The following is a 54,884-nucleotide window of genomic DNA, read 5'->3' as shown; positions in this document are numbered from 1 at the left end:
TCGAGGCCACCGTCAAGGGGCGGGAGAAGCGGCCCTATTCGATCTTCAAGAAGACGGAGCGCAAGCAGGTCGCCTTCGAACAGCTCTCCGATATCTTCGCGTTCCGCGTCCTCGTGAATTCGATCGAGGACTGCTACCGCTCGCTCGGCATCGTCCACACCAAATGGCCGCTCGTGCCGGGCCGCTTCAAGGACTACATCTCGACGCCCAAGCAGAACGACTACCGCTCGCTCCACACGACGGTGATCGGCCCTGGCCACCAGCGGGTCGAGCTGCAGATCCGGACCGAGGAGATGCATCGCATCGCCGAATTCGGCATCGCAGCGCATGCCCTCTACAAGGACAACAAGGCCAGTGACGTCTCCCGCCTGGAGAACGAAAGCCGCGCCTTCGCCTGGCTGCGCCGGACGATGGCGATGCTGGCCGAGGGAGACAATCCGGAGGAGTTCCTCGAGCATACCAAGCTCGAACTGTTCCAGGATCAGGTCTTCTGCTTCACGCCCAAGGGCAAGCTCATCACCCTGCCGCGCGGCGCCAACGCGATCGATTTCGCCTATGCGGTCCATACCGACATCGGCAACACCGCGGTCGGCTGCCGCGTGAACGGGCGCACCGCTCCCCTCGTGTCCGAACTCTTCAACGGTGACGAGGTGGCGATCGTCACCGCCAAGCAGCAGACCCCGCCGGCCGCCTGGGAGACGCTGGTGGTCACCGGCCGCGCCCGTGCAGCCATTCGCAGGGCGACCCGTTCGGCGGTGCGGGCACAATATGCCGGCCTCGGCCAGCGCATCGTCGAACGGGCCTTCGAACGGCTCGACAAGACCTATTCGGCCGATGCGCTGCAGGGCGCGCTGAAGCGCCTCGCCCGCAAGAGCGTCGACGACGTGCTCACGGCGGTCGGCCGCGGCGAGATCCGCTCGCAGGACGTGGTGCGGGCGGTCTTTCCCGATTTCAAGCTCGAGCAGTCCAGCCATGCGGCGGCCGGTCTCGACGAGACTTGGTTCGGGCTGCAGGGCGGCCAGAATCTGCGCTTCAAGGTGCCGGGCGGGGGCAATCCCGCCAACGCCGCCATTCCCGTGCGCGGCATCAAGGGCGACCTGCCGGTGCGCTTTGCCGATGGCGGAGCGGTGCCGGGCGATCGCATAGTCGCCATCCTGACGCCGGGGGAGGCGATCACCATCTATCCCATCCAGTCGGCCGCGCTCGCCGATTTCGAGGACCATCCCGAATTATGGCTCGACGTGCGCTGGGATCTGGAGGCGGCGCAGGCGGAGCGCTATCCTGCCAAGCTGCAGGTCGTTTCCATCAACGAGCCCGGCACGCTGGCGCAGATCGCCCAGGTCATCGCCGAGACCGACGGCAACATCGACAACCTCACCATGCACCGGCGCTCCTTCGACATGACCGAGATGATCGTCGACCTCGAAGTCTACGATCTCAAGCATCTCCTCGCCATCATCGACGGTCTGCGGGCGCGCAAGGTCGTCAGCGAAGTCCACCGCATCGTGTGAAGGAGGATCGGCGGCGTGGCGCCAGCCGCCGGCGCGCGAATTATTGCGTCCCGGTCCAATCGCCTATTGATCTGTCCGCATGAGGAGCATAGCCCGGTGCGGCTTTGGGACATGAGGATCGAGCGATGACGCAGGAAGAGGTATTGGCCGAGTTCAAGGATGCGGGGGCCTTGCTGGAGGGACATTTCATCCTGTCCTCCGGGCTGCATTCGCCGGTCTTCCTGCAGAAGATGTTCATTTTCATGGACCCCGTGCGGACCGAGCGCCTTTGCCGGGCGCTCGCGGAAAAGATCAGCCAGCGCTTCGGCCGGATCGACATGGTGGTCTCGCCGGCGGTCGGCGGCATCGTTCCGGGCTACGAGACGGCGCGCGCCCTCGGGGCCAAGGCGATCTTCGTCGAACGGGAGAACGGCAGGTTCCAGCTGCGCCGCGGCTTCGCCATTCCCGAAGGCGCCCGCGTCGTGATGGTCGAGGACATCGTCACCACCGGCCTGTCCTCGCGGGAATGCCTCGCCGCCATCGAGGGCGGCCCGGGCGAGATCGTCGGCGCGGCCTGCCTGATCGACCGGTCCGGCGGCAAGGCGGATCTCGGCAAGCCGCTGGTGGCGTTGGCCACGCTCGACATTCCCGCCTACCAGGCCGATAGCCTGCCCGCCGATCTCGCCGCGCTGCCGGTGGTCAAGCCCGGCAGCCGCGCCCTGTCCAGTTGATGCAGAGGATCGACGCCGACATGCCCCAATTTTCCACCCCGCCCCTCCGCCTCGGCCTGAACGTCGACCACGTCGCGACGGTGCGCAATGCGCGCGGCGGCACATGGCCCGATCCCGTCCGTGCCGCGCATCTCGCCATCGAGGCGGGTGCCGACGGCATCACCGCCCATCTGCGCGAGGACAGGCGGCATATCAGGGATGCCGACATCCACCGCCTGCGGGCCGAACTCGCCGCGCCGCTCAATCTGGAAATGGCGGTGACCGCGGAAATGCTGGAGATCGCACTTGGCGTCAGGCCCCATGCGGCCTGCCTCGTGCCGGAAAAGCGCGAGGAGCGCACCACCGAGGGCGGCCTCGACGTCCGCGGGGCGCGGACGGCCCTGTCGTCGGCCATACCGCGTCTCAAGGACGCGGGCATCCGTGTCTCGCTCTTCGTCGAGCCGGATCCGGCCATTCTCGACCTGTGTGCCGGCCTGGGAGCGGATGTCGTCGAGCTTCACACCGGCACCTGGTGCGACGCCCATATCGCCGGCGAGGAGGCGCGGGCCGCCGCCGAATTCCAGCGCCTGAAGCTCGGCGCGCGCCACGCGGCGGGCCTCGGGATGGAAGTCCATGCCGGACACGGGCTCGACTTCGGGACGTCGGAGACGCTGGCCGCCGTGCCGGAATTCAGCGAGTTCAACACCGGCCACTATCTCATCGGCGAGGCGATCTTCGTCGGTCTCGCCGAGAGCATCAGGATGGTCAGGGCCGCGATGGCGGCAGGGCGGAACCGGGCGGGATGATCATCGGCATCGGCAACGATCTTTGCGACATCCGCCGCATTCAGGCTGCGCTGGATCGCTATGGCGAACGCTTCGAAAGACGCTGCTTCACCGAGGTCGAAAGAGCCAAGGCCAATGGGCGAGCCGACCGGGCCGGGACCTATGCCAAGCGCTTCGCTGCCAAGGAGGCCTGTTCCAAGGCGCTGGGCACGGGCATCCGCGGCATTCGATGGCAGGAGATGGGGGTGGTCAACCTCCCTTCGGGCCAGCCCACCCTGCGCCTGACGGGCCTGGCCAGGGCGAGGCTGGAGGCATTGGTTCCTCCGGGACACGAGGCGTTCATCCACCTCACTTTGACGGACGAGCATCCTCTCGCGCAGGCAATCGTGCTGATCGAAGCGCGATTGACGGGGTGACGCCGTATTGCTGCCATAGTGAGAGGGCCTGTCCTCGGCTATGGTCTCGGCCTGACCGTTCCGACGGCATGGCGTCCTGGGCCGGATGAAAGTGCTGTATTCGCGGCGAGCTCGCAGGGCTTGCAGGGAGCCTGCCTTTCCTTCGTCTCAAAATTGCTCGCCTCCGGGCGGAAACCGCAGGTACCGAGGGCGTCAGGCCTCGTTGCACCCCGACTCGGCAAGGGTTATAGCAGCCGCGACCGAGTTGCCCCGACGGCAATCCCCGAATGATGGAAGATCGATGAGCGTGGCCAGCGAACCCAACAAGACGCCAGACTCCAGTGGCGCAGCGAAGAAGACGTCGAAAGATGGCGGCATCGGCGAACTGGTCAAGATCATCGTCCACGCTTTCGTGATCGCAGCCGTCGTCAGGACGTTGCTGTTCCAGCCCTTCAACATTCCCTCGGGTTCGCTCATACCCACTCTGCTCGTGGGCGATTACGTCATGGTGTCGAAATACAGCTATGGCTGGTCTCGATTCTCCGTGCCCTTCTCGCCGTCCTTCCTGCCGTCCGGGCGCTTGTGGGGCACGCCGCCCAAGCGCGGCGACATTGCCGTCTTCAAGCTGCCCAAGGATAATTCGACCGACTTCATCAAGCGGGTGATCGGCCTGCCGGGCGATCATATCCAGATGAAGGGTGGAAGACTGTTCATCAACGGCGTGATGGCGCCGCGCGAGCCGGCGGGCACCTTCCCGATGAAGGACTCCTTCGGGCGGGACATCCAGGTTCCCCTCTACACCGAAACCCTGCCCAACGGGGTGAAGCACGTCGTCATGGAGATCAATGGCGACAATGGCTATTACGACAACACCGACGAATATGTCGTGCCGCCCGACCACTATTTCATGATGGGCGACAATCGCGACAATTCCGATGATTCGCGGGATCTGAACGAGGTCGGCTACGTGCCGTTCGACAATTTCGTCGGCAAGGGACAGATCATCTTCTTCTCCGTCAGCGATGATGAATCGCCGCTCAAGTTCTGGCTCTGGCCGTGGACGGTACGACTGAACCGGCTGATGAGCTTCATCCACTGATCATTAACCGCGATGCGTCATTCCACGCGGCTTGCCGTACAAGCGCCGTGTTGCGGCCTATGATTTCTTGGAGATCAGCAATGTCTTGATATCGGCACGGCGATCGGGAGGTTTCCGCCCGCCGTCTGCTTTCATCGGATGAAAAGCCGTTTCATGGCTCTGAAGAAAAAGCCTCCGCTCGACGTCCTGGAGCAAGCGCTCGGCCATGTATTCGCCGACCGTTCGCTCCTGGACCGGGCCCTGACCCATATAAGCTTCCTGGACGCGCCGGGCCGCCTGGCGAGCTACCAGCGGCTGGAGTTCCTCGGGGACCGCGTGCTCGGCCTTGCCGTCGCCGACATGCTGTTCAGGGCCTTTCCGGACGACGAGGAGGGCGCCATGTCGCGCCGCCTGTCGGATCTGGTGCGCAAGGAGACCTGCGCCGCCGTCGCGGATGAATGGGGGGTCGGCCCGCATGTCAAGCTCGGCCTGGGCGAAGCGCAATCGGGCGGCCGCAAGAGGCTCACCACGCTGGGCGACGTCTGCGAAGCGCTGATCGGCGGGGTCTTTCTCGATGCGGGGTATGAGAAGGCCCGTGCCGTGGTCGAGCGGGGCTGGCGGGCCCGCCTTCATGCGCCGGTGCGGCCACCGAGCGACGCCAAGACGGCGCTGCAGGAATGGGCACAGGCCCGGGCTCTGAAGGCGCCGACCTACCGGCTCGTGGCGCGTACCGGGCCGGACCATAATCCGCGCTTCGTCATTGCCGTCGATATCGACACGCAGCTCTCCGCCGAAGGCGAGGGAAAGTCGAAGCGCCTGGCCGAGCAGGCCGCCGCTTCTGCCTTCATGGCGCGCGAGGGCATTGCGGTCGAAGGCCGGGAAGGCTGACAGGCCAAGCCGAGCCCCGGATCGCATCGTCATCGTCCGGCGGCGGGGCGCCCATGCGAGGGCGTTGAAACGGAATTGTCCCATGAACGCCCTTTCGTGATACGAGCATGGGAATCGCTGGTATAATGCGGAAAATCGCGGGTGCCGGATCCGGTGCGGCCGCGAGCGGTTCGTATCGATCGGGTGAACCCCGCCAGATGCGACCGCGCGACGAACGTGCAGGAATTCCGGCCTTGCCCCTGTGCGGTCTGGGCCTGGGTTCGTCTGCTGATTGGATAGAACAATGAATGCAACTCCCGAGACCCGGTGCGGTTTCGTCGCGCTGATCGGTGCCCCCAACGCCGGCAAGTCGACACTGATGAATGCGATGGTCGGCGCCAAATTGTCGATCGTGACGCACAAGGTGCAGACCACGCGCGCCATCGTGCGCGGCATCGCCATGAGCGGCGCCTCGCAGATCATCTTCGTCGACACGCCCGGTATCTTTCAGCCCAAGCGCCGGCTCGACCGGGCCATGGTGACGACGGCCTGGGGCGGCGCCGCCGACGCCGACGTCGTGTGCCTGCTGATCGACGTGCAGCGCGGCCTCGACGAGGGCAACCAGGCCATCCTGGAAAAATTGTCGGCCACGAACCAGACCAAGATCCTCGTCCTCAACAAGATCGATACCGTCAAGCGCGAGACGCTGCTCGATCTCACCGCTGCGATCAATGCGCGGCAGGCCTTCGCGGCGACCTTCATGGTGTCCGCCCTGACCGGCAGCGGCGTCGCCGACCTGCTCGGCTATCTCGCCGGCGCGATGCCCGCCGGCCCCTGGCTCTATCCGGAGGACCAGATTTCGGATGCCCCCCTCAGGGCTTTTGCCGCCGAGATCACCCGCGAGAAGCTGTTCCTGCGCCTCCACGATGAACTGCCCTACGAATCGACGGTCGAGACCACGGCGTGGACGACGATGCAGGATGGCTCTGCGCGCATCGAGCAGACCATCTTCGTCGTGCGCGAGGGGCAGAAGAAGATCGTGATCGGCAAGGGCGGCGAGACGATCAAGGCGATCTCGATGGCGGCCCGCAAGGAAATCGCCGCGATGGCGGAGACGCCGGTACACCTGTTCCTGTTCGTGAAGGTACGCGAGAACTGGTCGGACGATCCGGAGCGCTATCGCGAGATCGGACTGGAATTTCCGATCGAGAAGCGCTGAGGACCTGCAGGACGATTGGCCGGCGATGGAATGGACCGATAGCGGCTATGTCGTCGGCGTCAGGCGCCACGGCGAATCCAGCGTGATCCTGGAGGCGATGACGCGGGGTCATGGCCGCCATCTCGGCCTGGTGCGGGCGGCGCGGTCGCGGGCGCTGCAGCCGGTGCTGCAGCCCGGCAACGCGGTGCAACTGGTCTGGCGGGCACGCATCGACGGGCATCTCGGGCATTTCGCCGTCGAAGGGCTGGCCCTGCATGCCGCGCATTTCCTGTCCTCGCGCCTCGCGCTCTTCGCGATGAGCCATGTCGCGGCGCTGGTGCGGCTTTTGCCTGAGCGCGAGCCTCATCCCGGTCTCCACGGGGCGCTGGGAGAGATCATCGCGGTGATTTCGGATGCGGGGGTGGCCCCGGCGCTGATCGCGCGGTTCGAGCTCGAGATCCTCACCGAACTCGGCTTCGGCCTCGATCTCGGCCGCTGTGCCGCCACCGGCAGCGCGGACGACCTCGCTTATGTCTCGCCGAAGACCGGCCGGGCGGTCAGCCGCGAGGCGGGAGCGCCCTGGCACGACAGGCTGCTGCCTTTGCCGGGCTTCCTGCGCGGCGAGGTGGGAAGTCCCAGCGCCGCCGACATTGCCGACGCGCTCCGGCTCACCCGCTATTTCCTCGAGCGTGACGTGTTCGCGCCGCGCGGTCTCGTCATGCCGGAGGGGCGGCATGCCGTGGTGGAGGCGCTGACCGGGCGCCTGTGACGCTCGACCGCGGACGACGTCCGCTCAGGAGACCAGCGGTCTGGTGACGGCGCTCCTCTTCATCAGGCGCGAGAAGAGGAGGGAGACGATCAGCGTGAAGGCGATGCACGCCAAGGCGGCGCCGACGCCGCGCTGTCCGACCTGCGCCGCGAAAAGCCTCAGGAAGAAAAGATGCGCCAGATAGGCCCCGAAGACGTCGCGCCCCCAGGGCACGACGGGATCGGCGCCCGCGCGCATGTGAAGGAAGAGGCCGAACACGCCGACCGCCAGGGGAACGGTCCCGAGCGACATGTCATGGCCTTTCGGAAACCTGTCGAAGACATACCAGCCTTCGGCGATATGGATCGCCGCTCCGGCCAGAACCAAGGCGGCGAGCATGGGGATTGCCGGTATCCGTCCCTTTTTCATGGCATGGCCCAGCACGAGGAAGAGCGGCGCGAAGAAGAGGCCGTTGCGGTAGATCCACACGATCGCGTCGAAGTTCCGCGATCGCGCATAGAGCGCGAGCGCCGTTCCGACGAGATAGAGGGTGGCGGAAAGCGCGAGGCCGCCCTTGAGGCCGACACGGCGGACGGCGAACCAGCCGAGTGCGGTGCCGATGAACAGCGCCGGCAGAAACCACAGATGAAACCCGGCGCCGCCGCTCAGCGGAATGAAGATGTAGGAGCGGATGCTGGCCGGGTTCGGAAACGTGCCGGGATAGAAGACCTGCGATATCTCGCAGAAGGTGTAGAACGCAACCCAGATGACGAAGGGGACGAGGAGCCGCCTGAACAGCCTGAGGAGAGGCTCGACGGGCGCGGCAAGCGAATCGTCCTTCCACAAATAGCCGGAAATCAGGAAGAAGACGGGAACCGCGAAACGGCAGAGTTCATCGACGACGAATCCGATGGCGCGATCGTCGCCGAAAATCCCGTATGCATTGGCGTGGAGCGAAATGACGGCGACCAGAGCGACGAGCCTGGCCATCTCGATCCCACTATGCACCTTCAACGGCGTATGTCCTTCGCTGTAATCAAGGCCCGGGGTGGCGTTTGCGATCGGTTCTTCGCCTGCATGGCAGAGGCCTTGCGCGACGGTATCATGGTCGTTTCCAGACGCCTATGTCTACATCTGGAACCTCGCTCGAAAGCGCGGATCGCAGTCTAAGGGCAGATTGTTACTTGGACGTGTCGGTCTTGCGCGGATGCGGCCGCGGGCCGGGCCACCGGCGAGGCGTTCCGTCCCGCTATGCTTAACAAATCGTTATTCCGCCCAGATCCTGCGCTATCAGGCCGGAGATGTCATCTGGAGGATGGGACCCGTGCCCTTGCCCGTCATACGTTTGCTGACGATTTCGGTGCTCGTCTCGGTGGCCTTGCCGGCGGCGCCGGCGATGGCCGGCTGGCGCGACGGCTATTATTATGACGATGGCGGCTGGGGAGGGGACTATTATGCGCCGCTCCCCCGCCGTCCGATGTATGACCCGCAGGACTATGCGCCCGACGACGGCGACTATCAGGCGCCCTGGGCGCAGCGCAGGGCCTATGCGCCGCGCTATCGCTACGAACCCGCCTATGGCGAGGTGCCGGATGCCGGCGCCGCCCCGGCACGGCCTCCGATTCCCCCGCGCAATGTCGAGACGGCGCTGCCGGACGCGCCCTATGCCGGACCTGACCGGTCGGGCTCCGGCGCGCCGCCGAAAAAGCCGCCCGCCAAGCCCAGGCTGGCATCGATCGCGCCGGCGGCCCGGCCGGCCGCGGTGCGCATACCCCTGGCCCTTCCCGTCCCCCGCCCGAACCTGGAGAGCATGGACTTCGATTCGGCCACGCCCTCGATCGGATCATCTCCGTCCAAGCCGAGTGCCAGCCAGGTCCAGCGCTGACGCATCCGCGCTGTGGCCGGCGCGCTCAAGCCTTGACTTGCTGCCGCGCGACGTAGAGCGCCAGCGCTGCGGCGTTGGAGACGTTGAGGCTCTTGATGGCGCCAGGCATGTCGAGCCGAGCGAGGGCGTCGCACAGCGACCGCGTCCGCTGGCGCAGGCCCTTGCCCTCGGCGCCGAGGACGAGCGCGAGCGGACCGGACAGGGGCGTGCCTTCCAAGGTCGCCGGCCCCTCGGAATCGAGGCCGACGCGCATCACGCCGCTGTCGCCCATCTCGTCGAGCGTATCGCCGAGATTGCGCACCGACACGATCGGCACATGCTCGAGGCCGCCGGAGGCGGATTTGGCCAGCACGCCGGTCGCGGAGGGCGAATGGCGCTCGGTGGTTATGATCGCCGCGACGCTGAAGGCGGCGGCGGAGCGGACGATGGCGCCGACATTGTGCGGATCGGTGATCTGATCGAGCACCAGTACGATATCGCTGGCGCGCAATTCGCCGAAGGCGGGAGCCGGCAGCGGCGCGGTCTCCAGATAGAGGCCCTGATGGATGGAATCGGCGGTCAGCAGCCGGTCGATCTCGCCGGGGCGGACGATCTGCAGGGGGATGCCGGCCTGGATGTTCTCCTCCGCCAGCCGCCGCGCGGCATTCTCGGTCGCGAGAAGCCGCTTCAGCGTGCGCGCGGGGTTCTGCAGCGCCTCGCGCACGGGGTGCCAGCCATAGATGACGACGGTGTCCGGCGTTCCCGAATCCGGCCGCTCCCGGTGGTGCCCCTGGCGTCCCCTGCGTTCCCTGTCGTTCATCGATACCTCCAGGACAATTGCCATCGCATGGCTGGCGCCGCAAAAAAAGCCCCGATCGTTTGGTTATCCGCCGGGCGCGAAAGTCGGTCGAGGGATTTCGCCTTTTTCGGTTGACAGGTCCCCGCCGCGTCACCATAAGGACGCCCTCGAACGAAGCAGCCGCGCCACTCGGCGGCTTCGGGTCGCAGCGGTGTCACCAGCGCTGCGAAGGACGGTTTGGAGGGGTGCCCGAGTGGTTAAAGGGGACGGACTGTAAATCCGTTGGCTCAGCCTACGTTGGTTCGAATCCAACCCCCTCCACCAAGTCCGATCGGTTGGGACGCGGGTGTAGCTCAATGGTAGAGCAGCAGCCTTCCAAGCTGAATACGAGGGTTCGATTCCCTTCACCCGCTCCATCTTACGATTCGAACGGCGGTCTATCGGGGCGCGGGCGGCGCGGCGCGGAGCAATCTTTTGTTGCGTGCCGCTGCGAAAACGCCTATCGACCCGCGCGATATTTCGCACCGGCGAAATACCCAATCCTCCAATGCTGGAACCGGGGCTATGGCCAAAGAGAAATTTGAACGGAACAAGCCGCACTGCAACATCGGCACGATTGGTCACGTCGACCATGGCAAGACGTCGTTGACGGCAGCGATCACGAAGGTTCTGGCGGAGACGGGCGGGGCGACGTTCACGGCGTATGACCAGATCGACAAGGCGCCTGAAGAGAAGGCGCGCGGCATCACGATCTCGACGGCGCATGTTGAGTACGAGACGAAGAACCGTCACTACGCGCATGTGGACTGCCCGGGTCACGCCGATTATGTGAAGAACATGATCACGGGCGCGGCGCAGATGGACGGCGCGATCCTGGTCGTTTCGGCGGCGGACGGTCCGATGCCGCAGACGCGCGAGCACATCCTGCTGGCGCGCCAGGTCGGCGTTCCCGCGCTGGTGGTGTTTCTGAACAAGGTGGACATGGTCGACGATCCCGAGCTTCTGGAGCTCGTGGAGCTGGAAGTGCGCGAGCTTCTGTCGAAGTACGAGTTCCCTGGGGACGACATCCCGATCACCAAGGGCTCAGCGCTGATGGCGCTGGAGAACAAGTCGCCGGAGATCGGGCATGACGCGATCCTCGAGCTGATGAAGACGGTGGACGACTACATCCCGCAGCCGGAGCGGCCGATCGACCAGCCGTTCCTGATGCCGGTGGAAGACGTGTTCTCGATCTCGGGCCGCGGCACGGTGGTGACGGGACGCGTGGAGCGCGGCATCGTCAAGGTCGGCGAGGAAGTCGAGATCATCGGCATCCGTCCGACGCAGAAGACGACGGTGACGGGCGTGGAGATGTTCCGCAAGCTGCTGGACCAGGGTCAGGCTGGCGACAACATCGGCGCGCTGCTGCGCGGCACCAAGCGCGAGGACGTGGAGCGCGGCCAGGTTCTGTGCAAGCCGGGTTCGGTGAAGCCGCACACGAAGTTCAAGGCCGAGGCCTATATCCTGACGAAGGAAGAGGGCGGTCGCCATACGCCGTTCTTCGGCAATTACCGTCCTCAGTTCTACTTCCGCACGACGGACGTGACGGGGATCGTGACGCTGCCGGAAGGCACGGAAATGGTGATGCCGGGCGACAACATCGCCATGACGGTGAGCCTGATCGTGCCGATCGCCATGGAGGAGAAGCTGCGCTTCGCCATCCGTGAAGGCGGTCGCACCGTCGGGGCCGGCGTCGTCGCCGCCATCATCGAATAGGCCGAAATCGTTTCGACACGCTCGGGAACCGGCGCAGCCTCGGCTGCGCCGTTTCGCTTTACGGAGGCGCGAGGGCTGCGCGCGCGCCGCGGAGCCCTCTCTAAGGCCGTGCGGCGGTGTCGCCGAGGCGCTGGCCTGTGGCACGGTCGTGTGGCATCATCTCCGGGAGATGCCGCAAATTTTGCGGCGATGTCCGCATCAACGGGATTGCGCCGAACCATTTGCGCGGCTATGTAAGCGCCGCGCGGGCATCGCGTAGGGGTATAGCTCAGCTGGTAGAGCGACGGTCTCCAAAACCGTAGGTCGCAGGTTCGATCCCTGCTGCCCCTGCCAATTCACGCGGATGGGGTATTTGCCTCCTTTCGCAGCGATTTATCGGTAGCCGGGGGATGGGGCTTCGCCGCACCCTCGGTTTTGTATTGGCTCGGTCTTGCTTTTGCAGGGCAGGATTTCGACATAGGCGCTGGACTGACGTGAAAGTCCGGCCTGAGGTGGCGGTAGGACGATGGCAAAGACGACACCGTTGCAGTTCCTGCAACAGGTCCGCAATGAAACTAACAAGGTGACCTGGCCGACGCGCCGGGAAACCGTGATCACGGCGATCATGGTCGTGATCTTCGTTGCCGTCATGGCGATCTTCTTTTCGGTCACCGATGCCGTCCTGAAGGCCGGTGTCGGCTTCCTTATCAATCTTGGCCGTTGAGGACGATCGTTGATGGCCAAGCGCTGGTATATCGTTCACGCCTATTCGAACTTCGAGAACAAGGTGGCTCAGTCGATCCGCGAGCAGGTCGCGCAGCGCGGGCTGTCTGACCTGTTCGAGGAGATCCTCGTGCCGACCGAGAAGGTCGTCGAGGTGCGCCGCGGCCGCAAGGTCGACACCGAGCGCAAGTTCTTTCCCGGCTACGTTCTGGTGAAGTGCGAACTCACCGACGAGGTGCATCACCTCATCAAGAACACGCCGAAGGTCACAGGCTTCCTGGGGGCGGACAAGGCCAAGCCGGTACCCATTCCCGATCGTGAGGCCGAACGCATCAAGGGTCAGGTCGCCGACGGCGTCGAGCGTCCGAAGCCCTCCGTCAGCTTCGAGGTCGGCGAGCAGGTGCGTGTCGCCGACGGTCCTTTCGCCTCCTTCAACGGCGTGGTCGAGGAAGTCGACGAGAGCCGTGCCCGCCTCAAGGTGGCGGTTTCCATCTTCGGCCGGGCGACCCCGGTCGAACTCGAATATGCGCAGGTCGAGAAGCTCTGATCTGCCGAGGGGGCTGCGGAAGCACCCCCAGCCCTTGCCGATCTTCGCGAAATCGTCGATTTCGCCCTGAAGATCGCAGGTGTCCGGTGGTCCGATGCGATCGCATTCGGCCGCTGGTACGACGTCGCGGGAGGGGAGGCCGGGCTTGTCGCCGTCCGGCGGAACCGAACCGCGAACTCCGGCCACAGCGATGGCCATCAACCGCGGGGCAACCCGCTCAGGAGCAATAAATGGCGAAGAAGATTACCGGCTACGTCAAGCTGCAGGTGCCGGCGGGTTCTGCCAACCCGTCGCCGCCGATCGGCCCCGCGCTCGGCCAGCGCGGTCTGAACATCATGGAATTCTGCAAGGCCTTCAATGCGCGCACGGCGCAGATGACGAAGGGAACGCCGATTCCCGTCATCATCACCGCCTATCAGGACCGCTCGTTCACCTTCGAACTCAAGCTGCCGCCGGTTTCCTTCTTCGTGAAGGAAGCTGCGGGCATCAAGTCCGGTTCGCAGACGCCGGGCAAGGGTGCCAAGGCGGGCCAGATCACGATCGACCAGATCCGTGAGATCGCCACCAAGAAGCTGCCTGACCTCAATTGCGATACGGTCGAAGCGGCCATGGCAATGGTGAAGGGTTCCGCCCAGTCTATGGGCCTCGAGATCGTCGGGTGATATGATGTCTCATCAGGGAAAGCGCATCCGCGCCGCCAAAGAAGGCGTTAACCGCATCAAGCTCTATGGCCTGGACGAAGCGGTCCAGCTCGTCAAGGAGCGGGCCACCGCCAAGTTCGATGAGACGGTCGAGATCGCCATGAATCTCGGTGTCGATCCCCGCCATGCCGATCAGATGGTCCGCGGCGTCTGCAATCTGCCGAACGGCTCGGGGCGCACGCTGCGCGTCGCCGTGTTCGCGCGCGGCGCCAAGGCCGATGAAGCCCGGGCGGCGGGCGCCGATATCGTCGGCGCCGAGGATCTCGTCGAGATCGTCAATGGCGGCAAGATCGATTTCGACCGCTGCATCGCCACGCCCGACATGATGCCTCTGGTCGGCCGCCTCGGCAAGGTGCTCGGCCCGCGCGGCATGATGCCCAACCCGAAGGTCGGCACCGTGACCATGGACGTCACGTCCGCGGTCAAGGCGTCGAAGGGCGGCTCGGTCGAGTTCCGCGTCGAGAAGGCCGGCATCGTGCACGGCGCGGTCGGCAAGGCGTCATTCGGTTCCGACAAGCTGGCGGAGAACATCAAGGCGTTCGCCGACGCGGTGGTCCGCGCCAAGCCGGCCGGCGCCAAGGGGACCTATGTGCAGCGCGTCGCGCTGTCGTCCACCATGGGCCCCGGCGTGAAGATCGATCCGACGACCCTGCTCGGCGCCTGAGCGGCCGACGACGACATCGGGCCCCGCCTCTGTGGCGGGGCTTTTTTGCGCCCGCGGCGCGTGGCCGCTTCGGCCGGTATGCCACAATATGGCGGAGAGCCTCGAATTAGCTCTTGGCATTTGGCGTCCGAGGCCTTATATCGCGACTCTCACTGAACTGATCAAAGGTTCATGAACCTGGGGTGCGCAAGCGGCCCGGGATTTTGCTGTCCGGAGTTATCCGGATTTTAGACTGGCCGAACGGGCGGGGAAGTTTTTCAAGCCCGGGCGGCCATGTCCTGTCCGAGACTGCAGGCGCGGGGAAACCCGCTTAATTTGCAAAGAAACGCCTGAAAGGGCGCTCTTTTTGCCTGCATAGACGGGGAAGACCGGTTTTTGGTATCCGTTTCGCGGCTGCCTCGTGACTTGGTTCGATCCGACGCACCTGAAACCGCAAGGCATGTGTCATATTGACGCACGCCGGTGACGGGGGACAGGCACTCGAGCGTCGCCTTCAGCACGCCGGTTCGCCGGAGGGTATGGAGGCGGCAAAGTGCAACGGTCAGCTTTTCGTTCTGACGAAGAGCTGCAACCGGAGAGAGCAACGTGGAAAGAGCGGAAAAGCAGGAGTTCATCGGCTTTCTCCAGGAGGTCTTCAAGGCTTCCGGAGTGGTCGTCGTAGCTCACTATTCCGGCCTGACCGTCGCCCAGATGCAGAAGCTGCGCAAGCAGATGAAGCAGGCTGGCGCGACCGTGAAGGTCGCAAAGAACCGCCTCGCCAAGATCGCTCTCGATGGCACGGATGTTGCCAGCATCGCGCCCCTTCTGAAGGGGCCGACCCTGATCGCTTATTCGAGCGATCCGGTGGCAGCACCCAAGGTCGCCGTCGACTTCGCCAAGGGCAACGACAAGTTCGTTATCCTGGGCGGCGCGATGGGCAAGACCTCCTTGGACACGGACGGCGTCAAGGCCCTCGCGACCTTGCCGTCACTCGATGAACTGCGCGCCAAGCTCGTCGGCCTTATCCAGGCTCCGGCGACCAAGGTTGCTCAGGTCGTCACCGCGCCGGCTGCCAAGCTGGCCCGTGTGTTCGAGGCTTATGCCAAGCGAGACGAAGCGGCGTAAGGCCGTTCGCAACCCGATAACCGGTACGAACCAGAATTTAGGAAGAATGGACCATGTCCAAGATTGAAAAGATCGTCGAAGACCTCTCGAGCCTGACGGTTCTCGAAGCCGCTGAACTCGCCAAGGCGCTGGAAGAGAAGTGGGGCGTCTCGGCTGCGGCCGCCGTCGCCGTTGCCGCTGCCCCGGCTGGTGCCGCTGCGCCGGTCGCCGAAGTGCAGACCGAGTTCACGGTCGTCCTCGCCGCTGCCGGCGAAAAGAAGATCGAAGTCATCAAGGAAGTCCGCGCGATCACGGGCCTCGGCCTCAAGGAAGCCAAGGACCTCGTCGAGGGTGCTCCGAAGCCTGTCAAGGAAGCCGTTTCCAAGGAAGAGGCCGACAAGCTCAAGGCTCAGCTCGAGAAGGCTGGCGCCAAGGTCGAGCTCAAGTAAGAGAGCTTGCGTCAGGCGTTACGGCTCCGGGGATTCCCCGGGGCCTTTTCCGCGTTTGAGGCGCCCGGGCAGGGGCTGTCCTCGGGGCGGAGACGGCGAATCGGAGAATCCCGGAGGGGTTTTGCGATCCGCCGTTGCAAAGGGCGAAGGGGCGGCGCCAGCCGGCCGTAATTTATGCGGAGTTCCGTGCGAGCGGAACGCCGCCGGGCAGGTGAGGGGGCGTCGGCGCCTTCGCCTGCGGGATCAGATGCTTGTGGCATCGATGGCGCAGCGCCGGGCTGTTCCATCGTGTCGCATGAAGGGACGAGGACCACATGGCTCAGACGATCAATGCACGCAAGCGCGTCCGCCGGTTTTTCGGAAAAATCCGCGAAGTCGCGACGATGCCGAACCTGATCGAGGTTCAGAAGGCGTCATACGATCAGTTTCTTCAGGTCGACGAGCCCGCGGGCGGGCGGACGGACGAGGGACTGCAGACGGTCTTCAAGTCGGTTTTCCCGATCTCCGATTTTTCGAATAAGGCCATGCTCGAATTCGTCAAATACGAGTTCGAAGGACCGAAATACGATGTCGACGAGTGCCGCCAGCGCGGCATGACCTTCGCTGCGCCCTTGAAGGTGACCCTACGCTTGATCGTGTTCGATGTCGATGAGGAAACCGGCGCGCGTTCGGTCAAGGACATCAAGGAGCAGGATGTCTACATGGGCGATATGCCGCTCATGACCTCGAACGGCACCTTCATCGTCAACGGCACCGAGCGCGTCATCGTCTCGCAGATGCACCGCTCGCCCGGCGTGTTCTTCGACCACGACAAGGGCAAGACCCATTCCTCGGGCAAGCTGCTGTTCGCCGCCCGCATCATTCCCTATCGCGGTTCCTGGCTCGACATCGAGTTCGACGCCAAGGACATCGTCTTTGCGCGTATCGACCGCCGCCGCAAGATTCCGGTGACGTCGCTGCTCTTCGCCCTGGGCATGGACGGTGAGGAGATCCTGTCGACCTTCTACAACTCGATCATCTATACCCGCACCGATGACGGCTGGCGTGTTCCCTATGATTGGAACCGCATGAAGGGCGCCAAGCCCAATATCGACCTCATCGATGCCGATACCGGCGAGATCGTCGTGGAAGCGGGCAAGAAGCTGACCGCCCGTTCGGCGCGTGCGCTGGCGGAGAAGGGGCTCAAGGCGCTGCGCGTCACCGATGACGACCTCGTCGGGCAATATGTGTCCGAGGACATCGTCAACACCAAGACCGGCGAGATCTATCTCGAGGCGGGCGAGGAGCTCACCGAGAAGAACCTCAAGGTGCTGGCCGAAGCCGGCTTCCATGAAGTGCCGGTGCTCGACATCGACCATGTCACGGTGGGCGGCTATATCCGCAACACGCTGGCGGTCGACAAGAATGCCGTCCGCGAGGAAGCCCTGTTCGACATCTACCGCGTGATGCGTCCGGGCGAGCCGCCGACGATCGATTCGGCCGAGGCGATGTTCCAGTCGCTGTTCTTCGACCCCGAGCGCTACGACCTTTCCTCGGTCGGCCGCGTGAAGATGAACATGCGTCTCGACCTCGACGCCGAGGATACGGTGCGCGTGCTGCGCAAGGCCGATATCCTCGCCGTGGTCAAGACGCTGGTCGACCTGCGCGACGGCAAGGGCGAGATCGACGATATCGACCATCTCGGCAACCGGCGCGTCCGCTCCGTGGGCGAGCTGATGGAGAATCAGTATCGCGTCGGCCTGCTGCGCATGGAGCGCGCCATCAAGGAGCGCATGTCCTCGGTCGACGTCGACACGGTGATGCCGCAGGACCTGATCAACGCCAAGCCGGCGGCCGCCGCCGTGCGCGAGTTCTTCGGGTCTTCCCAGCTGTCGCAGTTCATGGACCAGACCAATCCGCTGTCGGAGATCACCCACAAGCGCCGCCTGTCGGCGCTTGGCCCGGGCGGCCTGACGCGCGAGCGTGCCGGCTTCGAGGTGCGCGACGTCCATCCGACCCATTACGGCCGCATCTGCCCGATCGAGACGCCGGAAGGGCCGAATATCGGCCTGATCAACTCGCTGGCGACCTTCGCGCGCGTCAACAAATACGGCTTCATCGAGGCGCCGTACCGCCGCATCCGCAACGCCCAGGTCACGCCCGAGGTCGTCTATCTCTCGGCGATGGAAGAGGGCAAATATTACGTCGCCCAGGCCAATGTGCCGGTCGACAAGGAGGGCCACCTCACCGAGGACTTCGTGGTCTGCCGTCATGCCGGCGACGTGCTGATGGTGGCGCCCGATCGCGTCGACTTCATGGACGTTTCGCCCAAGCAGCTCGTCTCGGTCGCGGCGGCGCTCATTCCCTTCATCGAGAATGACGACGCCAACCGGGCGCTGATGGGTGCGAACATGCAGCGCCAGGCCGTGCCGCTGGTGCGCTCCGACGCGCCCTTCGTCGGCACCGGCATGGAGAGCGTGGTGGCCCGCGATTCGGGCGCCGCGATCGCCGCCCGCCGGACCGGCATCATCGACCAGGTCGACGCGACCCGTATCGTCATCCGCGCCACGGCCGATCTCGATCCGACCCAGTCGGGTGTCGACATCTACCGGCTGATGAAGTTCCAGCGCTCCAACCAGTCGACCTGCATCACGCAGAAGCCGCTGGTGCGCGTCGGGGACATCGTCCGCAAGGGCGACATCATCGCCGACGGTCCGTCGACCGAGCTCGGCGAGCTGGCGCTCGGCCGCAACGTCCTCGTCGCCTTCATGCCGTGGAACGGCTACAACTTCGAGGATTCCATCCTCCTCAGCGAGAACATCGCCAAGGAGGACGTGTTCACCTCGATCCACATCGATGAATTCGAGGTGATGGCCCGCGACACCAAGCTCGGTCCGGAGGAGATCACGCGCGACATTCCGAACGTGTCGGAAGAAGCGCTGAAGAACCTCGACGAGGCCGGCATCGTCTATATCGGTGCCGAGGTGCAGGCGGGCGACATCCTCGTCGGCAAGATCACGCCGAAGGGCGAAAGCCCGATGACGCCGGAAGAAAAGCTTCTGCGTGCCATCTTCGGCGAGAAGGCATCCGATGTGCGCGACACCTCGCTGCGCGTGCCGCCGGGCGTGACCGGGACGATCGTCGAGGTCCGTGTGTTCAACCGCCACGGCGTCGACAAGGACGAACGCGCCCAGGCGATCGAGCGCGAGGAGATCGAGCGTCTCGCCAAGGACCGCGACGACGAGCAGGCGATCCTCGACCGCAACGTCTATCAGCGCCTGACGGAGATGCTCGACGGCAAGGCGGCGATCGCCGGGCCGAAGGGCTTCAAGAAGGAGACGGTGCTGTCGCCCGACCTGATGCAGGAATATCCGCGCTCGCAGTGGTGGAACTTCGCCGTGGCCGACGATGCGCTGATGAGCGAGATCGAGGCCATGCGCAAGCAGTACGACGAATCGAAGAAGCGTCTCGAGCAGCGCTTCCTCGACAAGGTCGAGAAGCTGCAGCGGGGCGACGAGCTGCCGCCGGGCGTGATGAAGATGGTCAAGGTCTTCGTCGCCGTGAAGCGCAAGATCCAGCCGGGCGACAAGATGGCCGGCCGGCACGGCAACAAGGGTGTCGTGTCGCGCATCATGCCGATCGAGGACATGCCGTTCCTGGAGGACGGCACGCCGGTGGACATCGTGCTCAATCCGCTCGGCGTTCCCAGCCGCATGAATGTCGGGCAGATCCTCGAGACCCATATGGGCTGGGCCGCCGCGGGCCTGGGCAAGCTCATCGGCGACGCCATCGATGCCTATAAGAAGGGCAAGGGTGTCAAGCAGCTCAAGGGTACGCTCGACCGGATCTACGGCGCCAATGAGGAGATCGAGGCGATGAACGAGCGCGAGCTCGTCGATATGTCCTCGACGCTCCGCCGCGGCGTGCCGATTGCGACGCCCGTCTTCGACGGCGCCAAGGAATCGGACATCGTCGACTTCCTGAAGATGGCCGGGCACGACGCGTCCGGGCAGGTGCAGCTCTATGACGGGCGCAGCGGCGAAGGTTTCGACCGCAAGGTGACCGTCGGCTATATCTACATGCTGAAGCTGCACCATCTCGTCGACGACAAGATCCACGCCCGTTCGATCGGTCCCTACTCGCTCGTCACCCAGCAGCCGCTGGGCGGCAAGGCGCAGTTCGGCGGCCAGCGTTTCGGCGAGATGGAGGTCTGGGCGCTGGAAGCCTATGGCGCGGCCTACACCCTGCAGGAAATGCTCACCGTGAAGTCGGACGACGTCGCCGGCCGTACCAAGGTCTACGAGGCCATCGTGCGCGGCGACGACACCTTCGAGGCGGGCATACCGGAATCGTTCAACGTCCTGGTCAAGGAAATGCGGTCGCTCGGCCTCAATGTCGAGCTCACGGGCCTGCGCAATGCCGACCAGATCCTCCCGCCGGCGGAAGCCGCGGAGTGAGCGCGACGGGTATCGGTTCCCATGCAGTGACCATGCCCCGGAGCGGTTCGCCGCTCCGGGTCGGTCCTTTTGATGATTTCATCCGCGCGGACGGGGGCGCTGCCCCCGCATTCGTGCAAACCTGGAGACGGCCATGAACCAAGAGGTCATGAATCTCTTCAATCCGGTGGCGCAGCCGCAGACCTTCGATCAGATCAAGATCTCGATCGCATCGCCGGAGAAAATCCTTTCGTGGTCATACGGCGAGATCAAGAAGCCGGAGACGATCAACTACCGTACGTTCAAGCCCGAACGCGACGGCCTCTTCTGCGCGCGTATCTTCGGGCCGATCAAGGACTATGAGTGCTTGTGCGGCAAGTACAAGCGCATGAAGTACAAGGGCGTCATCTGCGAGAAGTGCGGCGTCGAGGTCACGCTGTCGCGCGTGCGCCGCGAGCGCATGGGCCATATCGAGCTCGCCGCGCCCGTCGCCCATATCTGGTTCCTGAAGTCGCTGCCGAGCCGCATCGGCCTGCTGATGGACATGACGCTCAAGGATCTCGAGCGCATCCTCTATTTCGAATACTACGTCGTGATCGAGCCCGGTCTCACCCCGCTGAAGGAGCGCCAGCTCCTCTCCGAGGATGAGTATGCGCGCGCCCAGGATGAGTATGGCGAGGATTCCTTCACCGCCATGATCGGCGCGGAAGCCATCCGCGAGATGCTGCGCGCCATGGATCTGGAGAAGATCGCGGCGGACCTGCGCGTCGAGATCGCCGAATCCACGTCGGAACTGAAGCCCAAGAAGCTCGCCAAGCGCCTGAAGATCATCGAGGCCTTCATCCAGTCCGGCAACAAGCCGGAATGGATGATCCTGACGGCCGTCCCGGTCATCCCGCCGGACCTGCGTCCGCTCGTGCCGCTCGACGGCGGCCGCTTCGCGACCTCGGACCTCAACGATCTCTATCGCCGCGTCATCAACCGCAACAACCGCCTGAAGCGGCTGATCGAGCTGCGGGCGCCGGATATCATCATCCGCAACGAAAAGCGCATGCTGCAGGAGGCGGTCGACGCCCTCTTCGACAACGGCCGGCGCGGCCGCGTCATCACCGGCGCCAACAAGCGTCCGCTGAAGTCGCTTTCCGACATGCTCAAGGGCAAGCAGGGCCGGTTCCGTCAGAACCTGCTCGGCAAGCGCGTGGACTATTCGGGCCGTTCCGTCATCGTCGTCGGGCCGGAGCTGAAGCTGCACCAGTGCGGCCTGCCGAAGAAGATGGCGCTCGAGCTGTTCAAGCCCTTCATCTATTCGCGTCTCGACGCGAAGGGCCTGTCGGCGACCGTCAAGCAGGCCAAGAAGCTGGTCGAGAAGGAGAAGCCGGAAGTCTGGGACATCCTGGACGAGGTCATCCGCGAGCATCCGGTGCTGCTCAACCGCGCGCCGACGCTGCATCGCCTGGGCATCCAGGCGTTCGAGCCGGTGCTGATCGAGGGCAAGGCGATCCAGCTCCATCCGCTGGTCTGCACCGCCTTCAACGCCGACTTCGACGGCGACCAGATGGCCGTGCACGTCCCGCTGTCGCTCGAGGCGCAGCTGGAAGCGCGCGTGCTGATGATGTCGACCAACAACATCCTGCATCCGGCCAACGGCCAGCCGATCATCGTGCCCTCGCAGGACGTCGTGCTCGGCCTGTATTACGTGACGCTGATGTCGGACGGCGAGCCCGGACAGGGCATGGTGTTCGGCAATGTCGGCGAGCTCGACCATGCGCTCGAAAGCAAGGTCGTCACGCTGCATACGAAGATCAAGTGGCGCTGGAAGGGCCTCGACCAGGACGGGCAGCCGATCGTCAAGATGTATGAGACGACGCCCGGCCGGGTGAAGCTCGCCGAGCTCCTGCCCAAGAGCCCGAAGATCTCCTTCGACGCCGCCAACAACCTGATGACGAAGAAGGCGATCTCCGCGCTGATCGACGTCGTCTACCGTAACGTCGGCCAGAAAGAAGCGGTCATCTTCTGCGACCGCATCATGACGCTCGGCTTCTCCAACGCCTTCCGCGCCGGCATCTCGTTCGGCAAGGACGACATCGTCGTTCCCGACAACAAGTGGAAGATCGTGGCCGAGACCGACGCCCTGGCGAAGGACTACGAGCAGCAATACAATGACGGCCTGATCACCCAGGGCGAGAAGTACAACAAGGTCGTCGACGCCTGGGCCAAATGCGCCGATCGTCTCGCCAGCGAGATGATGCAGCGTATCTCGGCCGTTCATAAGGACGCCAACGGCCGCGACAAGCCGATCAACTCGATCTACATGATGGCGCATTCCTCGGCCCGCGGTTCGCCGGCCCAGATGCGTCAGCTCGGCGCCATGCGCGGCCTGATGGCCAAGCCGTCGGGCGAGATCATCGAGAGCCCGATCATCTCGAACTTCAAGGAAGGCCTCACCGTGCTCGAGTACTTCAACTCGACCCATGGCGCCCGCAAGGGATTGGCCGACACCGCCTTGAAGACCGCGAATTCGGGCTATCTGACGCGCCGTCTCGTCGACGTCGCCCAGGATTCGATCATCACCGAGATCGATTGCGGTTCGGAGAACGGCATCCGGGTGCGTGCCATCATCGATGCGGGCCAGATCGTGGCCTCGCTCGGGATCCGCGTCCTCGGCCGTACCGCGGCAGAGAACATCACCGATCCCTCGACGGGCACGGTGCTCGTACCGCATGGCGGCATGATCGATGAGAAGGCAGTCGATGCGATCGCGGCCTCCGGCATCCAGGAGGTCAAGATCCGCTCGGTGCTGACCTGCGAGACCAAGAACGGCGTGTGCGCGACCTGCTACGGCCGCGACCTGTCGCGCGGTTCGCGTGTCAATATGGGCGAGGCGGTCGGCGTCATTGCGGCGCAGTCCATCGGCGAGCCGGGCACGCAGCTGACGATGCGTACCTTCCATATCGGCGGCGCCGCGCAGATCAACGAGCAGTCGAACATCGAATCCACGTTCGAAGGCACCGTGAAGATCCGCAACCGCAGCGTCGTGCGCAATTCGGACGGCGAGCTCATCGCCATGGCCCGGAACCTCGCCGTCGTGGTCCTCGACCATGACGGTACGGAGCGCTCGGTCAACCGCGTGCCCTATGGTGCGCGCGTGAAGGTCGACGACGGCGACAAGATCAAGCGCGGCCAGCGCATCGCGGAGTGGGATCCCTATACCCGTCCCGTGATCACCGAGCTCGACGGCGTCATCGCCTATGAGGATCTGGTCGACGGCATCTCGGTGAACGAGACGGCCGACGAATCGACGGGCATCACCAAGCGCGTCGTCTCCGACTGGCGCACGTCGAACCGTTCGGCCGATCTTCGTCCGGCCCTCGTCATCAAGACGGTGGACGGCAAGATGGCGAAGCTCTCGCGCGGCGGCGACGCCCGTTACTTCCTGGCGGCGGATGCGGTCATCTCGGTCGATCCGGGTTCCAAGGTGCAGGCCGGCGACGTCATCGCCCGCGTGCCGCTGGAAAGCGCCAAGACCCGCGACATCACGGGCGGTCTGCCGCGCGTGGCGGAGCTGTTCGAGGCCCGTCGTCCGAAGGATGCGGCGATCATCGCCGAGATCACCGGCACGATCCAGTTCGGCAAGGACTACAAGAACAAGCGCCGTCTCACGATCCAGCCGCACGAGGCGGATCAGGAGGCTGTCGAATATCTGATCCCGAAGGGCAAGCACATCCATCTCCAGGACGGCGACGTCGTGGAAAAGGGTGACTTCATCGTCGACGGGAACCCGGCTCCGCACGACATTCTCGCGGTCAAGGGCGTCGAGGAACTGGCGGCCTACCTGGTCAACGAGATCCAGGAAGTCTACCGCCTGCAGGGCGTGCAGATCAACGACAAGCATATCGAGGTGATCGTCCGCCAGATGCTGCAGAAGATCGAGATCACCGACGCCGGTGAGACCGAATTCCTGCCCAGCGAGCAGGTTGACCGCATCGAATTCGATGAGGCCAACATCAAGGCGGTGGAAGAGGGCAAGAAGCCGGCTTCCGGCCATCCCGTGCTGCTCGGCATCACCAAGGCCTCGCTGCAGACCCGCTCGTTCATCTCGGCGGCGTCCTTCCAGGAGACCACCCGCGTGCTCACCGAGGCTGCCGTCAACGGCAAGTCGGATTCGCTGGAGGGGCTCAAGGAGAACGTCATCGTCGGCCGTCTCATCCCGGCCGGCACCGGCGCCCAGATCGCGCGGATCCGCGAGATCGCCAAGCGCCGCGACGACCTCATCCTGCAGCAGAAGCAGGCCGAGGCGGCCACGCCGGTCGCGGCACCCGCCGAGGAAGTGGTTGCCCTGCCGGCTGCCGAATAGCGCCGGTGCAGGACGCGCATCGATAAGGGGGCGGCCCGCCAGCGGGCCGCCCTTTCTTTTGATACCGGGCTACCGCCCGGCTCCCGCGCGATGGATCGGTGCGCGCCGGCGCATTATCGGCTTTCCCGGCCAGAAACTGCATTTCCGGGCTTTTTGACACGCTTCGTGCTTGACGTGGGGCGAGTCGGCAGCTAAAGACAGCCTACTTTCAGGGCAGGCGGTAAGCTGTGTTGTTCCTGCTGTCGTCAAGACGCGGAACCGATCGCTTAAACGCTGCCTCCGGGCTATCAGACACAGTTCCGGTCATGACCTCTGCGTGAAAGCGCGGCGGTCCTCTGTGGGTGTCGCGCTTGCATCCCCGACAAGGGAAGCTGGCGCGGTTTCGTTTTGCGTGGGTTCCTCATGCAAGGCAAAGCAGGTGCGGCCGTGACGGGCGTGCCAATCGAAGTTGAAGGGCGAACGATGCCGACCATTAGCCAGCTGATCCGCAAGCCGCGCGAACCGAAAGTGTATCGCGAGAAGGCGCGCCACCTGGAAGCATGCCCGCAGAAGCGCGGTGTGTGCACCCGCGTTTATACGACGACCCCGAAGAAGCCGAACTCGGCTTTGCGTAAAGTTGCCAAGGTGCGTCTCACCAATGGCTTCGAGGTCATCGGCTACATCCCCGGCGAGGGCCACAACCTTCAGGAGCATTCCGTGGTGATGATCCGCGGCGGCCGCGTGAAGGACTTGCCCGGCGTCCGCTATCATATCCTCCGCGGCGTTCTCGACACGCAGGGTGTCAAGAACCGCAAGCAGCGCCGGTCGAAGTACGGCGCGAAGCGTCCGAAGTAAGGGAAGAGCTCACTATGTCCCGTCGCCATCGTGCCGAAAAGCGTGAGATCATTCCGGATCCGAAGTTCGGTGATCTCGTCGTTACCAAGTTCATGAACGCCATCATGTATGACGGCAAGAAGTCGGTCGCCGAGAAGATCGTCTATGACGCCTTCGATACCATCGAAGCCAAGGCGAAGCAGAGCCCGATCAACGTTTTCCAGCAGGCGCTGTCCAACGTTGCCCCGGCGATCGAAGTCCGCTCGCGCCGCGTCGGCGGTGCGACCTATCAGGTTCCGGTCGAAGTCCGTCCCGAGCGTCGCCAGGCGCTGGCGATCCGCTGGATCCTGACGGCGGCCCGCGGCCGCAACGAGAAGACCATGGAAGAGCGTCTGTCGGGCGAACTGATGGATGCCTCCAACAATCGCGGCAACGCCGTGAAGAAACGCGAAGACACGCACCGGATGGCGGAAGCCAACCGCGCCTTCTCGCATTACCGCTGGTAAGCCTGAAGACAGGATTGAGGATCAGACGATGGCCCGCACGCACGCGATCGAGGACTACCGCAATTTCGGTATCATGGCGCATATCGACGCCGGCAAGACCACGACCACTGAGCGGATTCTCTACTACACCGGCAAGTCGCACAAGATCGGCGAAGTGCATGACGGCGCTGCCACCATGGATTTCATGGAGCAGGAGCAGGAGCGCGGCATCACGATCACTTCGGCTGCGACCACGGCTCACTGGGCCGGCAAACGCCTGAACATCATCGACACGCCCGGCCACGTCGACTTCACCATCGAAGTCGAGCGTTCGCTGCGTGTGCTCGACGGTGCCGTCTGCGTGCTCGATTCCAACCAGGGTGTCGAACCGCAGACCGAGACGGTCTGGCGCCAGGGTGACAAGTACAAGGTTCCGCGCATCGTCTTCGCCAACAAGATGGATAAGACGGGCGCCGATTTCTACAAGTGCCTGGACGATATCGTGAAGCGCCTCGGGGCCAAGCCGGTTCCGATCCAGCTGCCGATCGGCTCCGAAGCGAACTTCAAGGGTATCGTCGACCTCGTCCGCATGAAGGCCGTCGTCTGGACCGGCGAGGCGCTGGGCGCCGAATTCGACATGAATGCCGAAATTCCGGATGACCTGAAGGAAAGGGCCGCGGAATATCGCCTGGCCCTGATCGAAGCTGCCGTCGAACTCGACGACGATGCGATGACGGCCTATCTGGATGGTACCGAGCCGGACGAGCCGACCCTCAAGCGCCTGATTCGTAAGGCGGTGCTGACCAGCGCCTTCTACCCGGTCCTGGCCGGTTCGGCGTTCAAGAACAAGGGCGTGCAGACGCTGCTCGACGCGGTCGTCGACTATCTGCCGTCGCCGCTCGACCGCCCGGCGATCAAGGGTATCGATCCGCGCAACGACGAGGAAGTCGAGCGTCCGTCCTCGGACAGCGCCCCGCTTGCGATTCTCGGCTTCAAGATCATGGACGACCAGTATGGTGTCCTGACCTTCTGCCGCATTTATTCCGGCAAGCTCCAGAAGGGCGTTTCGCTCCTCAACTCGACCCGCGAAAAGAACGAGCGTGTCGGCCGCATGGTTCTCATGCATGCCAATGACCGCGTGGAAATTGCCGAGGCCTATGCGGGCGATATCGTCGCCCTCGTCGGCCTGAAGGATACCCGCACCGGCGACACGCTGTGCGATCCGGCCCATCCGGTCATCCTGGAGCGCATGGAATTCCCCGAGCCCGTCATCGAGATGGCGGTCGAGCCGAAGACCAAGGCGGACCAGGAAAAGATGGCCCTGGCTCTGGTCAAGCTGGCCGCGGAGGATCCGTCCTTCCGCGTGTCGACCGACCAGGAATCCGGCCAGACCATCATCAAGGGCATGGGCGAGCTCCATCTCGACATCAAGGTCGACATCCTGCGCAGGACGCACAAGGTCGACGTCAATGTCGGCGCTCCGCAGGTGGCCTTCCGCGAGAAGATCACCAAGCGGGCCGAGATCGACTACACCCACAAGAAGCAGACCGGTGGTACCGGCCAGTTCGCTCGCGTCAAGTTCATCGTCGAGCCGAACGAGCCGGGCAAGGGCTTCGAGTTCGAGTCGAAGGTCATCGGCGGTTCGGTGCCCAAGGAATACATCCCGGGCGTCGAAAAGGGCCTCAATTCGGTTCTGGGCGCAGGCATCGTCGCCGGCTTCCCGGTGGTGGACGTCAAGGTCACGCTGATCGACGGCGCCTACCATGAAGTCGACTCTTCGGCCCTGGCGTTCGAAATCGCGTCTCGCGCGGCTCTTCGTGAAGGCCTGCAGAAGGGCGGTTCGGTCCTGCTCGAGCCGGTCATGAAGGTCGAGGTGGTGACTCCGGAAGAATATACCGGCTCGGTCATCGGCGATCTCAACTCTCGTCGCGGCCAGATCCAGGGCCAGGACATGCGCGGCAACGCGAATGTCGTGAATGCCATGGTCCCGCTCATGAACATGTTCGGCTACGTCAACCAGTTGCGCTCCTTCACCCAGGGCCGTGCCAGCTACACGATGCAGTTCGACCACTACGAACAGGCGCCGTCCAACGTCGCTGCTGAAATCCAGGCGAAGTACGCCTGATCCATTTCGTTACTAGGTTCATCCGCCGTTTCGGCGACAGGTGAAGGAGGCCCCGATGGCCAAAGAGAAATTTGAACGGAACAAGCCGCACTGCAACATCGGCACGATTGGTCACGTCGACCATGGCAAGACGTCGTTGACGGCAGCGATCACGAAGGTTCTGGCGGAGACGGGCGGGGCGACGTTCACGGCGTATGACCAGATCGACAAGGCGCCTGAAGAGAAGGCGCGCGGCATCACGATCTCGACGGCGCATGTTGAGTACGAGACGAAGAACCGTCACTACGCGCATGTGGACTGCCCGGGTCACGCCGATTATGTGAAGAACATGATCACGGGCGCGGCGCAGATGGACGGCGCGATCCTGGTCGTTTCGGCGGCGGACGGTCCGATGCCGCAGACGCGCGAGCACATCCTGCTGGCGCGCCAGGTCGGCGTTCCCGCGCTGGTGGTGTTTCTGAACAAGGTGGACATGGTCGACGATCCCGAGCTTCTGGAGCTCGTGGAGCTGGAAGTGCGCGAGCTTCTGTCGAAGTACGAGTTCCCTGGGGACGACATCCCGATCACCAAGGGCTCAGCGCTGATGGCGCTGGAGAACAAGTCGCCGGAGATCGGGCATGACGCGATCCTCGAGCTGATGAAGACGGTGGACGACTACATCCCGCAGCCGGAGCGGCCGATCGACCAGCCGTTCCTGATGCCGGTGGAAGACGTGTTCTCGATCTCGGGCCGCGGCACGGTGGTGACGGGACGCGTGGAGCGCGGCATCGTCAAGGTCGGCGAGGAAGTCGAGATCATCGGCATCCGTCCGACGCAGAAGACGACGGTGACGGGCGTGGAGATGTTCCGCAAGCTGCTGGACCAGGGTCAGGCTGGCGACAACATCGGCGCGCTGCTGCGCGGCACCAAGCGCGAGGACGTGGAGCGCGGCCAGGTTCTGTGCAAGCCGGGTTCGGTGAAGCCGCACACGAAGTTCAAGGCCGAGGCCTATATCCTGACGAAGGAAGAGGGCGGTCGCCATACGCCGTTCTTCGGCAATTACCGTCCTCAGTTCTACTTCCGCACGACGGACGTGACGGGGATCGTGACGCTGCCGGAAGGCACGGAAATGGTGATGCCGGGCGACAACATCGCCATGACGGTGAGCCTGATCGTGCCGATCGCCATGGAGGAGAAGCTGCGCTTCGCCATCCGTGAAGGCGGTCGCACCGTCGGGGCCGGCGTCGTCGCCGCCATCATCGAATAAGATCTTCAATCAAGCGCATTGTCGGCGCGCCGTTTGGCGGCGCGCCAAACATTTCGGAGTCAGGGCATGAACGGCCAGAACATCCGCATCCGCCTCAAAGCGTTCGACCATCGTATCCTCGATGCGTCGACCCGCGAGATTGTTTCCACGGCCAAGCGCACTGGCGCCGCTGTTCGCGGACCAATTCCGCTCCCGACGCGGATCGAGAAATACACGGTGAACCGCTCGCCGCACGTCGACAAAAAATCGCGTGAGCAGTTCGAGATGCGCACCCATAAGCGCCTGCTCGACATCGTAGACCCCACCCCGCAGACCGTGGACGCGCTCATGAAGCTCGACCTCGCCGCAGGCGTGGACGTCGAGATCAAACTCTGATCAGGCTCCTCTAGGCTTAGGAACGAACGCCATGCGTTCTGGTGTCATTGCACAGAAGATCGGCATGAGCCGCGTTTACAACGACGCAGGCGAGCATGTACCGGTCACAGTTCTCCGGCTTGACGGCTGCCAGGTCGTCGCCCACCGGACCAACGACAAGAACGGGTATACCGCGCTGCAGCTCGGCGCCGGCTTTGCTAAGGTCAAGAATACGACCAAGGCGCAGCGTGGCCATTTTGCTGTCGCCAATGTGGAGCCCAAGCGTAAGATCGTCGAATTCCGCGTGCCGGAAACCGGCATGATTCCGGTCGGCGCCACCATCACTGCCGACCATTTCGTCCCCGGCCAGTTCGTCGACGTCACCGGTACGACGATCGGCAAGGGCTTCGCCGGCTCGATGAAGCGCTGGAATTTCAGCGGCCATCGCGCGACCCACGGCAACTCGGTGACCCATCGTGCCCATGGTTCGACGGGTCAACGCCAGGACCCCGGCAAGACGTTCGCCGGCAAGAAGATGGCGGGCCATCTCGGTGACGAGCGCGTCACCACGATGAACCTCAAGGTCGTCCGTACTGATGTCGATCGCGGCCTCATCCTCGTCGAGGGTGCCGTTCCCGGCGCCAAGGGCGGCTGGATCCTGGTGCGCGACGCCGTCAAGAAGCAGTTGCCGGAAGCGGCGCCGAAGCCCGGCGCGTTCCGCTTGCCAGAAGCTGCAGTCGCAGCGGCCGGCGAGTGAGGAGGAGCCGATGAAACTTTCGATTACCACTCTTGACGGATCCGAGACCGGCTCCGTGACGCTGTCGGACGAGATCTTCGGTCTCGAGCCGCGTGCGGACATCCTTCAGCGCGTCGTGCGCTGGCAATTGGCCAAGCGCCAGGCCGGCACGCACAAGACGCTCGGCCGGTCGGAGATCGATCGGACCAAGAAGAAGCTGTACAAGCAGAAGGGCACCGGCGGCGCTCGTCACGGTGCGGCTTCCGCGCCGCAGTTCCGTGGCGGCGGCCGCGCCTTCGGGCCGGTGGTGCGCTCCCATGCCCATGATTTGCCGAAGAAGGTGCGGGCGCTTGGCCTCAAGCATGCGCTCTCGTCCAAGGCGAAGACGCAGCAGCTGATCATTCTCGACAAGGCTGCGGTCGACGAGATCAAGACCAAGGCGCTGAGGGACACGTTCTCGAAGCGGGGCCTGGCCAATGTTCTCGTCATCGACGGAGCCGAGGTCGATCAGAAGTTCGCTCTGGCCGCCCGCAACATCCCGAATGTGGACGTGTTGCCGGTGCAGGGCATCAATGTTTACGACATTCTGCGCCGCGACAGCCTCGTGCTGACCAAGGCGGCCGTCGACGCGCTGGAGGCACGATTCAAATGAGCACCGATGTCAGGCATTACGACGTGATCCTGTCCCCGGTGATCACGGAAAAGACGACGGCCCATACGGAACTCAACCAGGTGGTTTTCCGCGTCCGCAAGGAAGCGACCAAGCCGCAAATCAAGGCCGCCGTCGAGAAGCTGTTCAATGTCAAGGTGATGGGCGTCAACACGCTCATCCGCAAGGGCAAGATCAAGCGATTCAAGGGTACGATTGGCACCCAGAGCGACGTCAAGCGCGCGATCGTGACTTTGGCCGAAGGCCAGACGATCGACGTGACGACGGGCCTCTGAGGCGCGGACCGGAAAGGGAGAGAGACCAATGGCTCTCAAAAGTTACAAGCCGGTTACGCCGGGCCTGCGCCAGCTCGTGCTGGTCGACCGCTCCGCCCTCTACAAGGGAGCGCCGGTCAAGATCTTGACCGAAGGTCTGAGCAAGTCGGGCGGCCGCAACAATACGGGCCGCACCACGTCGTTCCGCAAGTCGGGCGGCCACAAGCGGACCTATCGCATCGTCGACTTCAAGCGCCGCAAGCTTGACGTGCAGGGCACCGTCGAGCGGATCGAATATGATCCGAACCGCACGGCCTTCATCGCGCTCATCTCCTATGCGGACGGTGAGCAGGCCTACATCCTGGCGCCGCAGCGCCTGGGCGTCGGCGACAAGGTGATCGCGAGCGCCTCGGCCGACGTGAAGCCGGGCAATGCGATGCCGATGTCGGCGATGCCGGTCGGCACGATCGTGCACAATGTCGAGCTCAAGCTCGGCCGTGGCGGCGCGATCGCCCGTTCTGCCGGCAGCTATGCCCAGATTGCCGGCCGCGATGGCTCCTACGTCATCCTGCGCCTCAATTCGGGCGAGCAGCGCCTGGTGCTGTCGAGCTGCTTCGCCACCGTCGGCGCGGTTTCGAACCAGGACCATATGAACATCTCGCTCGGCAAGGCGGGTCGTTCGCGCTGGCTCGGCATCAAGCCTTCGGTTCGCGGCGTTGCCATGAACCCGATCGACCATCCCCATGGCGGCGGCGAAGGCCGTACCTCGGGTGGCCGTCATCCCGTTACGCCCTGGGGCAAGCCGACCAAGGGCAAGAAGACGCGTTCGAACAAGGCGACGGACAAGTTTGTTGTCTCGTCGCGCCACGTCAAGAAGAAGTAAGGAGACCACTCGTGTCCCGCTCAGTCTGGAAAGGCCCGTTTGTGGACGGGTACCTCCTGAAAAAGGCGGATGCCGCGCGCGGCTCCGGCCGCAGCGAAGTCATCAAGACCTGGAGCCGCCGTTCCACCATTCTGCCGCACTTCATCGGCGTTACCTTTGGCGTCTATAACGGCCAGAAGCATGTCCCGGTGCAGATCACCGAAGACATGGTCGGCATGAAGCTCGGCGAATTTGCCCCGACGCGGACCTTCTATGGCCACGCGGCGGACAAGAAGGCGAAGAGGAAGTAAGCGATGGGCAAGCCGAAGTCTGAACGTGCCCTGCCGGATAACGAGGCGAAAGCGGTTGCACGCATGCTGCGCGTCTCCCCGCAGAAGCTGAATCTCGTGGCGACGATGATCCGCGGCAAGAGGGTCGATTCGGCTTTGGCCGACCTCACCTTCTCCCGCAAGCGCATCGCGACCGACGTCAAGAAGACGCTGCAGAGCGCCATTGCCAATGCCGAGAACAATCACGGCCTGGATGTGGACGATCTCATCGTCTCGGAAGCCTTCGTCGGGAAGGCCTTCGTCATCAAGCGCTTCCATGCGCGGGCCCGTGGCCGGGCAGGGCGTGTCGAGAAGCTGTTTTCGAACCTGACGGTCGTTGTCCGCCAGGTTGAAGCCAAGGCGTAAGGAGCCGGCGATGGGTCAGAAAGTCAATCCGATCGGCCTGCGTCTGGGTATCAACCGGACCTGGGATTCGCGCTGGTTCGCCGGCAAGAACGAATACGGCAAGCTGCTGCACGAGGACATCGCCATCCGCAAGGCGCTGCTCAAGCAGCTCAAGCAGGCGGCCGTCTCGCGCATCGTCATCGAGCGTCCGCACCGCAAGTGCCGCGTCACGATCTACTCGGCCCGTCCGGGCATCGTGATCGGCAAGAAGGGCGCGGATATCGACAAGCTCAAGAAGACGGTGTCGAGGCTGACGGCTTCGGAAGTGCACATCAACATCGTTGAAGTGCGCAAGCCCGAAGTCGATGCGACGCTGGTGGCCGACTCCATCGCCCAGCAGCTCGAGCGCCGCGTCGCCTTCCGTCGTGCCATGAAGCGCGCCGTGCAGTCGGCGATGCGCCTGGGTGCCGAAGGCATCCGCATCAACTGCTCGGGCCGTCTGGGCGGCGCGGAGATCGCCCGTCTCGAATGGTATCGTGAAGGGCGCGTGCCGCTTCACACGCTGCGCGCCGATGTCGACTACGGCACGGCGACGGCATTCACCACCTTCGGTACGTGCGGCATCAAGGTCTGGATCTTCAAGGGTGAGATCCTCGAGCATGATCCGATGGCCCAGGACAAGCGCATGGCGGAAGCCGAGACCGGCCGCTCGTCGTCGCGCCCTCGTAACGAAGCCGCGTGACGGCTGCGGGGACTTGAGAGAAGAAAACCATGTTGCAACCCAAGCGCACCAAATTCCGTAAGCAGTTCAAGGGCCGCATTCACGGTGTGGCCTCGTCGGGCGCGCTCCTGAACTTCGGCCAGTTCGGCCTCAAGGCCCTGGAGCCGGAGCGTGTGACTGCACGCCAGATCGAAGCCGCGCGTCGCGCCATCACCCGCGAGATGAAGCGTCAGGGTCGCGTGTGGATCCGCATCTTTCCGGACGTGCCGGTTTCCGCCAAGCCCGCCGAAGTGCGCATGGGCTCCGGCAAGGGCGCGCCCGACCATTGGGTCGCGCGCGTCAAGCCGGGCCGTATCATGTTCGAGCTCGACGGCGTCAGCGAGGAGATCGCCCGTTCGGCGTTGACGCTCGGCGCGGCCAAGCTGCCGATCAAGACCCGTTTCATCCAGCGTATCGCTGAGTGAGGAAGACACCATGAAGATCGAAGACGTCAAGGTGCTGACCGAAGACCAGCTCGCCGATGAACTCGCCAAGCTGAAGAAGTCGCAGTTCAATATGCGTTTCCAGAAGGCCACCGGCCAGCTGAACAACACGGCAGAGGTGCGCACGGTTCGTCGCTCCATTGCCAGGATCAAGACGGTTCAGAGCCAGCAGGCCGCGACCAAAGCCAAGGCTTGAGGAGATAGTCCATGCCCAAGCGCGTCCTGCAAGGCGTCGTCGTTTCGGACAAGAACGACAAGACGGTTGTTGTGAAGGTGGAGCGCCGCTTCACCCATCCGCTGCTGAAGAAGACCGTGCGTCGCACGAAGAACTACCATGCCCATGACGAGGGCAACGGCCACAAGGTCGGCGATATCGTGTGGATCGAGGAAGGTCGCCCGATGTCGAAGCTCAAGCGCTGGGTCGTCCGCGACGAAGCGGGCGCAGCCGAGGCGTAAGCCTCCGGCTGCCCGGGCGGCCTTGAATCGAAGCGGAATGTCGAAGCCGGCCGAATTAAGTTTGCTTGGGCCGGCTTTCTGCTTGTGATTGGGGAAGGGAGCCGCTAGAAGGCTCGCTTTCCCGGAGCGTCGGCGAAAGGGGCGGAGAGATCCGCCGCCTTGGCCGCGCTTTGGGTCTTCTATCAGATCTGCCGGCCGCAACGCCGGCGAACGGGCCCGAGACCTCGATGGTCGGAGGCCTTGCGGGGCCGGGATCCGAAAGGGTCCGGGCGCCAAACCCGAGGTTGGGCCGGGTCCGTCGTGAACGGATACCAGCCTGCGAAGAATAAGAGGGTACGTCATGATTCAGATGCAGTCGAATCTCGACGTCGCGGACAATTCCGGTGCGCGACGCGTGATGTGCATCAAGGTTTTGGGCGGCTCGAAGCGGAAATATGCCTCCGTCGGCGACATCATCGTCGTCTCGATCAAGGAAGCCATTCCGCGCGGGCGCGTCAAGAAGGGCGATGTGATGAAGGCCGTCGTCGTGCGCACGGCCAAGGATATCCGCCGTGCCGACGGTTCGGTGATCCGCTTCGACCGCAATGCGGCCGTGCTGATCAACAACCAGAAGGAGCCGATCGGCACGCGCATCTTCGGACCGGTTCCGCGCGAATTGCGCTCGAAGAACCATATGAAGATCATCTCGCTCGCGCCGGAGGTGTTGTGATGGCCGCGAAGATCAAGAAGGGCGACAAGGTCGTCGTGCTCACCGGCCGCTCCAAGGGCCGTTCCGGTGAAGTGATCCAGGTGATGCCGGACGAGAACCGCGCGCTTGTTCGCGGCGTGAACATGATCCGCCGTCACCAGCGCCAGTCCCCGACGCAGGAAGGCGGCGTGATTTCGAAGGAAGCGCCGATCGACCTGTCGAATATCGCAATCGCCGACCCCAAGGACGGCAAGCCGACGCGTGTCGGCTTCAAGGTTCTCGACAGCGGCAAGAAGGTCCGGATCGCCAAGCGTTCGGGAGAGCAGATCGATGGCTAACACCGAAGCCTATTCGCCGCGTCTGAAGACGTATTACGACGAAGTGGTTCGTCCCGAGCTGGTCAAGCAGTTCGGCTACAAGAACCCGATGGAAGTTCCCGCGGTCGAGAAGATCGTGCTGAACATGGGCGTCGGCGAAGCGACCGCCGACACCAAGAAGGTGACGATCGCGGCCGCCGACCTGGCGATGATCGCCGGGCAGAAGCCCGTCATCACGCGGGCCCGCAAGGCGATCTCGACCTTCAAGGTTCGAGAGAACATGCCGATCGGCGCGAAGGTGACCTTGCGCAAGACCCGCATGTACGAGTTCTTCGATCGCCTGGTGACGATCGCGCTGCCGCGCGTTCGGGACTTCCGCGGCCTCAATCCGAAGAGCTTCGACGGTCGCGGCAATTATGCCATGGGTTTCAAGGAGCACATCGTGTTCCCGGAAATCAACTACGACAAGGTCGACCAGGTCTGGGGTATGGACATCATCGTCTGCACCACGGCCAAGACCGACGACGAGGCGCGTGCGCTTCTGAAACTGATGAACTTCCCCTTCCGGCAGTGAGGCGGTTGACCGCCCTCAAACGCGGAACGTTGGAGACCTAAATGGCCAAGAAGAGTTCTATTGAGAAGAACAAGCGCCGCGAGAAGCTCGCCAAGAAGTTTGCTGGCAGGCGCGCGCGCTTGAAGACGATCGCGAACAATGATTCGCTGTCGATGGAAGAGCGTTTCACCGCTCGCCTGAAGCTGTCGGAGCTGCCGCGCAACTCCGCCAAGGAGCGCATACGCAATCGTTGCGAAGTGACCGGCCGTCCGCGCGCCGTCTACCGCAAGCTGAAGATGTCGCGTATCGCGTTGCGCGAACTCGGTTCCCGCGGCCTGATTCCAGGCCTCGTGAAGTCGAGCTGGTGAGGAGGTATCGTCATGGCGATCAATGATCCGGTTGGCGATATGCTGACCCGCATCCGCAATTCGCAGATGCGCCGCAAGAGTTCCGTCTCCACCCCCGGTTCCGGCCAGCGTGCCCGCGTCCTCGACGTGCTGCAGGCCGAAGGCTACATCCGGGGCTACACGGTGACCGACTTCGGCAATGGCCGGAGCGAGTTCGAGATCGAACTCAAATATTATGACGGTGAGCCGGTGATCCGCAAGATCGCCCGTGTCTCCAAGCCCGGCCGGCGCGTCTACGTGTCGGTCAAGAATATTCCCCGCGTCGCCAATGGACTTGGCGTGTCGATCGTTTCGACCCCGCGTGGCGTCATGGCCGACCATCAGGCCCGTGAAGCCAATGTCGGCGGCGAAGTGATCTGCACCGTGTTCTGAGCCGAAGGAGAAAGAATATGTCTCGTATCGGCAAGAAGGCGGTCGGCGTTCCGGCCGGCGTTACGGCGAGCCTCGAAGGCCAGACCGTCAAGGCGAAGGGACCGAAGGGCGAATTGCTCTTCACGGTGCCCGAGCTCATCTCGGTCGAGCTCAAGGACGGCGCCGTCAAGGTCGACCCGCGCGACGAGTCGAAGCTGGCGCGTTCGCTGTGGGGCATGTCGCGCACCATGGTCTCGAACATCTTCGTCGGCGTGACGAAGGGCTTCGAGAAGCGCCTGGAGATCAACGGCGTCGGCTACAAGGCCGCCGTCGCCGGCAAGGTGGTCAAGCTGTCGCTCGGCTACTCGCACGACGTGGACTATGCGATTCCGGAAGGAATCACGATCGTGACCCCGAAGCCCACCGAAGTGGTGATCTCGGGCATCGACAAGCAGAAGGTCGGCCAGGTCGCGGCCGAGATTCGCGAATATCGCGGCCCCGAGCCCTATAAGGGCAAGGGTGTCAAATATGCTGGTGAGTTCATCTTCCGCAAGGAAGGCAAGAAGAAGTAACGGAGCCTATCAATGGCGAATGCAAGGCAAGCTCTCGAGCGCCGCAAGGCGCGTGTCCGCCGCACCCTGCGTGCAGTGGCGAACGGACGGCCGCGCCTCTCGGTTTTCCGCTCTTCCAAGCACATCTACGCACAGGTCATCGACGATGCGAAAGGCGAGACCATCGCCGCCGCTTCGTCGCTGGAGAAGGACCTGCGCGGCAGCTTGAAGACGGGCGCCGACATCGAGGCCGCGAAGGTGATCGGCAAGCTCCTCGCGGAGCGTGCGGTCGCCAAGGGCGTCAAGGATGTCCTCTTCGATCGTGGCGGCTACATCTTCCACGGGCGCGTCAAGGCGCTCGCCGATGCGGCCCGCGAAAGCGGCCTCAATTTCTAAGGAACGGATCCAATGGCTCGTGAACGTGAACGTGACCGTCAGCGCGAAGAGCGCGACAGCGAGTTCGTGGACCGCCTCGTCCACATCAACCGCGTCGCCAAGGTGGTGAAGGGCGGCAAGCGTTTCGGCTTTGCTGCGCTCGTCGTCGTCGGTGATCAGAAGGGTCGTGTCGGCTTCGGCCATGGCAAGGCGCGCGAAGTGCCGGAAGCCATCCGCAAGGCGACCGACCAGGCCAAGCGCGGCCTGGTGCGGGTTTCCCTGCGCGAAGGCCGCACGCTGCACCATGACGTCAATGGCCGTCATGGCGCCGGCAAGGTCGTGCTCCGCGCGGCGCCCGCCGGTACCGGCATCATCGCCGGCGGCCCGATGCGCGCCGTGTTCGAATCGCTCGGCATGCATGACGTCGTCGCCAAGTCGCTGGGGTCTTCCAACCCCTACAACCTGGTCCGGGCGACGTTCGATGCCCTGAAGCACGAGGACAGCCCGCGTTCGGTCGCTGCCCGCCGTAGCCTCAAGGTTTCCCAGATCCAGAACCGGCGTCAGGGTATCGACGCCGAGTCGACCGATTGAACGGGAGGCAAGAGCGATGGCTGAAACCAAGACCGTGACGGTCGAGCAGATCGGCAGCCCGATCCGCCGCACCCAGGACCAGCGCGCGACTCTCGTCGGCCTGGGCCTCAACAAGATCCGCCGCCGCCGCACGCTGGAGGATACTCCGGCCGTGCGCGGCATGATTGCCAAGCTCGGTCACCTCGTCCGTGTGGTCGAGGCCGAGTAGGGAGACGCGACGATGAAACTCAACGATCTTCGCGACAACGAAGGCGCGACCAAGGCCCGCATGCGGGTCGGACGCGGCATCGGTTCGGGCAAGGGCAAGACCGGCGGCCGCGGCGTCAAGGGCCAGAAGGCCCGCACCGGCGTCGCCGTCAAGGGCTTCGAAGGCGGTCAGATGCCGCTGCATCGGCGCCTGCCGAAGCGCGGCTTCGTCAACATCTTCGCGACGCATTATGCCGAGGTGAATCTCGGCCGCGTGCAGACTGCGATCGATGCCGGCAAGCTGGACGCCCAGGCTGTCGTCACGGCCGAGGCGCTGATCGCCTCCGGCGTTCTGCGCCGCATTAAGGACGGCGTGAAGCTGCTCGGTTCGGGTGAGATCACGGCCAAGGTCACCTTCGAGGTCGCAGCTGCGTCGGCCAGCGCCGTCGCCGCGGTCGAGAAGGCCGGCGGTTCGGTAAAAGTGCTGAACGCGGTCGCAACGGCCGAAGCCTGATCCTATATAATGGTGGCCCGCCGGTTTGGCGGGCCGCTCCTTTTTTTGGCGCGCTTTCGACACGGCGGAGCACCCTATGGCATCGGCGGCGGAGCAGCTTGCTGCAAGCATCAACTGGAGTTCGTTCTCGAAGGCGGACGAGCTCAAGAAGCGAATCTGGTTCACGCTGGGCGCGCTGATCATCTACAGGCTGGGCACCTACGTCCCGATGCCGGGGATCAATCCCCAGGCCTATGCCGATGCCTTCAACGGCCAGAGCCAGGGCATTCTCGGCCTCTTCAACATGTTTTCGGGCGGTGCGGTCGGGCGCATGGCGATCTTCGCGCTTGCGATCATGCCCTATATCTCCGCGTCGATCATCGTCCAGCTCCTGACCACGGTCGTGCCCCAGCTGGAGGCCCTCAAGAAGGAGGGCGAGGCCGGGCGCAAGATCATGAACCAGTATACCCGCTATCTGACGGTGGTACTGGCGACGGCGCAGGCCTGGGGTATCGCGATCGGACTCGAGGGCGGCCAGCACATCGTCACCGATCCGGGCTGGTTCTTCCGCCTTTCGACGACGATCACGCTCGTCGGCGGCACCATGTTCCTGCTGTGGCTGGGCGAGCAGATCACGTCGCGCGGCATCGGCAACGGCACGTCGCTGATCATCCAGGCGGGCATCGTCGCGGAGTTTCCGACCCATGTCGGGCAGATGTTCGACCTGGCCCGCACCGGCGGCATGTCGCCCGTCTCGCTGCTGATGACGGTGGTCGTCGCCGTGGTGGTGGTCCTGGCCATCGTGTTCTTCGAACGGGCGCAGCGCCGTCTGCTGATCCAATATCCGAAGCGACAGGTGGGCAACCGGGTCTATGAGGGGCAGTCGTCGCATCTGCCGCTGAAGCTGAACACCTCGGGCGTCATCCCGCCGATCTTCGCTTCGTCGCTGCTGCTGCTGCCGACGACGGCCGCGACCTTCGCGGCGCAGGGCAATCCGAATTCATGGCTGAACAACATCGCCATCTATCTCGGCCACGGCAAGCCGCTGTTCATGCTGCTCTACGGCGTGCTGATCGTGTTCTTTACCTTCTTTTACACCGCGATCGTCTTCAATCCGACCGAGACGGCCGATAATCTGAAGAAGCACGGCGGCTTCATTCCCGGTATCCGTCCGGGCGACAATACCGCCAAGTTCATCGACTACGTCCTCACCCGCATCACCGTCGTCGGTGCCGTCTATATCGCGCTCGTCTGCCTGGTGCCGGAAGTCCAGAATTATCTGATTCCGTCCATTCCCTTCGTGCTGGGCGGTACTTCGCTGCTGATCACGGTGAGCGTGGCGATGGATACGCTGGCGCAGATCCACGGACATTTGCTGGCTCATCAATATGAGGGGCTGGTGCGCAAGACCAAGCTTAAGGGGAGTCGTCGCGGATGAAGCTGATTCTCCTGGGTCCGCCGGGGGCGGGCAAGGGTACCCAGGCGGTCCGGTTGGCCGAGAAGCATCGCATTCCCCAATTGTCCACGGGAGAGATGCTGCGGGCCGCCGCGGATGCGGGCACGCCGGTCGGCATCAAGGCCAAGGCCCTCATGGACGCCGGTGCGCTCGTGCCGGACGACATCGTGGTCGGCATCGTCGCGGACCGCATCGAGGAGCCTGACGCCAAGAACGGGTTCATCCTCGACGGGTTTCCCAGAACGACGGCGCAGGCCGTGGCGCTCGACGAGATGCTGGCGCAGAAGGGGATGCGGCTCGATGCGGTGATCGAATTCGTCGTGGACGAATCGATCCTGCTGTCGCGCATCGAGAAGCGTGTGGCGGAGACGATCGCCGCGGGCGGCAAGGTCCGTCCCGACGACAATGCCGAATCGTTCAAGACGCGGCTCCAGGCCTATCGGACCCAGACGGCGCCGCTGTCGGACTATTATCGCAAGAGCGGCGATCTGCGCCCGATCGACGCCATGAAGCCGATCGACGCGGTCTCGCGCGAGATCGATGAACTGCTTGCGGCCGTTTCGGCATGAAAAGTCGCATGCACGGTGCTTTCTTGAGAGCGACGTGCATAAACTTAGTCTTTACGAGTTGACGTGGCTTCTAGGAGCCTTTAATAAGCGCGTCTCACGTCAAGGACGCGCGGGTCGGTCGCTCTGCTGAGCGAGCGGCTCGTTTTTGCGCTGCCGGTTCGCCGGCCAGGATGAACGGATACGCAGCTTCCCGCCGCCGTATCAAGATTTGGAGACCGGAACGTGGCCCGCATCGCTGGCGTCAACATTCCCACCGCCAAGCGCGTCGAGATCGCGCTGCAGTATATTCACGGCATTGGCCCGGCCAAGGCCAAGGAAATCGTTTCGAAGGTCGGCATCGCTCCTGAGCGTCGCGTTCACCAGCTGAGCGATCAGGAAGTCCTTCAGATTCGCGAAACGATCGATCGTGACTATATCGTCGAAGGCGATCTTCGTCGTGACGTCGCGATGAACATCAAGCGTCTGATGGATCTGGGCTGCTATCGCGGCCTGCGTCATCGCCGCAGCCTTCCGGTTCGCGGTCAGCGGACCCACACCAATGCCCGTACCCGCAAGGGCAAGGCAAAGCCGATCGCCGGCAAGAAGAAGTAATTTCGGTTCAGTTTCTGTCCCGAGCGCCTGGTACCACGGGCGTGCTTGAAGGATTTTTCCATGGCAAAAGAAGCCGCAGGTCGCGTTCGCCGTCGCGAACGCAAGAATATCGTTTCTGGCGTTGCACACGTCAATTCGAGCTTCAACAACACGATGATCACCATCACCGACGCGCAGGGCAATACGATCGCCTGGTCGTCCTCGGGAACGATGGGCTTCAAAGGGTCCCGCAAGTCGACCCCGTATGCCGCGCAGATGGCCGCCGAAGATGCTGGCCGCAAGGCGAGCGAGCACGGCATGCGTACGCTGGAAGTTGAAGTGTCCGGCCCGGGTTCCGGTCGTGAATCGGCTCTGCGCGCCTTGCAGGCGTCGGGCTTCACGATCACGTCTATCCGCGACGTGACGCCAATTCCACATAATGGGTGCCGCCCGCGCAAGCGTCGTCGCGTCTGACGCGCGATTCGAGATGGTCCGGGCCGCTCATGGAGCGGCTCGGGTCTGTTGGCCGCACCGAGACCGATTGAAGGGTGTCGTCGTGATTCAGAAAAACTGGCAGGAACTTATCAAGCCGCAAAAGCTCGAAGTGACTCCGGGTGACGATCCAAGGAGCCAGGCGACCGCCGTCGCCGAGCCTTTGGAGCGTGGTTTCGGCGTGACCTTGGGCAATGCGCTGCGTCGCGTTCTGCTGTCGTCCCTCCAGGGGGCCGCGGTGACGTCGGTTCATATCGACGGCGTGTTGCACGAGTTCTCGTCCATCCCCGGCGTGCGTGAAGACGTTACAGATATCGTCCTCAATATCAAGGAAATTGCCGTCAAGATGGGCGCCGAAGGCCCCAAGCGGATCGTGCTGAAGAAGCAGGGTCCGGGACAGGTCTTCGCAGGCGACATCCAGACGGTCGGCGATATCCAGATCCTCAATCCGGACCATGTGCTGTGCACGCTGGACGAGGGCGCGGAAATCCGCATGGAGTTCACCGTCAACAACGGCAAGGGCTATGTCGCGGCGGACCGCAACCGCCCGGAAGACGCGCCGATCGGCCTCATTCCGGTCGACAGCCTCTATTCGCCGGTCAAAAAGGTCGCCTTCAAGGTCGAGAATACCCGTGAAGGGCAGATCCTCGATTACGACAAGCTGACCATGACGATCGAGACCAACGGTTCGATCACGCCGGACGATGCGCTGGCCTTCGCGGCACGCATCATCCAGGACCAGCTGGAAGTCTTCGTCAATTTCGAAGAGCCCAAGAAGGAGTCCGAGGCCCCGTCCATTCCGGAGCTCGCCTTCAACCCGGCGCTTCTCAAGAAGGTCGACGAACTCGAACTGTCGGTGCGTTCGGCCAACTGCCTGAAGAACGACAACATCGTCTATATCGGCGACCTCATCCAGAAGACCGAGGCGGAGATGCTCCGCACGCCGAACTTCGGCCGCAAGTCCCTGAACGAGATCAAGGAAGTGCTGGCACAGATGGGTCTTCACCTCGGCATGGAAGTGCCGGGCTGGCCGCCTGAGAACATCGAAGAGCTCGCTAAGCGCTTCGAGGAACATTATTAACTCCGCAGGCGCTTCGCGCTGCCAAAACCGCAAGGAACAGGGCTATGCGTCACGGCAAGGCTCATCGTAAATTCAACCGCACCGCCGAGCATCGCAAGGCGATGTTCGAGAACATGGCGGCTTCGCTCATCAAGCATGAGCAGATCGTCACCACGCTGCCCAAGGCGAAGGACCTGCGTCCGATCGTGGAGAAGCTCGTCACCCTCGGCAAGCGCGGCGACCTTCATGCGCGCCGGCAGGCCATTGCCCAGCTGCAGGACGAGGTGATCGTCACCAAGCTGTTTGACGTGCTTGCTGCGCGCTACAAGGATCGGCATGGCGGCTACACCCGGGTGCTCAAGGCCGGCTTCCGGCACGGGGATTCGGCCCCGGTCGGCGTGATCGAGTTCGTCGACCGCGACGTCGACGCCAAGGGCCAGGACTCCGGTCCGGTCCAGGAGCAGGCCGAGGCGGCCTGATTCCGGTCTCGCAGCGTTTGAAAGGCGGCTTCGGCCGCCTTTTTTATTGCCTTGCGCGGAACGGGAGGCCGATTCCGTTGGTTGCGGCCCCGGTGCCGGCGTGAGAGTTCCTGCTGCCGGTGGCAGAGGGCGTTGTCCGGCATTGGCACGCTGCATAATCTCGTCCACAAAGCCTGGTAAGTGTTGCCATGGCCGGGCGCCGAATTGGCTTGCCTGGCCCGGCTGTAACGGGAGTTCCTTGATGCGTCGCCTGTCTTTTGCCGCCGCGGTCCTGCTCGGGGCCCAGATGTCGGTGGCGTGCCTGGCGCCGGCGACGGCGCAGGATGCCGCCGTGCCGACGAGCCCGGCGGAAATCAAATTGTCCTTCGCGCCGATCGTGAAGAGGGTGACGGCCGCCGTCGTCAACGTCTATGCCCAGCATGTGGAGAAGGCACAGACCAACCCGATGTTCGACGATCCTTTCTTTCGCCGCTTCTTCGGCGGCGGGGAGGGAACGCCGCGCGATCGCGTCGAGCGGTCGCTGGGATCCGGCGTCATCGTCGGCAAGGACGGCATGATCGTCACCAACTACCATGTCATCGAGAATGCGACGCAGATCCGGGTTGCCCTGGCCGACAAGCGGGAGTTCGACGCCGATGTCGTCCTCACCGACGAACGGGGCGATCTCGCCGTGCTGAAGCTGAAGGGTGTCAAGGGCGACCTCGCAACGCTCGACTTCGCCGATTCCGACCGGGTCCAGGTCGGCGATCTCGTGCTGGCGGTGGGCGACCCGTTCGGCGTCGGCCAGACGGTGACCTCCGGCATCATCTCGGCGCTGGCGCGCAGCCAGATCGGCCGGTCGGATTTCCAATCCTTCATCCAGACGGATGCCGCCATCAATCCGGGCAATTCCGGCGGTGCGCTCGTCGACATGTCGGGCCGGCTCGTCGGCATCAACACCGCCATCGTCTCGCGGTCGGGCGGCAGCATCGGCATCGGCTTCGCCATTCCCGCCGCGATGGTGGAGGTGGTGGTCAATTCGGCCAAGGCCGGGTCCGACCGTGTGCTGCGTCCCTGGCTCGGCGCCAGCCTCCAGGGCGTGACGCCCGAGATCGCTGAATCCCTGTCGATGGACCGTCCGTCCGGCGCCCTGGTGACGCAGGTCGGCAAAGCCGGGCCGGCCGCGAAGGGCGGACTCCAGACGGGCGACGTGGTCCTCGACGTCGACGGGGTGGAGGTTTCCGACCCCGACGAGTTCGGCTACCGCTTCGCCACCAAGCCGCTCGGCGGCACGGCCCGCCTGGGCGTGCTGCGCGGCGGCAAACGCATCACCGTGGCCGTCGCGCTGGAGGCGGCCAGCGAGACGACGCCGCGCGACGAGGCGGTGCTGCAGGGCCCCTCGCCGCTGACCGGTGCCAAGGTGGCAAACCTGTCGCCGGCGGTGGCGGAGATGCTGGGCGTGCCGATGGATGCCACCGGCGTGGTGGTGACCGATGTCGTCGAGGGCAGCGCCGCCGCCACGTTCGGCTTCCAGAAGAAGGACATCATCGAGGTCCTCAACGGCGAGAAGGTCAAGGACGTCGGCGCGCTGAAGGGGCTGGTGCAGAACGAGAGGCGGCTGTGGCGCATCACGATCAGCCGTGACGGCCAGCAGATCTCCACCATACTGGGCGGCTGAGATGGCCGATCTTTTTTCCTCGGCCGGCCTGGAGAAGGACGCGCCTCGCCCGCTCGCCGACCGGCTGCGGCCGCGCACGCTGGCCGAGGTGGTGGGGCAGGACCACCTCGTCGGTCCCGACGGCGCCCTCAGCCGCCTGCTGGCCTCGGGCTCCCTCGGCAGCCTGATCTTCTGGGGTCCGCCCGGCACGGGCAAGACGACGGTCGCCCGCCTGCTGGCGGGCGAGACCAAGCTCGCCTTCGAGCAGATTTCCGCCATCTTCACCGGCGTGGCGGACCTGAAGAAGGTGTTCGAGGCGGCGCGCGCACGCCGGGCCATGGGCCGCGGCACGCTGCTGTTCGTCGACGAGATCCACCGGTTCAACCGCGCGCAGCAGGATAGTTTCCTGCCGGTGATGGAGGATGGCACGGTGACGCTCGTCGGCGCCACCACCGAAAATCCCTCCTTCGAACTCAATGCCGCCCTGCTGTCGCGGGCGCGCGTGATGGTCTTCCATGCGCTGGACGAGGTGGCGATCGGCCGCCTGCTCGCCCATGCCGAAGCGATGGAGGGCAGGAGCCTGCCGCTCGACGACGAGGCGAGGGCGGTGCTGGTCCGGATGGCGGACGGCGACGGCCGCGCCTGCCTCACCCTCGCCGAGGAAGCGTGGCGGGCCGCCAAGCCTGGCGAGGTCTTCACCGCGGCGACCCTCCAGCAGGTGCTGCAGCGCCGGGCACCGATCTACGACAAGTCGCAGGACGGCCATTACAATTTGATCTCGGCCCTGCATAAATCCGTGCGCGGCTCCGATCCCGACGCGGCGCTCTATTATCTCGCCCGCATGCTCGATGCTGGCGAGGATCCCCTGTTCCTCGCCAGGCGCGTGGTGCGCATGGCGGTGGAGGATATCGGCATGGCCGATCCCCAGGCGCTCGTCGTCGCCAACGCCGCCAAGGATGCCTATGACTTCCTCGGCAGTCCCGAAGGCGAGCTCGCCATCGCCCAGGCCGTCGTCTATGTGGCAACGGCGCCGAAATCCAACGCGACCTATACGGCCTTCAAGGCGGCGATGCGCCTCGCCAAGGAGGGCGGCTCCCTCGTGCCGCCGAAGATCATCCTCAACGCGCCGACCAAGCTCATGCAGGCGGAAAGCTACGGCGAAGGCTATCGCTACGATCATGACGAGCCGGAGGGCTTTTCCGGCCAGAATTACTTCCCCGACGCGCTCGGGCGGCGGCAGTTCTACCAACCGGTCGAGCGCGGATTCGAGCGGGAGATCCGCAAGCGGCTGGACTATTGGGACAAGCTGCGCCGCGAACGCGGGGGCGAGTAGCGCAGCGCTTCGTGCGCATGCCCCGTCAGCCGGCGAGGGCCGTTCTGACGCGCCGGGCGAGGCGGGCCAGCCAGGATGTCGCCTGCTCCTGGACGAGTGTCTCGAAATTGCGGCGGAGCGGCTTGCGCTTCCATTCGAAATAGGAAGCATAGGCGTCGTCGTCCCTTGAAAGCGCCAGCAGATGGTCGGCGAGGGCCCGTGGATCGGCATAGTCGGCGGCGTCGATGAAGCAGCGGTCCCCGGGGGCGAAATCCTCGACATTGGGCGCGCCGAGATAGACCGGCACGCAACCGACCCGAAGCGGGTCGAAGAATTTCTCGGTCACGTAATCTTCGGCGCGCGCATTCTCGAAGGCGATGGCGAATTTATACGCCGGGAGCGTCTCCAGCTTGGTCTGGCGTCCGAGATCCGGAACGAGCGTCCGATTGCGCATGAAGGCGCCATAGCAGTCGATCGGAAGATGGCGCGCGAGCTCCCGATGGTAGGCTTGGCGCCCGCTGCGGTCATGGGAGCTGGAGATGAAGGAAGCCAGCAGGGGGGCCTGCCGGCCGCGATCGGGCGGCGGACGCCGGAGTTCGGCGAACATGTCGGCGGCGGCGCCTCGCGGATCCGCATAACTCAGGGGAATGTCGGCATCGCGCTTATAGGTCATGGTCAATTCGAAAGCGCGCATGAAGCCGGCATCCCGCATGAGCGGGTAGTGCTCCTCGCATTCCATCGACCAAGCCACCCATATCTGCCCCGGTCGTTTGGGCGGCGGACCATCCGCCGTCCCGGCGGGCGTCGGGGTGAAGGGCCATTCCGGCAAATGGAAGACCACCGCATCGGCTTCGTCGTACCGGCGCCGGTCGGTCGAGAATTCCGTGCCCGCCATCTCCTCGCCGAAGTCCATCTCCTCGCCTAACTCCAGCGGCTGCCCCCACAGGGTGTCGTAGAACAAGATCAACATCGGACGATCCCCCTCCTCGAACCGGTATCCGACAGCTGGCAGTCTCCCATGTCTATGCCATCGATCCGCCTTCCTGCGGCAGCCCGTCCGTGATCTCGTAATAGTCGCCTTTCTGCCCGACGCAGATATGTTTCACGAGCCGGACGCCCGTCGGTTCGTTGAGCGTGCTCGCGGCGATCGAGATATGATCGCTGCCCTTGCCGTCCCAGAAGAGCTGGGCACCGCATTTGGCGCAGAAGCCCCGCCGTGCCGAGGGGGAGGAGCGGTACCAGCGCAGCTTGCCATTGTGCACGACTTCCAGATCGGCGGGATCGCAGGCGGCATAGGCGGCGTGATGGCTGTGCAGGCGCCGGCACAGATAGCAATGGCAGGCCCACACGTCGCGCAGCGGGCCGCGCAGGACATAGCGGACGGATCCGCACAGGCAGCCGCCCGTGGCCCGTACCGGCATGTTTTCCTTCTCGCTCATCGTCATCTCCTTGCATTCGGCGAAAATAGGACTATAATTCTAGAACTGTAGTGATTTAAAGGAGGTGGCCATGTTCGATCGCATCGGACAGATTTTCAACGAATTGCTTGCACGACGCGAGCGTGAAGCCAATATTCGCTCCTTCGAGAGCCTGAGCGATCGGGTTCTGTGGGATATCGGCGTCGACAGAAGCGAGATCCCCGGCCTGTTCGGCTCCGCCGCGGCCGGCCGGACGATTGTTCGCAAGCGGCGGCGGCTCGATATTGTCGGAGAGGCGCATTGCTCTCCCAGGGGATAGAAAGCCTTGAGCCAATGGCGATGACGGATATGGTCTTCGAGGATGCGGCGCGGTGCATGGCTGAACTCGGCCATCCGCACCGCCTGCAGATCTTCCAGCTCCTGATCAAGGCCGGGGATGGCGGGCTTTCCGTCGGCGAAATCCAGCGGGACCTCGGCATTCCCAAATCGACCCTGGCCCACCATATCGCGCAGCTTCTGGCTGCAGGGCTGATGACGCAGGAGCGCGAGGGCAGGGTCCAGCGCTGCCGCATAGCGGCCGGGCGGGCCAAGGCTTTCGTCACATTCTTCGTGACGGATTGCTGTGAGGGCCTCCCGGGCGTCGAATTGGCGATTTGAGGGCAGACAGCGCGGCCCCGCTGGACTATACCGGCGCCAATCCCGCGAGCATCGCACCCGAGCCTCGCAGACCTCCTGGAACCCTGATGTCCCTGTCTGTCGAAACCCGCATTGTTACCGGCGACGAGGACGGCATGCGCCTCGACCGCTGGTTCAAGACGCACTTCCCCGACCTCGCTTTCGGCCATCTCCAGAAGCTGCTGCGCTCGGGGCAGGTCCGCGTCGACGGCGGCCGTGCCAAGACCAATGACCGCCTCGCCAAGGGCCAGACCATCCGGGTGCCCCCCTTGCCGAAGGCCGATCCTGCCGTTCCCGGCATCAAGCGTTCGGCGCAGATCGAGAAGGACGCGACCTTCATCCGCTCGCTCATCCTCTATGAAGACAAGGACGTGTTCGTCATCAACAAGCCGCATGGGCTCGCCGTGCAGGGCGGCTCGGGCACCGAGCGCCATGTCGACGGCATGCTCGCCGCCCTTGCCGGTCCCGACGGCGAGAAGCCGCGCCTCGTCCATCGTCTCGATCGCGACACATCGGGCGTTCTCGTGCTCGCCAGGACGCGCAAGGCGGCCTCGGATCTCGCCGCCATCTTCAGGACGAGGTCGGCCCGCAAGATCTATTGGGCCCTCGTCAAGGGCGTTCCCACGCCGAAGCAGGGCCGCATCTCGCTCTTCCTCTCCAAGCAATTGGGCATCGACGGCGAGAAGGTCAGGGTGATGCAGCATGGCGACGAGGAGGCCGTGCATTCGATCACCTATTACTCGCTGGTCGATCGGGCCGCCAACGCCGTATCGTGGCTGTCGCTGAAGCCGGTCACCGGGCGCACGCATCAATTGCGCGCCCATACGGCGCATATCGGCCATCCGATCATCGGCGACCCGAAATATGGGGCGGACATGGAGAACGTTCCCGAGGAGCTGCCCAAGAAGCTGCATCTGCACGCCCGCCGCATCACGCTGCCGCATCCGCGCGGGGGCACGCTCGATGTCACTGCGCCGCTGCCGCCCCATATGCGCGAGAGCTTCGACATACTCGGCTTCGACGCCTCCTCCTATGATCCGATCGTCGACGCGCCGGAGGACTAGAGCAAAATGCGTTCAAGCAGGAACGGGGCGCCAATTAAACTCATTCGTGTCCAAGGGATTTTGCGATTCTTGGTTATTCGCTCTGAAGGTAGAACGCTCTAGATGAAACTCGTTCTGTTCGACGTCGACGGCACGCTGCTCGACAGCCAGCATCTCATCTACAGCGCGCTCAGCGAGACGCTGGCGCGGATGGAGCGTCCGCTGATGGACCGCGCCTTCATGCTGAGCATCGTCGGCCTGTCGCTCGAGACGGCCATGGTGCATCTGCTCGGCCCGGAGACCCCGACGGCGGAGGTGGAGCGCGCCGCCGGGCATTATCGCGACATCTTCCAGGTCCTCCGTGCCGATCCTGCCTATGCTGCGCCGCTCTTTCCCGGTGCGCTCGAAACGGTGGCGGCGCTGCGCCGCCGCGACGATGTCGTGCTCGGCATCGCCACCGGCAAGTCGCAGCGCGGCGTTGCCCATATCCTCGACGGCTTCGGCTGGCGGGATGTCTTCGCCACCGTCCAGACGGCCGACGACGCGCCCTCCAAGCCCCATCCCGCCATGGTCCTCCAGGCCGGGCGCGCCGTCGGCGTGCCGCCGGAGGATATCGTCATGATCGGCGACACCAGCTTCGACATCGCCATGGGCCGCGCGGCTGGTGCGCGCACGGTCGGCGTGTCCTGGGGCAATCATACGGTGGAGGCCCTCCGCGAGGCCGGTGCGGACCATATCATCGAGGATTTCGCGCAGCTGCCGCCGCTGGTCGACGCCCGTCCGATGGCGGCCGCCCTGTGACGGCGCGCGGCCCCCTCGGCGGATTGTTCCGCGACGGCTCCGACCCCGACCCGATGCATGCGGCACAGAAGGGCATGAAGCCGGAGCTGCCGCGCCGCTTCTACAAGGAAGCCGGTGTCGTCGAGCGTGATGGGCTCTTCGCCGTGGCGCTCGACGGCAAGGTCGCCCGCACCCCCGGCAAGGCCCTGCTCGCCTTGGAGACGGCCGATCTCGCGGCAATGCTCGCGGCCGAATGGGCGGGGCAGGGCGATCGCATCGATCCCTTCGCCATGCCGATGACGCGCATCGCCAATTCCGCCATCGACGGCGTCGCCGCCGCCCGCGAGGCGGTGATCGCCGAGATCGCCTCCTATGGCGGTTCGGATCTGCTGTGCTACCGCGCCGACGGACCGGAGGAACTGGTCCGCCGGCAGAACGAGGCGTGGAACCCGGTTCTGCGCTGGGCGGTCGAGGAGCTGGGAGCCGGCCTCGTGGTCACCCAGGGCATCATGCACCGGCCCCAGCCCGCCGAGGCGCTGACCGCGATCGGCCGGCAGGTGGCGGACTTCGACGATCTCGGCCTCGCCAGCCTGCACGTCGCCACCACGCTGACGGGCTCCGTGCTGCTCGCTCTGGCCCTGGCGCGCGGCCATCTGGAAGCCGAATCCGCCTGGGCCGCTGCCCATGTCGACGAGGACTATCAGGCCCAGCTGTGGGGCGCCGACGACGAGGCCCTGCAGCGCCGCGCCTGGCGCTGGCGCGAGATGGAGGCCGCGGCCAAGCTGCTGGCTCGGGCGAGATAGCACGGCAGCCAGGCGCGCGGTCGGAGGGGCATAGGCCGGCAGGCTCCGACAGCCGCGGCTCTTGACAGACGGCTGCCGGCGCCTTCACTTCCGCCGCATGCCGCAGACCATCCTCACCATCTCGACCAGGGGGCAGGGCCTCTACGAGTTCACCGCGCAGGCGAACGCCTTCGTGCGCCAGGCCGGGATCGACGTCGGCCTGCTCACCGCCTTCGTGCGCCATACCTCCGCGTCCCTGCTCATCCAGGAAAATGCCGATCCCGATGTGCGGACGGACCTCGAGGCCTTCTTCGCCCGCCTGGTGCCGCCGGCCGATGACCCGGCCATGCATTACCTTGTGCATCGGCTCGAAGGTCCCGACGACATGCCGGCGCATATCAAGTCGGCGTTGACGCAGGTCTCCCTTTCGATCCCGATCGGCGGGGGCGCGCTGATGCTCGGCACCTGGCAGGGGCTCTATCTCTTCGAGCACCGAGACCGGCCGCATCGCCGCGAGGTCGTCCTGCACGCGAACGCCTGAACCGGCCATCGCCTTGGCGGGACTGGGCCGGCGCCGCCGGAATTTACTGGTTGAGAGGCAGCCGAAAACCGGTGAAATCTTAGCCTTCTGCCTCTATGGCTTGGGAAGCGGCATATCGTCCAATAAGCCGCGGGAAACGCTGTTCATGAAGCATATTCTCGTCGAACTCGAAACGCGCCGGTCGAAGGCCCTGATGGGCGGCGGCGAAAAGCGCATCGCCGCGCAGCACGCCAAGGGCAAGCTCACCGCCCGCGAACGGCTGGAACTCCTGCTCGATGCCGGCTCCTTCGAGGAGTTCGATGCCTTCGTCGAACACCGTGCGGTCGATTTCGGCATGGACAAGACGCGCATCGCCGGCGACGGCGTCGTCACCGGATGGGGAACCGTGAACGGGCGCAAGATCTTCGTCTTCGCCAAGGACTTCACCGTCTTCGGCGGCTCGCTCTCCGAGACCCACGCCAACAAGATCAACAAGATCCAGGACATGGCGCTGAAGAACCGGGCGCCGATCGTCGGCCTGTTCGATGCGGGCGGCGCCCGCATCCAGGAGGGCGTGGCGGCGCTCGGCGGCTATGGCGAGGTGTTCCGGCGCAACGTGCTGGCCTCCGGCGTCATTCCGCAGATCTCGCTGATCATGGGCCCCTGCGCCGGCGGCGACGTCTATTCCCCCGCGATGACCGACTTCATCTTCATGGTCAAGGACACGAGCTACATGTTCGTGACCGGGCCCGACGTCACCAAGACGGTGACCAACGAGACGGTGACGGCGGAGGAACTCGGCGGCGCCTCCATTCATGCGGTGCGCTCCTCGGTGGCGGACGGCGCCTATGAGAACGATGTCGAGGCGCTGCTGCAGATGCGCCGCCTGATCGACTTCCTGCCGGCCAACAACAGCGAGGGGCCGCCGGAGCTGCCGTCCTTCGACGATGCGGAACGGCTGGAGCCCTCGCTCGACACGCTGGTGCCGGACAACCCGAACAAGCCCTACGACATGAAGGAACTCGTCGCCAAGCTGGCCGACGAGGGCGATTTCTTCGAGATCCAGGAAAAGTTCGCGCGCAACATCATTACCGGCTTTGCCCGCATCGCGGGGCGGACCGTCGGCATCGTCGCCAACCAGCCGATGGTGCTGGCCGGCGTCCTCGATTCCGATGCGAGCCGCAAGGGCGCGCGTTTCGTGCGCTTCTGCAACGCCTTCGAGATCCCGATCGTCACCCTCGTCGACGTGCCCGGCTTCCTGCCCGGCACCGCGCAGGAATATGGCGGCCTGATCAAGCACGGGGCCAAGCTGCTGTTCGCCTATTCGCAGGCGACGGTGCCGCTGGTGACGGTGATCACGCGCAAGGCCTATGGCGGTGCCTATGACGTGATGGCGTCCAAACATGTCGGCGCCGACGTGAATTATGCTTGGCCGACGGCTCAGATCGCCGTGATGGGCGCCAAGGGCGCCGTCGAGATCATCTTCCGCACCGACGTCGCCGATCCCGAGAAGATCGCCGACCACGTCAAGCAATATGAGGACCGCTTCCTCTCGCCCTTCGTCGCGGCCGAGCGCGGCTATATCGACGAGGTGATCGAGCCTTCGCAGACGCGCAAGCGCGTGGCGCGGGCTCTCGCGATGCTGCGGCACAAGCATGTCGAGGCCCCTCGCAAGAAGCACGACAACATCCCGCTGTAACGGGGAGCGGGCAGATCCCTGCCCGCTCCGGGAAGCGCCGGGCCTGCGGAAAGAGCAGACAGGGATGCCCGCGCTCCCCGGCTACTCGGCCCACCATTGCCTTGCCAGCGCCAGGTCCTGCTGGACCAGGCCGTGGCCGGCCTGGAGCAGTTCATGCCGCACGTCGGCCCCCGCCTGCGCCAGCAGAGCGGCGAGGCGCTGCGATGTCGCGACGGGCGTGAGCGGATCGGCGCGGCCGGAGAGCAGCAGCACGCGCTTGCCCGCGAGGTCCGGCAAAGTATCCGGTTCGAAGGGCAGCGTGGCACGCAGCAGGATCGCACCGGACAGCGCCTCCGGCCGGAGCAGGAGCAGCGCCGCCGCGATATTGGCGCCGTTCGAGAAGCCGAGCGCCACCGGCGGCTCCAGCCCGTAGGCGGCGCGGGCCTCGGCGGTGAAGTCGGCCAGGGCCTGGGTCCGCGCCTTGAGATCGGCGATGTCGAACACGCCCTCGGCGAGGCGGCGGAAGAAGCGGTTGGCCGCGCCTTCTCTGACCTGCCCGCGCGGGGAGAGCAGGGGGGCGCCGGGGGCGACTGCGCGGCCGAGGTCGATGAGGTCGTGCTCGTCGCCGCCGGTTCCATGCAGCAGGAGCAAAGGGCGCTTGTCCGTCCCGGCATCGAACCGGTGGATATGGGAAAGTCGGGAGGTCATGGTATTTCCTCGGGCATGAAGGCCGGGAAGGCGGACGCGGTGCCCGCCTTCCCGGCCGCCGACTGAAGCGTCCTGCTTCAGTCGATATCGGGCAGGGCGGCTTCGATCTTCCCGCGATAGGCCTCATATTGCGGCGGCAGCTTGAGCGCGGTGCCCAGCGTCTCCACGCTTTCGTCGATGGCGAAGCCCGGCGCGTCCGTGGCGATCTCGAAGATCACGCCGCCGGGCTCGCGGAAATAGATGGAACGGAAATAGGTCCGGTCCTTCTGCTCCGTCGTGCCGACGCGCATTTCCTGCAGCGCCTCGGCCATCGCCGCCTGCGCGGCATCGTCCGCGGCCCGGAAGGCGACGTGGTGGATCGAGCCGGCGCCCATGCTCGAAGGCACGCGCTTGGCGTCGACCACGACGTCGACATGGCCACCGACCGTGTCGCTGCCGGTGCTGAAGCGGCGGCGGTCGCCGTCCTCCTTCGTTCCGGCGAAGCCGAGAACGTCGGAAAGGACGCGGGCCGTGCCCTCGCCAGGCCCGACATGCAGCGTCACGCCGTGGAAGCCGGTGACGGCGTGAACCGGCGGGACCGCGCTGTCGACCCAGGCATCAGGGTCGGACGGCCCGGCAGCCACCAATTCGAGGCATATGCCGTCGGGGTCCGTCAGGGCGACCAGTTCCTCCCCGAAGCGTCTTTCCGCGGCGAAGGGAATGCCGAGTTCTC

General features: G+C 64.5%; 64 protein-coding genes and 3 tRNA genes (2 of these 67 only partly in view). 61 read left to right on the top strand and 6 right to left on the bottom strand.

Annotated features, from left to right (window positions below; genetic code table 11):
* The 8 genes from J3R73_RS19620 to recO all read left to right on the top strand — a co-directional run.
* On the top strand, nt 1–1,511 hold the 3' portion of the coding sequence (locus J3R73_RS19620; protein WP_307437516.1) for a RelA/SpoT family protein. Its footprint begins 682 nt before the window's first position; 1,511 of the gene's 2,193 nt are visible here — the last part of the coding sequence; its start codon lies off the left edge, out of view; the stop codon is at nt 1,509–1,511.
* Nucleotides 1,512–1,636: 125 nt separating this feature from the next.
* Nucleotides 1,637–2,221, top strand: a complete 585-nt coding sequence (gene pyrE, locus J3R73_RS19615; protein WP_307430630.1) for an orotate phosphoribosyltransferase — start codon at nt 1,637–1,639, stop codon at nt 2,219–2,221.
* 20 nt (nt 2,222–2,241) lie between these two features.
* Nucleotides 2,242–3,006: a pyridoxine 5'-phosphate synthase gene (locus J3R73_RS19610; protein WP_307430626.1), complete on the top strand. Its 765-nt coding sequence runs from the start codon at nt 2,242–2,244 to the stop codon at nt 3,004–3,006.
* Nucleotides 3,003–3,401, top strand: a complete 399-nt coding sequence (gene acpS / locus J3R73_RS19605; protein ID WP_307430623.1) for a holo-ACP synthase — start codon at nt 3,003–3,005, stop codon at nt 3,399–3,401. The genes J3R73_RS19610 and acpS overlap by 4 nt, the downstream gene beginning before the upstream one ends.
* Nucleotides 3,402–3,681: 280 nt before the next feature.
* Nucleotides 3,682–4,479, top strand: a complete 798-nt coding sequence (gene lepB / locus J3R73_RS19600) for a signal peptidase I (protein WP_307430620.1) — start codon at nt 3,682–3,684, stop codon at nt 4,477–4,479.
* 153 nt (nt 4,480–4,632) lie between these two features.
* The gene (rnc, locus tag J3R73_RS19595; protein WP_307430617.1) at nt 4,633–5,346 is read left to right on the top strand and encodes a ribonuclease III; all 714 of its coding nucleotides are present in this window, start codon (nt 4,633–4,635) and stop codon (nt 5,344–5,346) included.
* Between the two features lie 283 nt (nt 5,347–5,629).
* Nucleotides 5,630–6,544 (top strand): GTPase Era, encoded by a 915-nt coding sequence (gene era, locus J3R73_RS19590; protein ID WP_307430614.1) that lies wholly within the window; start codon nt 5,630–5,632, stop codon nt 6,542–6,544.
* Nucleotides 6,545–6,569: 25 nt separating this feature from the next.
* Nucleotides 6,570–7,292, top strand: a complete 723-nt coding sequence (recO, locus tag J3R73_RS19585) for a DNA repair protein RecO (protein ID WP_307430612.1) — start codon at nt 6,570–6,572, stop codon at nt 7,290–7,292.
* Nucleotides 7,293–7,316: 24 nt separating this feature from the next.
* Here recO and J3R73_RS19580 read toward each other — a convergent pair whose 3' ends face one another.
* On the bottom strand, nt 7,317–8,279 hold the full coding sequence (locus J3R73_RS19580) for an acyltransferase (RefSeq protein ID WP_307437514.1): 963 nt from the start codon (nt 8,277–8,279) through the stop codon (nt 7,317–7,319).
* A 316-nt stretch (nt 8,280–8,595) separates the two neighbouring features.
* Between J3R73_RS19580 and J3R73_RS19575 the strand changes: the two genes are divergently transcribed.
* Nucleotides 8,596–9,156 carry a hypothetical protein gene (locus J3R73_RS19575; RefSeq protein WP_307430610.1) on the top strand — a complete coding sequence of 187 codons (561 nt, stop codon included), beginning with the start codon at nt 8,596–8,598 and terminating at the stop codon, nt 9,154–9,156.
* A 25-nt stretch (nt 9,157–9,181) separates the two neighbouring features.
* Here J3R73_RS19575 and J3R73_RS19570 read toward each other — a convergent pair whose 3' ends face one another.
* A complete protein-coding gene (locus J3R73_RS19570) occupies nt 9,182–9,955 on the bottom strand; it encodes a TrmH family RNA methyltransferase (RefSeq protein ID WP_307430607.1) in 774 nt (257 codons plus the stop codon).
* Between the two features lie 218 nt (nt 9,956–10,173).
* On the opposite strand from J3R73_RS19570, the gene J3R73_RS19565 reads away from it, so the two are divergent.
* From J3R73_RS19565 to J3R73_RS19345, 45 genes are all read left to right on the top strand, one after another.
* Nucleotides 10,174–10,258, top strand: a tRNA-Tyr gene (locus J3R73_RS19565).
* Nucleotides 10,259–10,276: 18 nt separating this feature from the next.
* Nucleotides 10,277–10,350 (top strand) — tRNA-Gly (locus J3R73_RS19560).
* A 148-nt stretch (nt 10,351–10,498) separates the two neighbouring features.
* Entirely contained in the window at nt 10,499–11,689 is a 1,191-nt protein-coding gene (gene tuf, locus J3R73_RS19555; protein ID WP_307437504.1) for an elongation factor Tu, read from the top strand.
* 257 nt (nt 11,690–11,946) lie between these two features.
* Nucleotides 11,947–12,022, top strand: a tRNA-Trp gene (locus tag J3R73_RS19550).
* Nucleotides 12,023–12,194: 172 nt separating this feature from the next.
* Nucleotides 12,195–12,392 (top strand): preprotein translocase subunit SecE, encoded by a 198-nt coding sequence (secE, locus tag J3R73_RS19545; RefSeq protein WP_307430603.1) that lies wholly within the window; start codon nt 12,195–12,197, stop codon nt 12,390–12,392.
* Between the two features lie 12 nt (nt 12,393–12,404).
* Nucleotides 12,405–12,938, top strand: a complete 534-nt coding sequence (nusG, locus tag J3R73_RS19540) for a transcription termination/antitermination protein NusG (RefSeq protein WP_307430600.1) — start codon at nt 12,405–12,407, stop codon at nt 12,936–12,938.
* A 230-nt stretch (nt 12,939–13,168) separates the two neighbouring features.
* Complete coding sequence (gene rplK, locus J3R73_RS19535) at nt 13,169–13,600, top strand: 50S ribosomal protein L11 (RefSeq protein ID WP_307430597.1); 432 nt, start codon at nt 13,169–13,171, stop codon at nt 13,598–13,600.
* Between the two features lie 4 nt (nt 13,601–13,604).
* Entirely contained in the window at nt 13,605–14,303 is a 699-nt protein-coding gene (gene rplA, locus J3R73_RS19530) for a 50S ribosomal protein L1 (RefSeq protein WP_307430595.1), read from the top strand.
* A gap of 585 nt (nt 14,304–14,888) precedes the next feature.
* On the top strand, nt 14,889–15,407 hold the full coding sequence (rplJ, locus tag J3R73_RS19525) for a 50S ribosomal protein L10 (RefSeq protein WP_307430593.1): 519 nt from the start codon (nt 14,889–14,891) through the stop codon (nt 15,405–15,407).
* Nucleotides 15,408–15,460: 53 nt separating this feature from the next.
* Nucleotides 15,461–15,835, top strand: a complete 375-nt coding sequence (gene rplL, locus J3R73_RS19520; RefSeq protein WP_307430590.1) for a 50S ribosomal protein L7/L12 — start codon at nt 15,461–15,463, stop codon at nt 15,833–15,835.
* Nucleotides 15,836–16,149: 314 nt separating this feature from the next.
* The gene (gene rpoB, locus J3R73_RS19515; protein WP_307430587.1) at nt 16,150–20,271 is read left to right on the top strand and encodes a DNA-directed RNA polymerase subunit beta; all 4,122 of its coding nucleotides are present in this window, start codon (nt 16,150–16,152) and stop codon (nt 20,269–20,271) included.
* A gap of 133 nt (nt 20,272–20,404) precedes the next feature.
* A complete protein-coding gene (gene rpoC / locus J3R73_RS19510) occupies nt 20,405–24,604 on the top strand; it encodes a DNA-directed RNA polymerase subunit beta' (protein WP_307430585.1) in 4,200 nt (1,399 codons plus the stop codon).
* A 462-nt stretch (nt 24,605–25,066) separates the two neighbouring features.
* The gene (gene rpsL, locus J3R73_RS19505; protein WP_068299562.1) at nt 25,067–25,438 is read left to right on the top strand and encodes a 30S ribosomal protein S12; all 372 of its coding nucleotides are present in this window, start codon (nt 25,067–25,069) and stop codon (nt 25,436–25,438) included.
* Between the two features lie 14 nt (nt 25,439–25,452).
* Nucleotides 25,453–25,923 (top strand): 30S ribosomal protein S7, encoded by a 471-nt coding sequence (rpsG, locus tag J3R73_RS19500; protein WP_307430580.1) that lies wholly within the window; start codon nt 25,453–25,455, stop codon nt 25,921–25,923.
* A 28-nt stretch (nt 25,924–25,951) separates the two neighbouring features.
* Nucleotides 25,952–28,027, top strand: coding sequence for an elongation factor G (gene fusA / locus J3R73_RS19495; protein WP_307430577.1), 2,076 nt, complete (start codon nt 25,952–25,954; stop codon nt 28,025–28,027).
* A gap of 55 nt (nt 28,028–28,082) precedes the next feature.
* Nucleotides 28,083–29,273: an elongation factor Tu gene (tuf, locus tag J3R73_RS19490; protein ID WP_307437504.1), complete on the top strand. Its 1,191-nt coding sequence runs from the start codon at nt 28,083–28,085 to the stop codon at nt 29,271–29,273.
* Nucleotides 29,274–29,339: 66 nt separating this feature from the next.
* Nucleotides 29,340–29,648 carry a 30S ribosomal protein S10 gene (rpsJ, locus tag J3R73_RS19485; protein ID WP_284317122.1) on the top strand — a complete coding sequence of 103 codons (309 nt, stop codon included), beginning with the start codon at nt 29,340–29,342 and terminating at the stop codon, nt 29,646–29,648.
* 31 nt (nt 29,649–29,679) lie between these two features.
* Nucleotides 29,680–30,384 (top strand): 50S ribosomal protein L3, encoded by a 705-nt coding sequence (gene rplC / locus J3R73_RS19480; RefSeq protein WP_307430574.1) that lies wholly within the window; start codon nt 29,680–29,682, stop codon nt 30,382–30,384.
* Between the two features lie 10 nt (nt 30,385–30,394).
* Nucleotides 30,395–31,015 (top strand): 50S ribosomal protein L4, encoded by a 621-nt coding sequence (gene rplD / locus J3R73_RS19475; protein ID WP_307430571.1) that lies wholly within the window; start codon nt 30,395–30,397, stop codon nt 31,013–31,015.
* On the top strand, nt 31,012–31,308 hold the full coding sequence (locus tag J3R73_RS19470; protein WP_307430568.1) for a 50S ribosomal protein L23: 297 nt from the start codon (nt 31,012–31,014) through the stop codon (nt 31,306–31,308). The genes rplD and J3R73_RS19470 overlap by 4 nt, the downstream gene beginning before the upstream one ends.
* Before the next feature lie 28 nt (nt 31,309–31,336).
* The gene (gene rplB / locus J3R73_RS19465; protein WP_307430565.1) at nt 31,337–32,170 is read left to right on the top strand and encodes a 50S ribosomal protein L2; all 834 of its coding nucleotides are present in this window, start codon (nt 31,337–31,339) and stop codon (nt 32,168–32,170) included.
* An 11-nt stretch (nt 32,171–32,181) separates the two neighbouring features.
* Nucleotides 32,182–32,460 (top strand): 30S ribosomal protein S19, encoded by a 279-nt coding sequence (gene rpsS, locus J3R73_RS19460; RefSeq protein WP_307430563.1) that lies wholly within the window; start codon nt 32,182–32,184, stop codon nt 32,458–32,460.
* A 3-nt stretch (nt 32,461–32,463) separates the two neighbouring features.
* Nucleotides 32,464–32,844: a 50S ribosomal protein L22 gene (rplV, locus tag J3R73_RS19455; RefSeq protein WP_307430559.1), complete on the top strand. Its 381-nt coding sequence runs from the start codon at nt 32,464–32,466 to the stop codon at nt 32,842–32,844.
* Nucleotides 32,845–32,854: 10 nt separating this feature from the next.
* On the top strand, nt 32,855–33,565 hold the full coding sequence (gene rpsC / locus J3R73_RS19450) for a 30S ribosomal protein S3 (protein WP_307430555.1): 711 nt from the start codon (nt 32,855–32,857) through the stop codon (nt 33,563–33,565).
* Between the two features lie 29 nt (nt 33,566–33,594).
* Nucleotides 33,595–34,008: a 50S ribosomal protein L16 gene (gene rplP, locus J3R73_RS19445; protein WP_307430551.1), complete on the top strand. Its 414-nt coding sequence runs from the start codon at nt 33,595–33,597 to the stop codon at nt 34,006–34,008.
* Nucleotides 34,009–34,018: 10 nt separating this feature from the next.
* Nucleotides 34,019–34,222, top strand: coding sequence for a 50S ribosomal protein L29 (rpmC, locus tag J3R73_RS19440; RefSeq protein WP_307430548.1), 204 nt, complete (start codon nt 34,019–34,021; stop codon nt 34,220–34,222).
* An 11-nt stretch (nt 34,223–34,233) separates the two neighbouring features.
* Nucleotides 34,234–34,482, top strand: a complete 249-nt coding sequence (gene rpsQ, locus J3R73_RS19435) for a 30S ribosomal protein S17 (protein WP_307430545.1) — start codon at nt 34,234–34,236, stop codon at nt 34,480–34,482.
* Between the two features lie 340 nt (nt 34,483–34,822).
* Nucleotides 34,823–35,191, top strand: a complete 369-nt coding sequence (gene rplN, locus J3R73_RS19430) for a 50S ribosomal protein L14 (RefSeq protein ID WP_307430540.1) — start codon at nt 34,823–34,825, stop codon at nt 35,189–35,191.
* Complete coding sequence (gene rplX / locus J3R73_RS19425; RefSeq protein WP_307430536.1) at nt 35,191–35,508, top strand: 50S ribosomal protein L24; 318 nt, start codon at nt 35,191–35,193, stop codon at nt 35,506–35,508. Before rplN ends, rplX begins: the two co-directional genes overlap by 1 nt.
* Nucleotides 35,501–36,061 (top strand): 50S ribosomal protein L5, encoded by a 561-nt coding sequence (rplE, locus tag J3R73_RS19420; RefSeq protein WP_307430532.1) that lies wholly within the window; start codon nt 35,501–35,503, stop codon nt 36,059–36,061. Before rplX ends, rplE begins: the two co-directional genes overlap by 8 nt.
* Nucleotides 36,062–36,102: 41 nt before the next feature.
* Nucleotides 36,103–36,408: a 30S ribosomal protein S14 gene (gene rpsN / locus J3R73_RS19415; RefSeq protein ID WP_307430529.1), complete on the top strand. Its 306-nt coding sequence runs from the start codon at nt 36,103–36,105 to the stop codon at nt 36,406–36,408.
* Nucleotides 36,409–36,420: 12 nt separating this feature from the next.
* Nucleotides 36,421–36,819 carry a 30S ribosomal protein S8 gene (rpsH, locus tag J3R73_RS19410; protein WP_307430525.1) on the top strand — a complete coding sequence of 133 codons (399 nt, stop codon included), beginning with the start codon at nt 36,421–36,423 and terminating at the stop codon, nt 36,817–36,819.
* A 17-nt stretch (nt 36,820–36,836) separates the two neighbouring features.
* On the top strand, nt 36,837–37,370 hold the full coding sequence (gene rplF, locus J3R73_RS19405) for a 50S ribosomal protein L6 (RefSeq protein ID WP_307430522.1): 534 nt from the start codon (nt 36,837–36,839) through the stop codon (nt 37,368–37,370).
* 12 nt (nt 37,371–37,382) lie between these two features.
* Nucleotides 37,383–37,745, top strand: coding sequence for a 50S ribosomal protein L18 (gene rplR, locus J3R73_RS19400; protein WP_307430519.1), 363 nt, complete (start codon nt 37,383–37,385; stop codon nt 37,743–37,745).
* Nucleotides 37,746–37,757: 12 nt separating this feature from the next.
* Entirely contained in the window at nt 37,758–38,315 is a 558-nt protein-coding gene (rpsE, locus tag J3R73_RS19395; protein ID WP_307430516.1) for a 30S ribosomal protein S5, read from the top strand.
* A gap of 16 nt (nt 38,316–38,331) precedes the next feature.
* Nucleotides 38,332–38,523, top strand: a complete 192-nt coding sequence (gene rpmD, locus J3R73_RS19390) for a 50S ribosomal protein L30 (RefSeq protein WP_307430513.1) — start codon at nt 38,332–38,334, stop codon at nt 38,521–38,523.
* Between the two features lie 12 nt (nt 38,524–38,535).
* Nucleotides 38,536–39,015, top strand: coding sequence for a 50S ribosomal protein L15 (gene rplO / locus J3R73_RS19385; RefSeq protein ID WP_307430510.1), 480 nt, complete (start codon nt 38,536–38,538; stop codon nt 39,013–39,015).
* Nucleotides 39,016–39,091: 76 nt separating this feature from the next.
* Nucleotides 39,092–40,432, top strand: a complete 1,341-nt coding sequence (gene secY, locus J3R73_RS19380) for a preprotein translocase subunit SecY (RefSeq protein WP_307430506.1) — start codon at nt 39,092–39,094, stop codon at nt 40,430–40,432.
* Nucleotides 40,429–41,019: an adenylate kinase gene (locus J3R73_RS19375; protein ID WP_307430503.1), complete on the top strand. Its 591-nt coding sequence runs from the start codon at nt 40,429–40,431 to the stop codon at nt 41,017–41,019. Before secY ends, J3R73_RS19375 begins: the two co-directional genes overlap by 4 nt.
* A 222-nt stretch (nt 41,020–41,241) precedes the next feature.
* The gene (gene rpsM / locus J3R73_RS19370; RefSeq protein WP_307430500.1) at nt 41,242–41,610 is read left to right on the top strand and encodes a 30S ribosomal protein S13; all 369 of its coding nucleotides are present in this window, start codon (nt 41,242–41,244) and stop codon (nt 41,608–41,610) included.
* Between the two features lie 60 nt (nt 41,611–41,670).
* Nucleotides 41,671–42,063, top strand: coding sequence for a 30S ribosomal protein S11 (gene rpsK / locus J3R73_RS19365; protein WP_068292125.1), 393 nt, complete (start codon nt 41,671–41,673; stop codon nt 42,061–42,063).
* Between the two features lie 82 nt (nt 42,064–42,145).
* A complete protein-coding gene (locus J3R73_RS19360) occupies nt 42,146–43,162 on the top strand; it encodes a DNA-directed RNA polymerase subunit alpha (protein WP_370880103.1) in 1,017 nt (338 codons plus the stop codon).
* A gap of 44 nt (nt 43,163–43,206) precedes the next feature.
* Nucleotides 43,207–43,620, top strand: a complete 414-nt coding sequence (gene rplQ, locus J3R73_RS19355; RefSeq protein WP_307430493.1) for a 50S ribosomal protein L17 — start codon at nt 43,207–43,209, stop codon at nt 43,618–43,620.
* Nucleotides 43,621–43,861: 241 nt separating this feature from the next.
* Nucleotides 43,862–45,277, top strand: coding sequence for a Do family serine endopeptidase (locus J3R73_RS19350; RefSeq protein ID WP_370879960.1), 1,416 nt, complete (start codon nt 43,862–43,864; stop codon nt 45,275–45,277).
* Between the two features lies 1 nt (nt 45,278).
* The gene (locus J3R73_RS19345; RefSeq protein WP_307430490.1) at nt 45,279–46,589 is read left to right on the top strand and encodes a replication-associated recombination protein A; all 1,311 of its coding nucleotides are present in this window, start codon (nt 45,279–45,281) and stop codon (nt 46,587–46,589) included.
* Nucleotides 46,590–46,614: 25 nt separating this feature from the next.
* Here the strand turns inward: J3R73_RS19345 and J3R73_RS19340 are convergent, their stop codons facing one another.
* Together J3R73_RS19340 and J3R73_RS19335 are read right to left on the bottom strand one after the other, a co-directional pair.
* Nucleotides 46,615–47,538 (bottom strand): glycosyltransferase family 10 fucosyltransferase, encoded by a 924-nt coding sequence (locus tag J3R73_RS19340; RefSeq protein WP_307430487.1) that lies wholly within the window; start codon nt 47,536–47,538, stop codon nt 46,615–46,617.
* Between the two features lie 52 nt (nt 47,539–47,590).
* A complete protein-coding gene (locus tag J3R73_RS19335) occupies nt 47,591–48,007 on the bottom strand; it encodes a GFA family protein (RefSeq protein ID WP_307430486.1) in 417 nt (138 codons plus the stop codon).
* A gap of 70 nt (nt 48,008–48,077) precedes the next feature.
* Here J3R73_RS19335 and J3R73_RS19330 point away from each other — a divergent pair, with 70 nt between their 5' ends.
* The 7 genes from J3R73_RS19330 to J3R73_RS19300 all read left to right on the top strand — a co-directional run bounded on the left by J3R73_RS19330 (nt 48,078) and on the right by J3R73_RS19300 (nt 53,485).
* Nucleotides 48,078–48,305: a hypothetical protein gene (locus J3R73_RS19330; RefSeq protein WP_307430483.1), complete on the top strand. Its 228-nt coding sequence runs from the start codon at nt 48,078–48,080 to the stop codon at nt 48,303–48,305.
* A gap of 20 nt (nt 48,306–48,325) precedes the next feature.
* Nucleotides 48,326–48,643 carry an ArsR/SmtB family transcription factor gene (locus J3R73_RS19325; RefSeq protein ID WP_307430480.1) on the top strand — a complete coding sequence of 106 codons (318 nt, stop codon included), beginning with the start codon at nt 48,326–48,328 and terminating at the stop codon, nt 48,641–48,643.
* A 92-nt stretch (nt 48,644–48,735) separates the two neighbouring features.
* On the top strand, nt 48,736–49,725 hold the full coding sequence (locus tag J3R73_RS19320) for an RluA family pseudouridine synthase (protein ID WP_370880102.1): 990 nt from the start codon (nt 48,736–48,738) through the stop codon (nt 49,723–49,725).
* A 102-nt stretch (nt 49,726–49,827) separates the two neighbouring features.
* A complete protein-coding gene (locus J3R73_RS19315; RefSeq protein WP_307430477.1) occupies nt 49,828–50,505 on the top strand; it encodes an HAD-IA family hydrolase in 678 nt (225 codons plus the stop codon).
* A 53-nt stretch (nt 50,506–50,558) separates the two neighbouring features.
* Complete coding sequence (locus J3R73_RS19310) at nt 50,559–51,287, top strand: ATP12 family chaperone protein (RefSeq protein ID WP_307437492.1); 729 nt, start codon at nt 50,559–50,561, stop codon at nt 51,285–51,287.
* Between the two features lie 97 nt (nt 51,288–51,384).
* Entirely contained in the window at nt 51,385–51,807 is a 423-nt protein-coding gene (locus J3R73_RS19305; protein WP_307437489.1) for a secondary thiamine-phosphate synthase enzyme YjbQ, read from the top strand.
* A 145-nt stretch (nt 51,808–51,952) separates the two neighbouring features.
* Nucleotides 51,953–53,485: an acyl-CoA carboxylase subunit beta gene (locus J3R73_RS19300; RefSeq protein ID WP_307430475.1), complete on the top strand. Its 1,533-nt coding sequence runs from the start codon at nt 51,953–51,955 to the stop codon at nt 53,483–53,485.
* Between the two features lie 81 nt (nt 53,486–53,566).
* Here J3R73_RS19300 and J3R73_RS19295 read toward each other — a convergent pair whose 3' ends face one another.
* Nucleotides 53,567–54,172 (bottom strand): alpha/beta hydrolase, encoded by a 606-nt coding sequence (locus tag J3R73_RS19295; protein ID WP_307430472.1) that lies wholly within the window; start codon nt 54,170–54,172, stop codon nt 53,567–53,569.
* 77 nt (nt 54,173–54,249) lie between these two features.
* Nucleotides 54,250–54,884, bottom strand: the 3' portion of a protein-coding gene (locus J3R73_RS19290; protein WP_307430470.1) for a VOC family protein. Its footprint extends 313 nt past the window's final position; only the last 635 of its 948 coding nucleotides appear in the window; the start codon falls outside the window, past its right edge; its stop codon occupies nt 54,250–54,252.

This window comes from Labrys monachus, from assembly GCF_030814655.1.
Taxonomy (GTDB): domain Bacteria; phylum Pseudomonadota; class Alphaproteobacteria; order Rhizobiales; family Labraceae; genus Labrys; species Labrys monacha.
This window is presented reverse-complemented; position numbering and strand designations above follow the sequence as displayed.

Coding starts and splice junctions, on each gene's coding strand:
- pyrE (WP_307430630.1), top strand. CDS start 1,637: ATGACGCAGGAAGAGGTATTGGCCGAGTTCAAGGATGCGGGGGCCTTG.
- J3R73_RS19610 (WP_307430626.1), top strand. CDS start 2,242: ATGCCCCAATTTTCCACCCCGCCCCTCCGCCTCGGCCTGAACGTCGAC.
- acpS (WP_307430623.1), top strand. CDS start 3,003: ATGATCATCGGCATCGGCAACGATCTTTGCGACATCCGCCGCATTCAG.
- lepB (WP_307430620.1), top strand. CDS start 3,682: ATGAGCGTGGCCAGCGAACCCAACAAGACGCCAGACTCCAGTGGCGCA.
- rnc (WP_307430617.1), top strand. CDS start 4,633: ATGGCTCTGAAGAAAAAGCCTCCGCTCGACGTCCTGGAGCAAGCGCTC.
- era (WP_307430614.1), top strand. CDS start 5,630: ATGAATGCAACTCCCGAGACCCGGTGCGGTTTCGTCGCGCTGATCGGT.
- recO (WP_307430612.1), top strand. CDS start 6,570: ATGGAATGGACCGATAGCGGCTATGTCGTCGGCGTCAGGCGCCACGGC.
- J3R73_RS19570 (WP_307430607.1), bottom strand. CDS start 9,955: ATGAACGACAGGGAACGCAGGGGACGCCAGGGGCACCACCGGGAGCGG.
- tuf (WP_307437504.1), top strand. CDS start 10,499: ATGGCCAAAGAGAAATTTGAACGGAACAAGCCGCACTGCAACATCGGC.
- secE (WP_307430603.1), top strand. CDS start 12,195: ATGGCAAAGACGACACCGTTGCAGTTCCTGCAACAGGTCCGCAATGAA.
- nusG (WP_307430600.1), top strand. CDS start 12,405: ATGGCCAAGCGCTGGTATATCGTTCACGCCTATTCGAACTTCGAGAAC.
- rplK (WP_307430597.1), top strand. CDS start 13,169: ATGGCGAAGAAGATTACCGGCTACGTCAAGCTGCAGGTGCCGGCGGGT.
- rplA (WP_307430595.1), top strand. CDS start 13,605: ATGTCTCATCAGGGAAAGCGCATCCGCGCCGCCAAAGAAGGCGTTAAC.
- rplL (WP_307430590.1), top strand. CDS start 15,461: ATGTCCAAGATTGAAAAGATCGTCGAAGACCTCTCGAGCCTGACGGTT.
- rpoB (WP_307430587.1), top strand. CDS start 16,150: ATGGCTCAGACGATCAATGCACGCAAGCGCGTCCGCCGGTTTTTCGGA.
- rpoC (WP_307430585.1), top strand. CDS start 20,405: ATGAACCAAGAGGTCATGAATCTCTTCAATCCGGTGGCGCAGCCGCAG.
- rpsL (WP_068299562.1), top strand. CDS start 25,067: ATGCCGACCATTAGCCAGCTGATCCGCAAGCCGCGCGAACCGAAAGTG.
- rpsG (WP_307430580.1), top strand. CDS start 25,453: ATGTCCCGTCGCCATCGTGCCGAAAAGCGTGAGATCATTCCGGATCCG.
- fusA (WP_307430577.1), top strand. CDS start 25,952: ATGGCCCGCACGCACGCGATCGAGGACTACCGCAATTTCGGTATCATG.
- tuf (WP_307437504.1), top strand. CDS start 28,083: ATGGCCAAAGAGAAATTTGAACGGAACAAGCCGCACTGCAACATCGGC.
- rpsJ (WP_284317122.1), top strand. CDS start 29,340: ATGAACGGCCAGAACATCCGCATCCGCCTCAAAGCGTTCGACCATCGT.
- rplC (WP_307430574.1), top strand. CDS start 29,680: ATGCGTTCTGGTGTCATTGCACAGAAGATCGGCATGAGCCGCGTTTAC.
- rplD (WP_307430571.1), top strand. CDS start 30,395: ATGAAACTTTCGATTACCACTCTTGACGGATCCGAGACCGGCTCCGTG.
- J3R73_RS19470 (WP_307430568.1), top strand. CDS start 31,012: ATGAGCACCGATGTCAGGCATTACGACGTGATCCTGTCCCCGGTGATC.
- rplB (WP_307430565.1), top strand. CDS start 31,337: ATGGCTCTCAAAAGTTACAAGCCGGTTACGCCGGGCCTGCGCCAGCTC.
- rplV (WP_307430559.1), top strand. CDS start 32,464: ATGGGCAAGCCGAAGTCTGAACGTGCCCTGCCGGATAACGAGGCGAAA.
- rpsC (WP_307430555.1), top strand. CDS start 32,855: ATGGGTCAGAAAGTCAATCCGATCGGCCTGCGTCTGGGTATCAACCGG.
- rplP (WP_307430551.1), top strand. CDS start 33,595: ATGTTGCAACCCAAGCGCACCAAATTCCGTAAGCAGTTCAAGGGCCGC.
- rpmC (WP_307430548.1), top strand. CDS start 34,019: ATGAAGATCGAAGACGTCAAGGTGCTGACCGAAGACCAGCTCGCCGAT.
- rpsQ (WP_307430545.1), top strand. CDS start 34,234: ATGCCCAAGCGCGTCCTGCAAGGCGTCGTCGTTTCGGACAAGAACGAC.
- rplN (WP_307430540.1), top strand. CDS start 34,823: ATGATTCAGATGCAGTCGAATCTCGACGTCGCGGACAATTCCGGTGCG.
- rplX (WP_307430536.1), top strand. CDS start 35,191: ATGGCCGCGAAGATCAAGAAGGGCGACAAGGTCGTCGTGCTCACCGGC.
- rplE (WP_307430532.1), top strand. CDS start 35,501: ATGGCTAACACCGAAGCCTATTCGCCGCGTCTGAAGACGTATTACGAC.
- rpsN (WP_307430529.1), top strand. CDS start 36,103: ATGGCCAAGAAGAGTTCTATTGAGAAGAACAAGCGCCGCGAGAAGCTC.
- rpsH (WP_307430525.1), top strand. CDS start 36,421: ATGGCGATCAATGATCCGGTTGGCGATATGCTGACCCGCATCCGCAAT.
- rplF (WP_307430522.1), top strand. CDS start 36,837: ATGTCTCGTATCGGCAAGAAGGCGGTCGGCGTTCCGGCCGGCGTTACG.
- rplR (WP_307430519.1), top strand. CDS start 37,383: ATGGCGAATGCAAGGCAAGCTCTCGAGCGCCGCAAGGCGCGTGTCCGC.
- rpsE (WP_307430516.1), top strand. CDS start 37,758: ATGGCTCGTGAACGTGAACGTGACCGTCAGCGCGAAGAGCGCGACAGC.
- rpmD (WP_307430513.1), top strand. CDS start 38,332: ATGGCTGAAACCAAGACCGTGACGGTCGAGCAGATCGGCAGCCCGATC.
- rplO (WP_307430510.1), top strand. CDS start 38,536: ATGAAACTCAACGATCTTCGCGACAACGAAGGCGCGACCAAGGCCCGC.
- secY (WP_307430506.1), top strand. CDS start 39,092: ATGGCATCGGCGGCGGAGCAGCTTGCTGCAAGCATCAACTGGAGTTCG.
- J3R73_RS19375 (WP_307430503.1), top strand. CDS start 40,429: ATGAAGCTGATTCTCCTGGGTCCGCCGGGGGCGGGCAAGGGTACCCAG.
- rpsK (WP_068292125.1), top strand. CDS start 41,671: ATGGCAAAAGAAGCCGCAGGTCGCGTTCGCCGTCGCGAACGCAAGAAT.
- rplQ (WP_307430493.1), top strand. CDS start 43,207: ATGCGTCACGGCAAGGCTCATCGTAAATTCAACCGCACCGCCGAGCAT.
- J3R73_RS19350 (WP_370879960.1), top strand. CDS start 43,862: ATGCGTCGCCTGTCTTTTGCCGCCGCGGTCCTGCTCGGGGCCCAGATG.
- J3R73_RS19345 (WP_307430490.1), top strand. CDS start 45,279: ATGGCCGATCTTTTTTCCTCGGCCGGCCTGGAGAAGGACGCGCCTCGC.
- J3R73_RS19340 (WP_307430487.1), bottom strand. CDS start 47,538: ATGTTGATCTTGTTCTACGACACCCTGTGGGGGCAGCCGCTGGAGTTA.
- J3R73_RS19335 (WP_307430486.1), bottom strand. CDS start 48,007: ATGAGCGAGAAGGAAAACATGCCGGTACGGGCCACGGGCGGCTGCCTG.
- J3R73_RS19330 (WP_307430483.1), top strand. CDS start 48,078: ATGTTCGATCGCATCGGACAGATTTTCAACGAATTGCTTGCACGACGC.
- J3R73_RS19325 (WP_307430480.1), top strand. CDS start 48,326: ATGACGGATATGGTCTTCGAGGATGCGGCGCGGTGCATGGCTGAACTC.
- J3R73_RS19315 (WP_307430477.1), top strand. CDS start 49,828: ATGAAACTCGTTCTGTTCGACGTCGACGGCACGCTGCTCGACAGCCAG.
- J3R73_RS19310 (WP_307437492.1), top strand. CDS start 50,559: ATGCATGCGGCACAGAAGGGCATGAAGCCGGAGCTGCCGCGCCGCTTC.
- J3R73_RS19305 (WP_307437489.1), top strand. CDS start 51,385: ATGCCGCAGACCATCCTCACCATCTCGACCAGGGGGCAGGGCCTCTAC.
- J3R73_RS19300 (WP_307430475.1), top strand. CDS start 51,953: ATGAAGCATATTCTCGTCGAACTCGAAACGCGCCGGTCGAAGGCCCTG.
- J3R73_RS19295 (WP_307430472.1), bottom strand. CDS start 54,172: ATGACCTCCCGACTTTCCCATATCCACCGGTTCGATGCCGGGACGGAC.